General features: G+C 75.2%; 52 protein-coding genes (2 of these 52 running past the window's edge). 36 read left to right on the top strand and 16 right to left on the bottom strand.

The genetic code is table 11. The features are described 5' to 3' along the window. A protein-coding gene (locus tag OG335_RS10050; RefSeq protein WP_405010711.1) for an aldo/keto reductase crosses the window boundary here: on the bottom strand, window positions 1–111 show its 5' portion. Its footprint begins 879 nt before the window's first position; 111 of the gene's 990 nt are visible here — the first part of the coding sequence; its start codon is at window positions 109–111; the stop codon falls past the left edge of the window. 109 nt (window positions 112–220) lie between these two features. Here OG335_RS10050 and OG335_RS10045 point away from each other — a divergent pair, with 109 nt between their 5' ends. The 8 genes from OG335_RS10045 (at window position 221) to OG335_RS10010 (ending at window position 11063) form a co-directional block, all read left to right on the top strand. Continuing rightward, window positions 221–655, top strand: a complete 435-nt coding sequence (locus OG335_RS10045; protein ID WP_405010710.1) for a group III truncated hemoglobin — start codon at window positions 221–223, stop codon at window positions 653–655. Between the two features lie 161 nt (window positions 656–816). After that, window positions 817–4242, top strand: coding sequence for a BTAD domain-containing putative transcriptional regulator (locus tag OG335_RS10040; protein WP_405010709.1), 3426 nt, complete (start codon window positions 817–819; stop codon window positions 4240–4242). A gap of 34 nt (window positions 4243–4276) precedes the next feature. Beyond that, on the top strand, window positions 4277–6412 hold the full coding sequence (locus tag OG335_RS10035) for an MMPL family transporter (protein ID WP_405010708.1): 2136 nt from the start codon (window positions 4277–4279) through the stop codon (window positions 6410–6412). A 112-nt stretch (window positions 6413–6524) separates the two neighbouring features. Continuing rightward, the gene (locus tag OG335_RS10030; RefSeq protein ID WP_405010707.1) at window positions 6525–7082 is read left to right on the top strand and encodes a TetR/AcrR family transcriptional regulator; all 558 of its coding nucleotides are present in this window, start codon (window positions 6525–6527) and stop codon (window positions 7080–7082) included. 11 nt (window positions 7083–7093) lie between these two features. Continuing rightward, the gene (locus OG335_RS10025) at window positions 7094–7720 is read left to right on the top strand and encodes a DUF4865 family protein (protein WP_405010706.1); all 627 of its coding nucleotides are present in this window, start codon (window positions 7094–7096) and stop codon (window positions 7718–7720) included. Then, window positions 7717–8571, top strand: coding sequence for a phosphotriesterase (locus OG335_RS10020; protein WP_405010705.1), 855 nt, complete (start codon window positions 7717–7719; stop codon window positions 8569–8571). The genes OG335_RS10025 and OG335_RS10020 overlap by 4 nt, the downstream gene beginning before the upstream one ends. Before the next feature lie 166 nt (window positions 8572–8737). Continuing rightward, window positions 8738–9604: a universal stress protein gene (locus OG335_RS10015; protein WP_405010704.1), complete on the top strand. Its 867-nt coding sequence runs from the start codon at window positions 8738–8740 to the stop codon at window positions 9602–9604. A gap of 271 nt (window positions 9605–9875) precedes the next feature. Continuing rightward, window positions 9876–11063, top strand: a complete 1188-nt coding sequence (locus OG335_RS10010) for an alpha/beta hydrolase (protein WP_405010703.1) — start codon at window positions 9876–9878, stop codon at window positions 11061–11063. Here OG335_RS10010 and OG335_RS10005 read toward each other — a convergent pair. After that, the gene (locus tag OG335_RS10005) at window positions 11056–11385 is read right to left on the bottom strand and encodes a MoaF-related domain-containing protein (RefSeq protein WP_405010702.1); all 330 of its coding nucleotides are present in this window, start codon (window positions 11383–11385) and stop codon (window positions 11056–11058) included. The two genes, OG335_RS10010 and OG335_RS10005, sit on opposite strands and share 8 nt — an antisense overlap. A gap of 277 nt (window positions 11386–11662) precedes the next feature. On the opposite strand from OG335_RS10005, the gene OG335_RS10000 reads away from it, so the two are divergent. After that, entirely contained in the window at window positions 11663–11974 is a 312-nt protein-coding gene (locus tag OG335_RS10000; protein WP_405010701.1) for an antibiotic biosynthesis monooxygenase, read from the top strand. Window positions 11975–12078: 104 nt separating this feature from the next. On the opposite strand, the gene OG335_RS09995 is transcribed toward OG335_RS10000, so the two are convergent. After that, window positions 12079–12867 (bottom strand): IclR family transcriptional regulator, encoded by a 789-nt coding sequence (locus OG335_RS09995; protein WP_405010700.1) that lies wholly within the window; start codon window positions 12865–12867, stop codon window positions 12079–12081. Between the two features lie 188 nt (window positions 12868–13055). Between OG335_RS09995 and aceB the strand changes: the two genes are divergently transcribed. Further along, window positions 13056–14708 (top strand): malate synthase A, encoded by a 1653-nt coding sequence (gene aceB, locus OG335_RS09990; protein WP_405010699.1) that lies wholly within the window; start codon window positions 13056–13058, stop codon window positions 14706–14708. 218 nt (window positions 14709–14926) lie between these two features. Here aceB and OG335_RS09985 read toward each other — a convergent pair whose 3' ends face one another. The 3 genes from OG335_RS09985 to OG335_RS09975 are packed head-to-tail and all read right to left on the bottom strand — an operon-like array spanning window position 14927 to window position 17674. Continuing rightward, on the bottom strand, window positions 14927–15697 hold the full coding sequence (locus OG335_RS09985; RefSeq protein WP_405010698.1) for an SDR family NAD(P)-dependent oxidoreductase: 771 nt from the start codon (window positions 15695–15697) through the stop codon (window positions 14927–14929). A gap of 37 nt (window positions 15698–15734) precedes the next feature. Then, window positions 15735–16673 (bottom strand): NAD-dependent epimerase/dehydratase family protein, encoded by a 939-nt coding sequence (locus OG335_RS09980; protein WP_405010697.1) that lies wholly within the window; start codon window positions 16671–16673, stop codon window positions 15735–15737. Between the two features lie 38 nt (window positions 16674–16711). After that, the gene (locus tag OG335_RS09975) at window positions 16712–17674 is read right to left on the bottom strand and encodes a ScbA/BarX family gamma-butyrolactone biosynthesis protein (protein ID WP_405010696.1); all 963 of its coding nucleotides are present in this window, start codon (window positions 17672–17674) and stop codon (window positions 16712–16714) included. A gap of 165 nt (window positions 17675–17839) precedes the next feature. Here OG335_RS09975 and OG335_RS09970 point away from each other — a divergent pair, with 165 nt between their 5' ends. The 4 genes from OG335_RS09970 to OG335_RS09955 all read left to right on the top strand — a co-directional run bounded on the left by OG335_RS09970 (window position 17840) and on the right by OG335_RS09955 (window position 21418). Then, window positions 17840–18493 (top strand): ScbR family autoregulator-binding transcription factor, encoded by a 654-nt coding sequence (locus OG335_RS09970; RefSeq protein WP_405010695.1) that lies wholly within the window; start codon window positions 17840–17842, stop codon window positions 18491–18493. A gap of 167 nt (window positions 18494–18660) precedes the next feature. Further along, the gene (locus tag OG335_RS09965; protein WP_405015347.1) at window positions 18661–19287 is read left to right on the top strand and encodes a TetR family transcriptional regulator; all 627 of its coding nucleotides are present in this window, start codon (window positions 18661–18663) and stop codon (window positions 19285–19287) included. Window positions 19288–19356: 69 nt separating this feature from the next. Continuing rightward, window positions 19357–20271: a UTP--glucose-1-phosphate uridylyltransferase GalU gene (gene galU / locus OG335_RS09960; RefSeq protein WP_405010694.1), complete on the top strand. Its 915-nt coding sequence runs from the start codon at window positions 19357–19359 to the stop codon at window positions 20269–20271. 115 nt (window positions 20272–20386) lie between these two features. Next, on the top strand, window positions 20387–21418 hold the full coding sequence (locus tag OG335_RS09955; RefSeq protein WP_405010693.1) for a ParB/RepB/Spo0J family partition protein: 1032 nt from the start codon (window positions 20387–20389) through the stop codon (window positions 21416–21418). A 20-nt stretch (window positions 21419–21438) separates the two neighbouring features. On the opposite strand, the gene OG335_RS09950 is transcribed toward OG335_RS09955, so the two are convergent. Continuing rightward, window positions 21439–22326 carry a helix-turn-helix domain-containing protein gene (locus OG335_RS09950; protein ID WP_405010692.1) on the bottom strand — a complete coding sequence of 296 codons (888 nt, stop codon included), beginning with the start codon at window positions 22324–22326 and terminating at the stop codon, window positions 21439–21441. Window positions 22327–22541: 215 nt separating this feature from the next. Here OG335_RS09950 and OG335_RS09945 point away from each other — a divergent pair, with 215 nt between their 5' ends. The 10 genes from OG335_RS09945 (at window position 22542) to OG335_RS09900 (ending at window position 34516) form a co-directional block, all read left to right on the top strand. Then, window positions 22542–23972, top strand: a complete 1431-nt coding sequence (locus OG335_RS09945) for an MFS transporter (protein WP_405010691.1) — start codon at window positions 22542–22544, stop codon at window positions 23970–23972. Between the two features lie 138 nt (window positions 23973–24110). After that, entirely contained in the window at window positions 24111–25313 is a 1203-nt protein-coding gene (locus tag OG335_RS09940) for an MFS transporter (RefSeq protein WP_405010690.1), read from the top strand. Beyond that, window positions 25310–26974, top strand: coding sequence for an FAD-dependent oxidoreductase (locus OG335_RS09935; RefSeq protein ID WP_405010689.1), 1665 nt, complete (start codon window positions 25310–25312; stop codon window positions 26972–26974). Before OG335_RS09940 ends, OG335_RS09935 begins: the two co-directional genes overlap by 4 nt. A gap of 275 nt (window positions 26975–27249) precedes the next feature. Then, window positions 27250–28452, top strand: coding sequence for a non-hydrolyzing UDP-N-acetylglucosamine 2-epimerase (gene wecB / locus OG335_RS09930; protein ID WP_405010688.1), 1203 nt, complete (start codon window positions 27250–27252; stop codon window positions 28450–28452). Further along, a complete protein-coding gene (locus OG335_RS09925) occupies window positions 28445–29164 on the top strand; it encodes a hypothetical protein (protein ID WP_405010687.1) in 720 nt (239 codons plus the stop codon). The genes wecB and OG335_RS09925 overlap by 8 nt, the downstream gene beginning before the upstream one ends. Before the next feature lie 7 nt (window positions 29165–29171). Beyond that, entirely contained in the window at window positions 29172–30419 is a 1248-nt protein-coding gene (locus OG335_RS09920; protein WP_405010686.1) for an FG-GAP repeat domain-containing protein, read from the top strand. A gap of 284 nt (window positions 30420–30703) precedes the next feature. Further along, window positions 30704–31933, top strand: coding sequence for an acyltransferase family protein (locus tag OG335_RS09915; protein WP_405010685.1), 1230 nt, complete (start codon window positions 30704–30706; stop codon window positions 31931–31933). 305 nt (window positions 31934–32238) lie between these two features. Next, complete coding sequence (locus tag OG335_RS09910; RefSeq protein WP_405010684.1) at window positions 32239–33042, top strand: alpha/beta hydrolase fold domain-containing protein; 804 nt, start codon at window positions 32239–32241, stop codon at window positions 33040–33042. Further along, window positions 33039–33545, top strand: coding sequence for a hypothetical protein (locus OG335_RS09905; protein WP_405010683.1), 507 nt, complete (start codon window positions 33039–33041; stop codon window positions 33543–33545). Before OG335_RS09910 ends, OG335_RS09905 begins: the two co-directional genes overlap by 4 nt. Then, window positions 33542–34516 (top strand): MsnO8 family LLM class oxidoreductase, encoded by a 975-nt coding sequence (locus OG335_RS09900; RefSeq protein WP_405010682.1) that lies wholly within the window; start codon window positions 33542–33544, stop codon window positions 34514–34516. The genes OG335_RS09905 and OG335_RS09900 overlap by 4 nt, the downstream gene beginning before the upstream one ends. A gap of 154 nt (window positions 34517–34670) precedes the next feature. Here OG335_RS09900 and OG335_RS09895 read toward each other — a convergent pair whose 3' ends face one another. From OG335_RS09895 to OG335_RS09870, 6 genes are all read right to left on the bottom strand, one after another. Continuing rightward, complete coding sequence (locus tag OG335_RS09895; protein WP_405010681.1) at window positions 34671–36053, bottom strand: 8-oxoguanine deaminase; 1383 nt, start codon at window positions 36051–36053, stop codon at window positions 34671–34673. 88 nt (window positions 36054–36141) lie between these two features. Further along, complete coding sequence (pucL, locus tag OG335_RS09890) at window positions 36142–37056, bottom strand: factor-independent urate hydroxylase (RefSeq protein ID WP_405010680.1); 915 nt, start codon at window positions 37054–37056, stop codon at window positions 36142–36144. Between the two features lie 31 nt (window positions 37057–37087). Beyond that, window positions 37088–37423, bottom strand: a complete 336-nt coding sequence (uraH, locus tag OG335_RS09885) for a hydroxyisourate hydrolase (RefSeq protein WP_405010679.1) — start codon at window positions 37421–37423, stop codon at window positions 37088–37090. Between the two features lie 49 nt (window positions 37424–37472). Further along, the gene (gene uraD, locus OG335_RS09880; RefSeq protein WP_405010678.1) at window positions 37473–37997 is read right to left on the bottom strand and encodes a 2-oxo-4-hydroxy-4-carboxy-5-ureidoimidazoline decarboxylase; all 525 of its coding nucleotides are present in this window, start codon (window positions 37995–37997) and stop codon (window positions 37473–37475) included. 187 nt (window positions 37998–38184) lie between these two features. Then, window positions 38185–38568 (bottom strand): helix-turn-helix domain-containing protein, encoded by a 384-nt coding sequence (locus tag OG335_RS09875; protein ID WP_405010677.1) that lies wholly within the window; start codon window positions 38566–38568, stop codon window positions 38185–38187. Continuing rightward, on the bottom strand, window positions 38565–38837 hold the full coding sequence (locus OG335_RS09870) for a thiamine-binding protein (RefSeq protein ID WP_405010676.1): 273 nt from the start codon (window positions 38835–38837) through the stop codon (window positions 38565–38567). The genes OG335_RS09875 and OG335_RS09870 overlap by 4 nt, the downstream gene beginning before the upstream one ends. Window positions 38838–39035: 198 nt before the next feature. Here OG335_RS09870 and OG335_RS09865 point away from each other — a divergent pair, with 198 nt between their 5' ends. From OG335_RS09865 to OG335_RS09810, 12 genes are all read left to right on the top strand, one after another. Beyond that, entirely contained in the window at window positions 39036–39881 is an 846-nt protein-coding gene (locus OG335_RS09865) for a TIM barrel protein (protein WP_405010675.1), read from the top strand. A gap of 30 nt (window positions 39882–39911) precedes the next feature. Next, window positions 39912–40796 (top strand): 2-hydroxy-3-oxopropionate reductase, encoded by an 885-nt coding sequence (locus tag OG335_RS09860; protein ID WP_405010674.1) that lies wholly within the window; start codon window positions 39912–39914, stop codon window positions 40794–40796. A 366-nt stretch (window positions 40797–41162) separates the two neighbouring features. Further along, window positions 41163–42323 (top strand): glycerate kinase, encoded by a 1161-nt coding sequence (locus OG335_RS09855; protein WP_405010673.1) that lies wholly within the window; start codon window positions 41163–41165, stop codon window positions 42321–42323. A 137-nt stretch (window positions 42324–42460) separates the two neighbouring features. Continuing rightward, a complete protein-coding gene (allB, locus tag OG335_RS09850; RefSeq protein WP_405010672.1) occupies window positions 42461–43843 on the top strand; it encodes an allantoinase AllB in 1383 nt (460 codons plus the stop codon). Beyond that, complete coding sequence (alc, locus tag OG335_RS09845) at window positions 43840–45102, top strand: allantoicase (protein ID WP_405010671.1); 1263 nt, start codon at window positions 43840–43842, stop codon at window positions 45100–45102. The genes allB and alc overlap by 4 nt, the downstream gene beginning before the upstream one ends. Before the next feature lie 31 nt (window positions 45103–45133). After that, window positions 45134–46594 (top strand): catalase, encoded by a 1461-nt coding sequence (locus OG335_RS09840; RefSeq protein ID WP_405010670.1) that lies wholly within the window; start codon window positions 45134–45136, stop codon window positions 46592–46594. A gap of 197 nt (window positions 46595–46791) precedes the next feature. Then, window positions 46792–47571: an IclR family transcriptional regulator gene (locus OG335_RS09835; RefSeq protein ID WP_405010669.1), complete on the top strand. Its 780-nt coding sequence runs from the start codon at window positions 46792–46794 to the stop codon at window positions 47569–47571. A gap of 158 nt (window positions 47572–47729) precedes the next feature. After that, window positions 47730–48620, top strand: a complete 891-nt coding sequence (locus OG335_RS09830) for a metal-dependent hydrolase (RefSeq protein ID WP_405010668.1) — start codon at window positions 47730–47732, stop codon at window positions 48618–48620. A 71-nt stretch (window positions 48621–48691) separates the two neighbouring features. Beyond that, window positions 48692–49777 carry a PDR/VanB family oxidoreductase gene (locus OG335_RS09825; RefSeq protein WP_405010667.1) on the top strand — a complete coding sequence of 362 codons (1086 nt, stop codon included), beginning with the start codon at window positions 48692–48694 and terminating at the stop codon, window positions 49775–49777. 198 nt (window positions 49778–49975) lie between these two features. After that, on the top strand, window positions 49976–51694 hold the full coding sequence (locus OG335_RS09820; protein ID WP_405010666.1) for an SDR family oxidoreductase: 1719 nt from the start codon (window positions 49976–49978) through the stop codon (window positions 51692–51694). Window positions 51695–51761: 67 nt separating this feature from the next. Continuing rightward, on the top strand, window positions 51762–51971 hold the full coding sequence (locus OG335_RS09815) for a type II toxin-antitoxin system VapB family antitoxin (RefSeq protein ID WP_405010665.1): 210 nt from the start codon (window positions 51762–51764) through the stop codon (window positions 51969–51971). Then, window positions 51968–52384, top strand: a complete 417-nt coding sequence (locus tag OG335_RS09810) for a PIN domain nuclease (RefSeq protein ID WP_405010664.1) — start codon at window positions 51968–51970, stop codon at window positions 52382–52384. Before OG335_RS09815 ends, OG335_RS09810 begins: the two co-directional genes overlap by 4 nt. A 127-nt stretch (window positions 52385–52511) precedes the next feature. Here the strand turns inward: OG335_RS09810 and OG335_RS09805 are convergent, their stop codons facing one another. The 3 genes from OG335_RS09805 to pucD all read right to left on the bottom strand — a co-directional run. Beyond that, a complete protein-coding gene (locus tag OG335_RS09805) occupies window positions 52512–53690 on the bottom strand; it encodes an XdhC family protein (protein WP_405010663.1) in 1179 nt (392 codons plus the stop codon). 68 nt (window positions 53691–53758) lie between these two features. Continuing rightward, window positions 53759–55237, bottom strand: coding sequence for an NCS2 family permease (locus OG335_RS09800; protein ID WP_405010662.1), 1479 nt, complete (start codon window positions 55235–55237; stop codon window positions 53759–53761). 253 nt (window positions 55238–55490) lie between these two features. Then, on the bottom strand, window positions 55491–56316 hold the 3' portion of the coding sequence (gene pucD, locus OG335_RS09795; protein WP_405010661.1) for a xanthine dehydrogenase subunit D. Its footprint extends 1535 nt past the window's final position; the window shows 826 of its 2361 coding nt (coding positions 1536–2361); its start codon lies beyond the right edge, outside the window — the gene reads right to left on this strand; it ends in the stop codon at window positions 55491–55493.

Below are 56316 nucleotides of genomic sequence, written 5' to 3'. Positions count from 1 at the left end.
GCCGAAGTTGTGCCACAGGCCCAGCGAGACGGCGGGCAGCTGCACGCCGCTGCGGCCGGCCCTGCGGTAGGTCATCGACGCGTAGCGGTCGTCGGAGGGGATGTAGGTCATACCGGCATCCTGCCAGGTGGAGAGCGGTTGCAGGGACGAAGGTCCCTGCCCCGGGCCACTACCGGCGCGTAGCCTGGAGCGACACGTCCCGCGGAGGAGAGGAGCCCCGGTGCCGCACCCCGACATCGCCGCCCGCGCCGACCTGGAGCCGCTGCTCCGCCGCTTCTACGCCGCCGCGTTCGCCGACCCGTCGATCGGCCCGTTCTTCACCGAGGTCGCCCGGCTCGACCTGGAGGCGCACCTCCCGCACATCACCGACTTCTGGGAGAGCGCCCTGCTGCGCAGCGGCGACTACCGCCGCAACGCCTTCGCGCCGCACCTCGGCCTGCACCGGCGGCGTCCGCTGACCGCCGCGCACTTCGGCCGCTGGGTGCAGCTCTGGCGGGCCGCCGTCGACGGCCTGTACGCCGGGCCGGTCGCCGAACGCGCCAAGGCGCAGGGCGAGCGGATCGCCCGTGCCATGCTCGGCCGCCTCACCGACGGCGGCACCGGCGGCGGTGAGGGCGGCTTCGTGCCGCTCGCGGCCGTACTGCTGCGCGGCTGAACCGCCAGGCCCGGCCGTCCGTGCACCGAGCAGCCGTGCGGCGCCGCTGTCCCGGGCAGCCGGTCCCGGGCCGCGGCCCGGGACCGGTTCGGAAGCGGCGTGGAAGCGGCTTGGAAGCGGCTTGGAACATGCCGCCGGGCATCGCATAGGCTCGTCGCACCATGGTGCGGATAACGGTGCTGGGTGCGCTCACGGCGCAGGTGACGGGGGTCGGGACCGGACTGGGCGGGCCGCGCCAGCGCGGCGTGCTCGCCCGGCTGCTGGTGGCCCGCGGCGCCGTCGTGCCGGTCGACCTGCTGATCGACGACCTGTGGCGGGGACGGCCGCCGGCCAAGGCCGCCGCCTCGCTCCAGGCGTACGTCTCCAACCTGCGCCGCACCCTCGAACCGGGGCGGGCCCCGCGGGAGCCCGCCGAGCGGATCGTCAGCGCGGCGCCCGGCTACGCCGCGGTGTTCCCCGTCCCCGCCGTCGACGCGTGGGAGTTCGAGGGGCTGCTCCGGGACGCGCACGGGCTCGTCCCGAACGCGCAACGGCCGCGGGAGGAGACCGGCCGGTCCGTCGCCCGGATGTTCGAGGATGCCTTCGCGCTCTGGCGGGGTGATCCGTACGCCGAGTTCGCCGACGAGCCGTGGGCCGCCGCCGAGATCGCCCGCCTCCGTGAACTCCGCACCGCTGCAAGGGAGTCGGCCGTCGCACTGGCCGTCGCCGAGGCGCGCTGCGCGGACGCCGTGCCGGCCGCCCGGGCCCTCACCGAGGAACACCCGCTGCGCGAGGAGGGCTGGCGGCTGCTGGCCCGCGCCCTGTGGGGCACCGGACGGCAGGCCGACGCCCTGGACGCGCTGCGCCGCGCCCGCGCCGTGCTCACCGCCGAACTCGGCCTGGACCCGGGCCCCGCGCTCGCCGAGCTGGAGGCGGCGATCCTCCAGCAGCGCACCGACCTGCTCGCGGTGCCCACCCCGCCCCCCGCGCTGCCGCGGATCCCGGACTCCGGCGGATGCGGCAACGGCCCGCCGGACGCGCCGTTCGTCGGCCGGCAGGCCGAGGAACGGCTGCTGCGCGAGGCGGCCGACGCCGACCGCGCCCGCACGGTCGTACTCGTCAGCGGGGAGGCCGGGGCGGGCAAGTCCACCCTGCTCGACCGCGAGCGGTACCGGCTGCGCCGGGCCGGCTGGCTGGTGGCCTCCGGGCGCTGCCCCGAGGCGGAGGGCGCGCCGCCCGCGTGGGCCTGGACCGAGGCACTGCGCGAACTCGCCCACCAGGCGCCCCCGGACGCCGCGACGGCCGCCGAACTTGCCCCGCTGCTCGACGACGACGACCCCACCCGCCGCCGGGACGCCCTCACGGGCCGGTTCCGGCTGCACCGGGCCGTCGTCGACTGGATCACGGCGGTGTCCCGGGAGTCGCGGGTCGCCGTCCTCCTGGACGACCTGCACGCCGCCGACCCCGAGACCAGGGACCTCGTCGCCGAGCTCGCCGCCGCCGCGGGGGCCGGGCACCTGCTGCTGGTGCTCGCCCACCGCCCCGGCGAGGGCGACCTGACCGAGCTGCTCGGCGTCCTCGCCCGCCGCTCCCCGCACCGCATCCCGCTCGGCGGCCTGGACGCGGCCGAGGCCGGCGAGCTGATCGGCAGGGTCTGCGGCAGGCGCGTCGCCCCGGAGACCGTCCACGCGCTCGCCGAACGCACCGGCGGCAACCCGTTCTACCTCGGGGAGATCGCCCGGCTGCTGGCGGCCGAGGGCCCGCGCGCCGCCGCCCAGGAGGTGCCCCAGGGCGTCCGGGACGTGCTGAGGTGGCGCTTCGACCGGCTGCCGCCCGCCACCGTCGAGGTGCTGCGGCTGGCGGCGGTGGCCGGCCGGGACGCCGACGTCGACCTGCTGCTGCACGCCTCCGACGGCACCGAGGAGGACCTCCTCGACGCGCTGGAGGCGGCCGTCGTCGTCGGTCTGCTCACCGAACAGCGGCCGGGCACCGTCCGCTTCGCGCACGCCCTCGTCCGCGACACCCTGTACGCCGACCTCGGCGGCCTGCGCCGGGCCCGCCTGCACGGCCGGTACGCCGAGGCGCTGGGCGCGCTGCGCCCTGACCGGCTCGCCGCGCTCGCCCACCACTGGACGAACGCCGCGTCCTCCGCCACCGCCGAGCGCGCCGTCGACGCGTGCGTCCGCGCCGCCGAGGCCGCCGAGCGCCGCTACGCCCACGAGACCTGCGCCGACCTCCTCCGGCAGGCCCTGGACAACCTCGACCGCGTACCCGAGGACCCCGGCGGCCCGCGCGACCGCCCCGCCCGCCGGATCGCCCTGCTCGGCGCGCTCCTCCGGGCCCAGGTGCGCTCCGGCGAGATCGCCGCGGCCACCGCCACCCGCGGCCGGGCCGTCGCCCTCGCCGAGGAGACCGGCCGCGAGGACCTGCTGATCGAGGCCTGGACGGCGTGGACGGAGCCCACCCCGTGGGTGACGCACCCCTACGGCACGTTCGACGTGCAGGCCGTCGAGACCCTGCAGCGGCTGCTCGCCCGCCCCGGGCTCACCCCGGCCACCCGCTGCCGACTGCTCGACGCCCTCACCCTGGAGTGCAACTGCTCCGGCGAGCCGGTCGGCGTCGCCGCCGCCGCGGAGGCCGTCGCCCTCGCCCGCGCCGAGGGAGACCCGCGCCTGCTGGCGCTGGCCCTCGCGGCGAGCGCCCGCATCTGCGACCTCGAACTCGCCGCCCCCGCCCGCGCCGGGATCGCCCGCGAACTCGCCGCGCTCGCCCGCGGCCACGACCTGCCCGCCTACCGCTGGCAGGCCGAGCAGCTGCAGGCCACCGGCGCCGCCGTCCGCGGCGACCTGCCCGCGCTGCGGGGCCACCTCGCCGAGGCCGCCGACCTCGCCGAACGCTACGCGCTGCGCGAGCTCCAGGACGTCGGCCTCTGCCACCGGGGCATGCTCGCGATCACCGCCGGCCGCACCGACCTGGCCGCCGAGCTCTACGGGCGGGCCGTCGCCGGCCTGCGCGCCCGCGGCTCCGTGCACGCCGAGAGCTTCGGCGCGCTCACCGAGATCACCCTGGCCCTCCAGGAGGGCAGGATCGGCGGGCAGCTCGCCCGGATCCGCGCCCTCGGCGCCGTGCACGGCCCGCTCGTCGCGGACGCGGAGGCGCTCGCACTGGCCGCGCGCGGCCGCACCGAGGAGGCGCGCGCCGTACGCGCCGCACGGACGCCCGTCCAGCCCGACTACTACCGCTCCTTCTTCCTCACCGTGCGCGCACTGGCCGTCGTCGCCCTGGAGGAGCGCGCCGAGGCCGCCGCCCTGATCGCCGAACTCCTGCCGCTGCGCGGTACGGTGGCCGGCACCGCCTCGACCTCGATCGCGCTGCGCCCGGTCGACCTCGCGCTCGGCGAGCTCGCCCGACTGCTCGGCCGCACCGGGGAGGCCGCCCGGCACTTCGCCGGCGCCGCCGCGACGGCCCGCCGCTGGGAGGCCCCGCACTGGGAGGCCGAGGCGCGCGCCGCCCTGGCCGGCCTCCCGGAGGGCCTCCCGGACGGGCTCCCGGACGGCGGGGCCGCGGCCGGGCGCCAAGTGGTCTCCAAGCGCGGCCCCGCAGGCTGAGCGGGCAACGATCACCGCTGCCGAAAGGCCCGACATGTCCTCCCTGCTCGCCCGACTGGGCGGCGCATCCGCCGCCCGGCCCTGGCGCACCGTGCTCGCCTGGGCACTGCTGCTCGCCGTCGCCCTGGGCCTCGCCGCCGCGTTCGGCGGCACCCCGCGCGACGACTACCGGGTGCCGGGCACCCGCTCCACCGCCGGCAGCGACCTGCTGACCGCGCGCTTCCCCGAGATGTCCGGGGCGAGCGCCCGGGTCGTCGTCCACGACCGGCACGGCGCCCCGGTGCCCGCCGCCGAGCTGGACGCGCTGCACACCCGGCTCGCCGCCCTCCCCGGGGTGTCCGCGGTGGCCCCGCCCGTGCTGTCGGCCCGCGGCGACACCGCCCTGCTGGCGGTCTCCTACTCCGTGCCCGTCACGGACTTCCGGGGCTCCGAGGGCCTGGACGCGCTGCGCACGGCCGGGAGCCCGGCCGAAGGGGCCGGCCTGCAGGTCGAGTACGGCGGCCAGCTGCCGGAGAACTTCACCGCGCCGGACGGCGTCGCCGAGATGATCGGCGTGGGTGCCGCGCTGGTCATCCTCGTCGTCGCGCTCGGCACGCTGGTCTCCGCCGGGCTTCCCCTGGTGGTGGCACTCGCCGGTCTCGGCCTCGGCACCGCGCTGACCTCCCTGCTGGCGGCCGTCACCGACATCAGCCCGACCGCGCCGACGGTGGCCTCCATGGTCGGCCTGGGCGTCGGCATCGACTACGCGCTGCTGCTGGTGAGCCGCCATGTCGAGGGCCTGCGCAAGGGGTTGGACAGGCACGAGGCCGCCGCCGAGGCGACGGCCACCGCCGGTGCGTCCGTGGTGGTGGCCGGATCCACCGTGCTGGTCGCGCTGTTCGGGCTGAAGCTGGCCGGCCTGCCCACGTACTCCTCGTTCGGCTACGCGACGTTCGCCGTGGTCGGTGCCGTGATGGCGGCGGCGCTGACGCTCGTGCCGGCGCTGTGCTCGCTGGCCGGCGACCGGCTGCTGCGCCGGGCCGAGCGCCGCGGGCCGCGGGTCCGGCCGGAGCGCGGCCCGACCCGCACCGAGCGGTGGGCCGGGCTGATCGGCCGGCGTCCGGTGGCGGCCGCGGTCGGTTCGCTGGTGCTGCTGCTGGCCCTGGCGGCCCCGGTGCTGGGCATGCGCACCTGGCCGCAGGACGCGGGCAGCCAGTCGGCGTCGAACACCACCCGCAAGGCGTACGACCTGACGGCGGCGGCCTACGGGCCGGGCGCCAACGGCCCGTTGGTGGTGGCGGTGGACCTGCGTCGGATCCCGCAGGCCGAACTGCCCGGGATCGTCGCGTCGTTGAAGGCCGAGCCGGGTGTCGCGGCGGTCGCGCCGCCGCTGGTCAACCGGGCCGGTGACGCCGCCGTCGTCACCGTGACGCCCACCACCGGCCCGCAGGACGCCCGCACCGCGCGGCTGTTGAAGGCCGTACGGGCCGGGGTGCTGCCCGCGGGCGCCGAGGTGACCGGCACGGTCGCCGCCTTCTCCGACATATCCGACCGACTGGCCTCCCGGCTCTGGCTGGTGGTGCCGGTGGTGGTCGCGCTGTCGCTCGTCCTGCTGACCGTGCTCTTCCGGGCCCCGGTGATCGCGGTGAAGGCGGCCGCGATGAACCTGCTGTCGGTGGCGGCGGCGTACGGCGTGACGACGGCGGTCTTCCAGTCCGACGCGGGCGCGCGGGCGCTGGGGCTGCCGCACGCGGTGCCGGTCTCCAGCTGGGTGCCGATCCTGATGTTCACGGTGCTCTTCGGCCTCTCCATGGACTACGAGGTCTTCCTGCTGGACCGGGTGCGCGAGGACTGGCTCGCGACCGGGGACGCCCGCGGCTCGGTGGTGCGGGGCCTGTCGGCGACCGGCCGGGTCATCAGCAGCGCGGCGGCCATCATGGTCGCGGTGTTCACGGGCTTCGCGATCGACCCGGACATCACCGTCAAGATGATGGGCGTCGGCATGGCGGCCGCGGTGCTGGTCGACGCGACGGTCGTCCGGCTGGTGCTGGTGCCCGCCACGATGACCCTGCTGGGCCGCCTCAACTGGTGGCTGCCCGGCTGGCTGGACCGGCTGCTGCCGCGGTTCGGCACCGGGCACGTCGTCGCCGCGCCGGCCGCGTCGCCCACCCCGGAGCGCGTCCCCGCCTGAGCCGCGCCGCGCAGGGCCGCCGGGCAGAGGGGGCCGTTCCCGGACCGGGACGGCCCCCGACCCGTGCCCGCCGCCCTGGATTCTGTACCTACCGGTATGTACAGTGAGCCGTGTGAGCACCCAGGACCGACTCGTCGAGAGCACCCAGGAACTCCTCTGGGAACGCGGCTACACCGGCACCAGCCCGCGGGCCATCCAGCAGCACGCCGGCGCCGGACAGGGCAGCATGTACCACCACTTCGACGGCAAGCCCGACCTCGCCGCGACCGCCCTGCGCCGCAGCGCCGGACAGCTCCGCGCCCTCGCCGAGGAGCGCCTCGGCGGCCCCGGCACCGCGTACGAGCGGATCGCCGCCTACCTGGGGCGCGAGCGCGACGTGCTGCGCGGCTGCCGCATCGGCCGCATGGCCCAGGACCCGGACGTCCTCGCCGACCCGCGGCTGCGGGCACCGGTCGAGGAGACCTTCGCCTGGCTGCACGGACGGATCGCCGGGATCGTCGCCGAGGGCCGCGCCGCCGGCGAGCTCGCCGACGGCCCCGACCCGGCCGACACCGCCGCCGCGATCGTCGCCGTCGTCCAGGGCGGGTACGTCCTCGCCCGCGCCGCAGGCTCGCCCGAGCCCTTCGACCGGGCCGTCCGCGGCGCCCTCGCCCTGCTCCGCACCCCCTGAGGAGACGCCCGATGCAGGCCATGCAGTACGCCATCACCCTGCCCGCCGACTACGACATGGCGATCGTCCACCGCCGGGTCGCCGCCAACGGCCACCGCACCGACGACCTCCCGGGGCTCGGCCTCAAGGCGTACCTCGTCCGCGAGCGCGGCCGGGACGGCTCGCCCGTCAACCAGTACGCGCCGTTCTACCTCTGGCACACCGCCGAAGGCATGGCGGACTTCCTCGGCGGCGCCGGATTCCGCGGACTCAGCGCCGACTTCGGCCGGCCCGCCGTCCGCCACTGGCTCGGCACCGCCTTCCGCACCGGCCCGGCCGCCGACGCGCCGCCCCGCACCGCCACCCGCACCCTGCACCCGCTGGCCGCCGACGCCGACCCCGGCGAGGAGATCGCCCGGGCCGCCGACGCCCTCGGCGACGCGCCCGGCCTGCACTCCGCGGCCGTCGCCCTCGACCCGGACCGCTGGGAACTCGCCGTGTTCGAGCTGTGGGCCGACGGCCCGCCCGCGCCGAGCCCCGACACCTTCCGGGTACTGCACCTCTCCCGTCCCGGGTTCCACCTCCTCCCGCAGGGGCCTGACATGACCGGTCCAGCCCCCGCCCCAGCCCGCGCCCTCGACGCCGCCCGCACACCGTGACCGCGGTCCACACCGTGCTCGGGCCCGTGCCGCCCGAGGAGCTCGGCGTCACCGACGCCCACGACCACCTCTTCCTGTGCAGCGCCCTGCTCCCCGGCCGCGAGCTCGACGACCCCGCCGCCGCCGAGCAGGAGCTGCACGCCTTCGCCGCGCTCGGCGGCCGTGCCGTCGTCCAGTGGACGCCGTACGGCCTCGGGCGCCGCCGCGCCGACCTGCCCGCCCTGTCGAAGGCCACCGGCGTGCACATCGTCTCCGCCACCGGCCTCCACCAGGCCGCCCACTACACCGACCCGGACGGCCTCGCCCGGCTCCCGCTCGCCGAGCTCTTCACCGCCGAACTCCGCGCCGGTGCGGGCCTGGTCAAGGTCGCCGGCGGCTACCACGGCCTGGACGCGCACGCCCGGTGGACGATGGCCGCCGCCGCCGAGGCGCACCACGCCACCGGCGCACCCGTCGCCGTCCACCACGAACTCGGCACCGGCGCGCAGGACGTCCTCGAACTCCTCTGCGACACGCTCGGCGTGCCCCCGCACCGCGTCGTCCTCGGCCACCTCAACCGCTTCCCCGACCCCGGCCTGCACCGCGAACTCGCCGCCTCCGGCGCCTACCTCGCCTTCGACGGACCCTCCCTCGCCCACCACGCCACCGACCACCGGCTCGTCGACGGCCTGCACGCGCTCGCCGACGCCGGGCACGCCGACCGCCTCCTGCTCGGCGGCGACACCACCACGGCCGCCGCCCGCGGCAACCCCGGCATGGCCCACCTGCTGCGCCGCCTGCGGCCCCGCCTCGGCCCGGACCTCGCCCACCGGGTGCTGACCGCCAATCCGGCCGCCGCCTTCGCCTGGTGACCCGGGCCGCCCCGCCGGAAGCGCGCCCGCCGGCCGCCGAAGAGGCATCCTGGTACTGAGGCGTGCCGCAGTGCGGTCGTCCGTCCGTGGTGCCCGGGCACGCCCCAGGGGCCCCGCCGCACGGCCCGAGGCCGTGCCGGGGCGAGGCGCAGCACGGGAGCCGGCCATGAACAGCAGATCCCCCGCAGGTGTCGTCGTCGGCGTCGACGGGTCGGCGCACGCCGCGGCCGCGGCCGACTGGGCCGCCCAGGAGGCCGCCCGCCGCGGCTGTGCGCTGCACCTGGTGCACGCGGTCAACACCGGCACGGTGACGCTCTCGCCGCGAACGAGCTCGGCCGTGACCGACCTGATCCTGCACGACGCCGACGCCGTCCTGACGGACGCGCTCGGCAAGGTCCGCGCCTCCCACCCGACGCTGCGCCTCACCGGCGACGTCGTCCCGCGGGACGCGGCCGAGGCCGTGCTCACCGCCGCCGAGCACGCCGAACTCGCCGTCGTCGGCACCCGCGGCCACGGCGGGTTCGCCTCCCTGCTGCTCGGCTCCGTCAGCCTGCGGGTCGCCGCGCACGCGAGCTGCCCGGTGGTCGTCGTCCGCGGCGCCCCGCAGGTCGGCAGCCACGTGCTGGTCGCGGTCCGTGACGAACACGACGGCGGCACCCTGCGGTTCGCGCTCCGCACCGGCGAGCTGACCGGCCTGCCGGTGCACGCCCTGCACACCTGGTCGCCGGTGGTCGCGGACGTCGGCCACATGGCGCCGATGGTCGACGAGCTCGGCGAGGAGGCCCGCCTGCACGAGCAGTTGCTGCGGCACACCTGCGACCCGATCCGCGAGGAGTTCCCCGACGTGGTGTTCGAGGCCCGGCAGGAGCACGGCGCGACCGCGGGCACCCTCGTCGAGGCGTCCCGCAAGGCGGCCCTGCTCGTGGTCTCCCGGCGGCAGCCGGCCCCGCACTTCGGCCTGCGGCTCGGTACCGCGGTGCACGCGGTGCTGCACCACGCGTACTGCCCGGTGGCGGTCGTGCCGCTGGGCTGATCCGCCGCCGCGCCGCAACGGCGCGTCAACGCCAGGCTCCGGGTCGGTCCCCCGGGTGATCTGAGTCACCGCCACCGGTGCGCAGGTGGGCCGTACCCCTACGGACGTGCATACTTGTCCGTCGGCATGCACGGCTCCGGTGCGGTGCGCCGGGAACCGCCCGCTCCGGGGTGCAACCGGCAGCCCGCCGTTGCGCGTGGGTTCACGGGGAGGCCGCCGGACGGACGCCGGCCGGCGCGGTGCGCGGGGATCTACGGAGAGTGGCAGGGGAATGGGACTCACCAGCGGGACGGTCCTGGCGATCGCGGTCGCCGTCGCCGTCCTCATCCTGGCGGCGACCGTCGTGTGGTGGCCGCGGCTCTCCCGGCCGACCTGGGCGGCGGTGCTCGGACGGATCACCGCCCTGCTGACCTGCCAGCTCGCGGTGCTCTGCGCGATCGGGCTGGTCGCCAACAACTACTTCGCCTTCTACAGCAGTTGGGACGACCTGCTGGGCACCGGCGACACCGGCCCGGTGAGCGTGCAGGCGGCCGCCGACGACCGGCAGGCGCCCCGGCCGGTCGTGAAGGCCGAACTGCTGGGCCAGGAACAGGTGCAGGGCGGCAACGGCGGCCCCGACCAGGTCGGCCAGGTGCAGTCCGTACGGATCACCGGCTCGGTCTCCGGCCTGGCCACCGACGCCTACGTGTACCTCCCCCCGCAGTACTTCCAGCCCGCGTACGCGCAGCGGCGGTTCCCGGCCGCGGTCGTGATGACCGGCTTCCCCGGGGACGCCAAGAACCTCATCACCCGGCTCAACTACCCTGCGGCGGCACTCCAGTCGGTGCAGGCAGGGCGGATGCGGCCGACCGTGCTCGTGCTGATGCGCCCCTCGCCCGCGATGCCCGCCGACACCGAGTGCGAGGACATCCCCGGCGGCGCACCCTCGGAGACGTACTTCACCCGGGACGTGCCCGCGGTCGTGGCGGCCAGCTACCGGGTGACGACCTCGCCCTCCGGCTGGGCGGTGATGGGCAACTCGACCGGCGGCTACTGCGCGCTGAAGATGGCCATGCGCCACCCGGAGGTCTTCCCGACCGCGGTCGCGATGTCCGGCTACTACAAGGCCGCGGAGGACGCCACGACCGGCGACCTCTTCCGGGGCAGCGCGCAGCGCCGCAACGAGGCCGACCTGATGTGGCGGCTGCAGCACCTGCCGCAGCCGCGGATCTCCGTGCTCCTGGCGGGCAGCCAGGCGGGCGACGGCGGCTACCGGCAGGGTACGGAGGCCTTCCAGCAGGCCGTGCGGGCCCCGATGACGGCGAACACCGCCTGGGTGCCGCAGGGCGGCCACAACTTCCGCACCTGGACGCAACTGCTCGCGCCCTCGCTGGAGTGGATGTCCGCGCACCTCTCCGCGGGCGACACCGGCGCGCCGGCGGCCGCCGCGGCCGTCGGCGGGATGATCCCGGTCAGCTGAGCTGCTCCAGCACGCCGCTGTGCAGCTCGCCGACCCGGCCGCCCTCGCCCTCGTACGTCCAGAAGACCCGCACGGTGAGGGCGGCGAGGTCCATCACGTGGCTGACGGTGATGCCGCTCTGCTCCGTCCAGCTGACGAACCAGACCTGCGGGCCGACCTGGGCGACGTGCAGGGCGACGTCCTCGTACTGCCCGGCGGACTCGCCGAGGCCCTCCCAGCGCAACCGGGTGCCGTCGGCCGCGTACGTGTTGCGGAAGGCCGCGCCGTTGTCGACCTGGAAGCGGTAGGTGTGGCCGGCGAAGCCAGGCAGGGGCGCGGTCATCTCGGTCGGTTCCTCGGAGGCTCGACGGGCGGGCGCGGCCCGGGCGGCCGCACCCGTTCAACCTAGCGGACGGGGTGATCGTTCCCCACCTGGACGGCGGTACGCGGCCGCGGGGCGCCGGTGCCGTCCGTCCTGACGGCCCGTCGGATCCGTGCGGACGGCCGCGGCGTGCTCGCGCGGCGTACGGGTCCCGTCACGGCGGGTCGCCGCCGGTGCGGGCGTCCGGCGGCTGCGTGCCGACCGCTCCCGGCGTACGTTGGAGATCCGGAGGTGAGCCATGACCGAGCTGGTTCTGAGTGAGGTCGGCGCCGTCGTCGCGCCGGAGCGTGAGGCCGAACTGGTGGCCCTGTACCGCGAGCTGGTGGCGGGCCCGCTGCCCGAGGGGCTCGTCCGCACCGAGCTGCTGCACGGGCCCGGCGGCCGGTGGCGGGTGCAGAGTCTGTGGCGTGACATGGCCGCCCTGGAGGCGGTCCGCAGCGCGCCGGGGCGACCGGCGGCGCCGGCGCTCTTCCGGCAGGTCGGCACGGAGCCGGAGCTCACGGTGTACGTGGTGGCGGTGGCGCAGACCGGCGAGCTCAGCCTGCAGTGACCGCCCGCCGCTGCCCCGGCCCCGGCTCGGGGCCGGGGCAGCGGGTCGGGCCGGTGCGGTGGTGCGGCCGGTGCGGTGGTGCGGGCCGGGACGGGTCCGCCGGCTCAGGGGGCGAGCACCCGGCCGAGGCGGGTGGCGATCTCCTGCATCACCGGCACCAGGGCGGCCTGGCCGTCCTGGCTCTCCAGCGCCCTGATCCGGGCCTCCGGGCCGGAGACGGAGAGTGCGGCCGGGGCCGGTGCGCCGGGCACGGCGACGGCGATGCAGCGCACGCCGATCTCCTGCTCCTGGTCGTCGACCACGTAGCCCGAGGCGCGGGCGGCGGCGAGGTGGCGGAGGAGTTCGGCGGGGTCGGTCAGGGTGTGGGGCGTGTGGGCCTGGAGCGGCTGGGTGCCGAGCACCGCCCGGGCCTCGTCCTCGGGCAGCTGGGCGAGCAGGGCCTTGCCGACGCCGGTGCAGTGCGGCTGTACGCGCCGGCCGACCTCGGTGAACATCCGCATGGAACGGCGCGACTGCACCTGGCCGACGTAGACGACCTCGCCGCCTTCCAGCACGGCGAGGTTGGCGGTCTCGCCGGTGGCCTCCATGAGTTCGGCCAGGTAGGGGCGGGCCCAGCTGCCGAGGAGGCGGCCGGCGGTCTCGCCGAGCCGGATCAGGCGCGGGCCGAGGGTGTAGCGGCGAGCGGTGTCCTGCCGGACATATCCCTGCTGCACGAGGGTACGGATGAGGCGGTGGATGGTCGGCATCGGCAGGCCGGAGCTGGCGGACAGCTCGCTGAGCGCGGCGACGCCGCCGGCGTCGGCGAGCGCCTCCAGCAGCAGGAAGGCGCGCTCGACGGACTGCACGCCGCCGGAGCGGTCGGTGCCTGTCCGGTCTGCGGGGGTGCTGGCCACCGGCGTTCCCTTCGCGGTCGTGGGGAGGAGCGGAGCTCGGCGATCGCCTCAACAAACCGTTGAAATTCTGCATCGCGGAAACTAGGCTCCACTCTACAGAACGGAACCCTCCGCTCGGGGGGTCCGCATCCCGGGAGTCCCCGTCGGGGCCCCCGCACTGGCTCAACCGTCCAAGGAGTGTCCTGCCCATGGCTGCAGATCAGGGACCCGTCGGCGCCGTCCCCGCCGCCCCGGTCGTCACTGTCGCCGGTCCGCGCGTCGCCCGCGCCGAGGAGGTGCTCACCCCGGAGGCCGTCGCGTTCGTCGTCGGGCTGCACCGCGCCTTCGAAGGCCGCCGCCAGGAACTCCTCGCCCGACGGAAGACCCGCCGCGCGGAGATCGCCGCGACCGGCACCCTCGACTTCCTCCCGGAGACCGCGGACGTCCGGGCCGGCGACTGGACGGTCGCCGAGGCCCCCCGCGCCCTCCGGGACCGCCGCGTCGAGATCACCGGCCCCACCGACCGCAAGATGGTGATCAACGCCCTCAACTCCGGCGCCCGCATCTGGCTCGCCGACTTCGAGGACGCCTCCTCGCCCACCTGGGAGAACGTCGTCGGCGGCCAGATCAACCTGGTCGACGCCTTCGAGGGCCGCATCGACTTCACCTCGGAGGCCGGCAAGGCCTACACCCTCGGGCCCGCCGCCGGGCTCGCCACCGTCGTGGTCCGCCCCCGGGGCTGGCACCTCGACGAGAACCACCTGCTCGTCGACGGCACCCCCGTCGCCGGCGCCTTCGTCGACTTCGGCCTGTACTTCTTCCACAACGCGGCCCGCCTGCTCGCCCGCGGCGCCGACGACCCCAACTCCGGGCCGTACTTCTACCTGCCGAAGACCGAGAGCCACCTGGAGGCCCGGCTCTGGAACGACGTCTTCACCCACGCGCAGGCGGCCCTCGGCATCCCGTACGGCACCGTGCGGGCCACCGTGCTCATCGAGACCGTCACGGCCGCCTTCGAGATGGACGAGATCCTCTACGAGCTGCGCGACCACGCCGCCGGCCTCAACGCCGGCCGCTGGGACTACCTCTTCTCCATCGTCAAGAACTTCCGCGACGCCGGCGAGCACTTCATCCTGCCGGACCGCAACACCGTGACCATGGCCTCGCCGTTCATGGCCGCCTACACCCGCCTGCTCGTGCGCACCTGCCACCGGCGCGGCGCCCACGCCATCGGCGGCATGGCCGCGTTCATCCCGTCCCGACGGGACGCCGCGGTCAACGCCGCCGCCTTCGAGAAGGTCGAGGCCGACAAGCGGCGCGAGGCCGCCGGCGGGTTCGACGGTTCGTGGGTCGCCCACCCCGACCTGGTGCCCGTCGCCGGGGCCTGCTTCGACGCCGTGCTCGGCGACCGCCCGAACCAGAAGGACGCGCCCGGCTCCGCCGAGCCGGTCACGGCCGCCGACCTCCTCGACGTCGCGGGCGCCGGCGGCACCTGCACCCGGGCCGGGCTGCACAACGCCGTGCAGGTCGGCATCCGCTACATCGAGGCGTGGCTGCGCGGTCTCGGCGCCGTCGCGATCTTCAACATGATGGAGGACGCCGCCACCGCCGAGATCTCCCGCTCGCAGACCTGGCAGTGGATCAACAACGGCGTCGTCCTCGCCGACACCGGGGAGAAGGCCACCGCGGACCTCGTGCGCCGGCTCGTCGCGGAGGAGCTCGCCGAGCTGAAGGCCGCGGCCGGCGAGACCGCCTACGCCGCCGGACGCTGGCCGGAGGCCGCCCGGCTCTTCGAACAGGTCGCGCTGGCCGAGGAGTTCGTCGACTTCCTCACCCTGCCCGCGCTGCCCCTGCTCGACTGAGACCACGCTAGCCGCCGCGGCCCCGCCCGCCTCCCGCCGGATCGTCGAACTCGTCGCGGCATCCGCGACGATCCGTACGAGGACGGGAGAGGACGGGAGAGGACGGGAGAGGACGGGAGAGGACGGGAGACGGCTGGAGACGGCTGGAGAGGCGGCGGCCCGGCGCGGCCGACCACCCGGCAAGGGGAGGCGGGTCGGAGCGCGGGTCGGAGCGCGGGTCAGAGCGCGGTGAAGCCGCCGTCCACCGCGAGCGTCGCCCCGGTGACGAAGGACGAGCGGTCGCTGCACAGCCAGGCCGCCGCCTCGGCGACCTCCTCCGGGCGGGCCGTCCGCGGCTGCGGGGTGGCCCGGTGCAGGGCCTCCTCCACACCCGGGTTGGCGGCGAACCAGTCGGTCACCATCTCGGTGCCGGTGATGCCCGGCGCGATCGCGTTGACCCGGATGCCGTGCGCGCCGTACTCCGCCGCGGCGGCCTTCGTCAGCCCGATCACGGCGTGCTTGGACGCGACGTAGGGCGCGGCGACAGGGGTGGCGACCAGGCCGCCGGTGCTGCTGGTGTTGACGATCGCACCGCCGCCGGCGGTGAGCATGGCGGCGATCTCGGGGCGCAGGAAGTTCCAGACCCCGCGCAGGTTGGTGTCGACCACGGCGTCGTAGACCTCGTCGGCCATCAGGTGCAGGGGGGTGCGGCCCGTCCCGTAACCGGCGTTGTTGAAGGCCGCGTCGAGCCGGCCGAAGCGCTCCACCGCGAGCGCGACCACGGCGCGGGCGGCCGCCGGGTCGCGGACGTCGGCGGCCAGGTGGGTGACCTCGGCGCCGTCCTCGCGAAGTGCGGCCGCGAGGTCGTGGAGCCGCTCGGCGCGCCGTGCGGTGAGCACGAGCCGGGCGCCCTCGCGGGCGAACACCCGGGCGGCGGCGGCACCGATGCCGCTGCTGGCGCCGGTGACGAGGGCGACCTTGCCGTGCAGCATGCCGGGTGCGGTGCTCATCGCGCTCCTTGGGGGAAGGGGCCGGGGGCCGGGGCCGTCAGCAGGGCACGTGCTGCCGGTACCAGGAGAGGTGGTCGGCGAACCGGGCGGCGAAACCCGGCCCGGGGTCGCGGCCGGTCAGCCGCCACACCGCGCCGTCGGCGAACCAGTGGTCGGTGGTGAGGCGTTCGAGGGCGTGCAGGCCGACCGGGTCGCCGGTGAGCCGGTCGCGGGCCTCCGCGAGGCCGATGCGGGAGCGGTGCCGCCGCAGTCCGAGCCGGTCGGCCAGCGCCGCCACGATCTCCGAACACCGTACCGGCTCGGGGTGGTTGACGAAGTGCGCGCCCGGCAGCGGCACCGGGCCGAGCGCCGCCCCGACGGCGGCCTCCGCGAGGTCGCGGACGTCGACGAGCGAGAGCAGGGCGTCCCAGCCCGCGGGGTCGGCGGCCAGCCTCCGGTGCAGGGCGGCCAGCCCGGGGACGAACCAGCGGTCGCCCGCGCCGTACACCAGGTGGGGCCGCAGCACGGTGCCGCCGGCGGCGAGGACGTGCCGCTCGGCGGCGGCCCGGGTGCGGCTGGTCGCCGAGGACGGGGCGAGCGGTGCCCGGTGCGGGGCGGTGCCGCGGAACGGCCCCCGGCCGTGCACGGCCGCCGTGGACACCAGCACGATCCGCCCGACGCCGTGGCGCCGGGCGTCGGCGACCAGGGCGGCCGTGCCGCGGTCGTTGACGGCGGTGAGGCCGGCCTCCGGTCCGCCGATCAGCGAGGCGCAGTGCAGGAGCACGTCGGCGCCGCGGCAGGCGCCCGCCAGGGTGGCGGGGTCGGCCAGGTCGCCGTGCACCGTCCGGCTGCCGGGGGCGGGGGTGGCGCCTCCGGTGCCGGTGCGGTGCCGGGAGAGGAGCAGGAGCGTGGCGTCCGGGGCGGAGCGGCGGGCGGCGGCGGCCACCCGGCTGCCGATGAAGCCGGTGGCTCCGGTGATGAGGATGCGTGCTGGCATGGGAGTCCCGCCGGTCCGGCCGGGTCGCGTCGGCGGTCTCAGACCTGCGCCGTGAGCAGGGTGTTGAAGACCTCGTGGCCGTCCTGGTGCCCGGTCACGTTGACGATGGCGGTGCCGGGGCGGTCGGCCGGGAGCACGGTGGTGCCGATCAGGCAGGGGCTGTCGAACTCGGCGTACCGGCCGAAGACGCTGAGCGCGCTCACCGGCACGAAGCGCGGTGAGCCGAGTGCGGCGCGGGCCGCCTGGCGGGAGGCCTCCAGCAGCACCATGCCGGGCACGTGGTCGCACGGGTGGTCGAAGAGCACGGGGTGGTGCGGGTCGTAGCGCAGCTGCCACACCCCGGACCGGTCGGTGGGGGCGAGCACCACGTCCCGCGGGTCGGTGCGGCCGACGTACCGGGCCGGCACGGGGGCCGGCGGGGTCTCGGACGGGACGGCGCTGCGGCGGTCGCCGCGCAGCCGGTCGTAGACCCCGGGCGTGGTGCAGGTGTACTGCGCGGAGCCGGTGGCGAGGAGCGCGTCGCCGCGCCGCACCTGGACGCGGTAGTGCATGGCGGCGAGCCGGCCGGCCCGGTGCTGCACCTCCGTGGTGACGTCGAGGGTGAGTTCGGCGGGGACGGGGCCGACCGCGAGGTGCTCCTCGTGGGCGGTGTAGTCGAGCTGCCAGAGGAGGAAGTGCCGGTCGAGCGGCACGCCGTACTCGGCGTGGGCGAGCAGGGCGCCGGTCTGGCGTATCGTCTCGGCGACGAGCAGAGGATCGTGCCGGGCGTCGAGGAGCGGGGTGAAGAAGGTGTGGGCCCGGGGCCACTGGGCGGAGACGGTGAAGCGGTGCTCGTCTCTGCGCTGCCAGCCGGTGAGAAGGACCTCGGCGACGGCGGCGCGGTGGACGAACTGCCGTGGCACGGTGGTGGTGAGCGGGCCGGATTCCGTTGCGGCCGGGGCGGTGTGCCCGGTTCCGGTGTGCGGTCGGCGGAGCGTGGTCGACGCTGTGGACTGCGACATGGATCCCCCCAGGGGTGGACGTGAGTGACGCACAGCTCTGGCTCGAAAAAAGATACGGCATGTACGGTTTGGTTTCTAGTGCTCCTCGGGAGCGGCTTGGACCCGGAGCGGAACCCTCGCCTCCGGGTCGGGCACCATGGTGCGAACGGAAAGGCAGGACCCCCAGTGGCGCAACAGGAGCGAGCGATCCGCACGCGGCGGACCATCCTCGCGGCGGCTGCCGCCGTCTTCGACGAGTGCGGCTACGAGAGCGCCACGATCGCGCAGATCCTGGCCCGGGCCGAGGTGACCAAGGGGGCGCTCTACTTCCACTTCACCTCCAAGGAGGAGCTCGCCCGGGGCGTCCTCGACGCCCAGCTGCTGCAGGGCGCGGTGCTGCCGCAGGCGTTCAAGCTGCAGGAGCTGGTGGACGTGACGATGGCGGTCGCGTACCGGCTGCCGGGTGACCCGCTGCTGCGCGGCGGCGTGCGGCTCGCGGTCGAGCAGGCCGGCGACTTCGGGGGCGGGCCGTTCCCCGCCTGGGTCGAGCTGTGCGCCGGCCTGGTGGCCGAGGCGAAGGCGCAGGGCGAGGTGCTGCCGCACGTCGAGCCGGAGGCCGTCGCGGAGCTCGTGGTGGGCGCCTGGACGGGCATCCAGCTGCTGTCGCAGCGCATGACCCGCCGGGCCGACCTGGAGCGCCGGGTGGCCACCTTCTGGTCGCACGTGCTGCCCGGCATCGCGGTGCCCGGCGTGCTGCCCCACCTCGACACCGCCGAGGACCGGGGCGCCCGGGTGGTCCGCGATTTCGAACGCTCCGCCGGCCGCCGGATCGCCGGCTAGCCCGCCGGGCCCGTCCCGCCGCCCGGTTCCGGGCGGCTTCATCCGCCTGAAACAAACCGCTCATACGGTTTCATGCTCGCCGCGAGCCGGTCGATGGGACAGAATTTCGCCCACGACGGGTGTCGGAATCCGTCCGTGGGATGTGCTGCTCGCGGGAGGCGGCGTTGGTGAAGCAGGTGCGGGCCGTGCAGACGCGGCGGGCTCTGGTCAGGGCCGCCGCCGGACTCTTCGACCGGGACGGCTACGAGCGCACGTCCCTCTCGGCCGTCAGTGACGCGGCCCGGGTGAGCAAGGGGGCGCTCTCCTTCCATTTCGACTCCAAGGCCCAGCTCGCCAACGCGGTCGAGGACGAGGGCTACGCCGAGGCGCGGTGCGCCGTCGGCGTCGCGGCCCGGGCCGGCCGCACCCCGCTCCAGACGGTGATCGAGGTGACGCACGCCCTCGGCCGGCTGCTGGAGGGTGACGACGCGCTGGCCCGCGCGGCCGTACGCCTGGCCCGGGAGCGCGAGCGCGGCGGCCCGGTGGCGCTCGACTGGCACGGCGCCTGGGAGCCCGCGGTGCGGGTGCTGCTGCGGCAGGCCCGGGCCGACCGCAGCCTGCGCCCGGAGGCGGACCTCCCGGCGATCGAGGCGATGGTCGAACTCCTCGTGGTGGGCGTCGAGCTGGCCTACCGCCGGCACGCGGGCGCCTACCGCAGGGCCGAGCTGACCGCGCGCTTCTGGCGCACGGCGCTGCCGGGGATCGCGGCGCCCGGGGTGCTCCCGAAGCTCCGTGTCGAGGGCCTCGCCGACTGAGCGCCGGGCCGCCCCGAGGCGTTCGACGGGGCTTCAACTCCGTTGCCGTGCATGGCTACTGTGGCCGCCATGCAGACGAACCCGACCCGCCTGAACAAGGCCGTCATCCCCGTTGCCGGACTCGGCACCCGCTTTCTGCCCGCCACCAAGTCGACACCCAAGGAGATGCTCCCGGTCGTCGACAAACCGGCCATCCAGTACGTCGTCGAGGAGGCCGTCTCGGCCGGCCTGCTCGACGTCCTCATGATCACCGGCCGCAACAAGCGGCCGCTGGAGGACCACTTCGACCGCAACTACGAGCTGGAGGACATGCTCCTGCGCAAGGGCGACACCGAACGCCTCGCGCAGGTCTGCGCCTCCACCGACCTCGCCGACGTGCACTACGTGCGCCAGGGCGACCCCCGCGGCCTGGGCCACGCGGTGCTGTGCGCCGCCTCGCACGTCGGCGACGAGCCCTTCGCGGTGCTGCTCGGCGACGACCTCATCGACCCCCGCGACCCGCTGCTCGCCCGCATGGTGGAGGTGCAGGCGCGGTACGGCGGCAGCGTGGTCGCCCTGATCGAGGTGCCGGCCGACCGCATCCACCTCTACGGCTGCGCCGACGTGCGCCCGGCCGGGCCGGACGGCCTGGTGCGGGTGGTCGACCTGGTCGAGAAGCCCGACCCCGGCGCGGCGCCCAGCGGCTACGCCGTCATCGGCCGCTACGTGCTCGCGCCGGAGATCTTCGGGGTGCTGCAGCGCACGCCCCCCGGGCGCGGCGGCGAGATCCAGCTCACCGACGCCCTGCGGGAGCTGGCCCGGCGCGGCGAGGTACGGGGCGTGGTCTTCGAGGGGCGCCGCTACGACACCGGCGACCGCGCCGAGTACCTGCGCACGACGGTGCGGCTGGCCTGCGAGCGGGCCGACCTGGGGGAGGACTTCCGCTCCTGGCTGCGGGAGTTCGTCGAGAGCGAGCTGCGGAGCCCGCAGTCCGTCGGGGGCTGAGCCCGGTGTGCAACCGCGGACGGGCAGCGGTTGCACGGTGTTCGGCGCCGGGGTGTTGCCAAGAAACGAACCGCATGGTTGGTTTGTTCTTGTCACCAGCAGGGGGAGGTCGACCATGGAGGTCGTCGAAGCCGGGCACCAGCCCGACACCGCCCACGCCCTGCGGCTGGGGCCCGCGTGCCGGGCCCCGGTCGCAGCGCTGCGGCCGGCCGATTCACCACGCACCACCGGCGAGGATCCGGAGCACGTCCGCCTCCTCGCCGAATCCGAGGACGAACTGCCGCCGATCATCGTGCACCGGGGCACGATGCGCGTCGTCGACGGCATGCACCGGCTCAAGGCCGCCGTGCTGCGCGGCGACCGCGAGATCACCGTACGGTTCTTCGAGGGCAGCCCCGACGAGGCGTTCGTCCTCGCCGTCCGGTCCAACACCGGGCACGGCCTGCCGCTCTCCGCGGCCGACCGCCGCGCCGCGGCCGTCCGCATCCTGGAGAGCCACCCGCAGTGGTCCGACCGGGCGGTCGCCACCGCCGCGGGCCTCGCCGCCCGGACGGTCGCCGCACTCCGCAGCCGCATCCCCGCCCCGGCACCCGCGCCCGCGCCGCACGGCGGCACGGACACCGGCGCTCCGTGGCAGCACCGGGTCGGCCGCGACGGCCGGGCCCGCCCGCTCGACAGTTCCGAGGGCCGCCGTCTGGCCGGCCGGCTCATCACCGACGCACCCGACGCGTCGCTGCGCACCATCGCCCAGCAGGCGGGCATCTCACCCGGCACCGTCCGCGACGTCCGCGACCGGCTGCGCCGCGGCGAGGACCCCGTACCGCTGCGCGTGCTGACCGCCGCACCGCCGCCGGAGCGGGCCCGCGACGACGCGCACACCGTCGTCCGGCTCGCCCCGCCGGGGGAGCGGCGCACCGCCCTCGCCGACAGCCTCCACCGCGACCCCTCGCTGCGGCTCAGCGAGACCGGCCGGCTGCTGCTCCGGATGCTCCAGGTGCGCACCCTGCCGCCGGCCCAGTGGGAGCGGATCATCTCCACGGTGCCCGCCCACTCCACGGGCATGCTCTCCGCGGCCGCCGCGGAGTGCGCCGAGGCCTGGCAGCAGTTCGCGGCCCGGATGGAGCGGCGCCGGTGCGCGGGGGAGTGACCGCCGTGCGGGCGGGCCGGTCAGCCGGCCGGGGTGTGGTCCGCGGCCGGCCGCGACCGGCCGGGCACCATGACCTCGCGCAGCATCCGCAGCCCCGCCTCGGCGGGCGAACCCGGCTCCGCGCTGTACATCAGCATCCAGTGGCCCGACTCGTCTGCCAGCCGTACCGTCTCGAAGCTCAGCTCCATCGGGCCGACCAGCGGATGGTGGAAGGACTTCACGCCCTCGACGCAGTTGCGCACCGGGTGCCGGGACCACAGCTCGGCGAACTCCGGGCTCTTCATCAGGAGTTCGCCGACGAGACCGGCCAGCCGGAGGTCGTCCGCGTGCCGGCCGGCGGTGATCCGCAGCGAGGCCACCGCCCGCCGGGCCTCCTCCTCCCACAGGGGGTACAGCTCGCGGGTGTGCGGGTCCAGGAACAGCAGCCGCTGCAGGTTCGGCCGGTCCGCGGGCCGGTCCGGGGCGGAGGCGTCCAGATGACCGGCGACCAGGGCGTGGCCGAGGGCGTTCCACGCCAGCACCTCGCTGCGCCGGTCGAGCAGCACCACCGGCACGTCCAGGGCGGCGACCAGCTGGCGGGTGCCGGCCCGGGCGTACTCGGGCCGCTCCGGTCGGCGGCGGCCCGAACCGCGGTGCGGACGCGCCAGGTTGCGCAGGTGCACCTGCTCGTCCTCGCTCAGCCGCAGGGCCCGGGCGATCGCGTCGAGCACCGCCTCCGAGGCGTTGCTGCTCTGCCCCTGCTCCAGCCGCGTGTAGTACGCGGAGCTCACGCCGGCCAGCTGCGCGAGCTCCTCGCGCCGCAGACCCGGCACGCGCCGGGCCCCGTACGAGACCAGCCCGACGTCCTCCGGCAGCAGCCGGGCCCGCCGGGTGCGGAGGAATTCGCCGAGCTCGGTGGGAGTGTCCATGCACCCCAGTATCACCGCGCCGGGCCGCCGCGCGGGGCGTCCAGCCTGACCCTGCGAGTGGTAGGCAGCGCGGTGGTAGGCAGCCGCTGCGTAGGCAGGCCAAGGGCCTGGCCCGGTCCGGCGGGCGCTCGCAGACTTCCCCCTGAACACCCCTTCCATGCCCGACACACCCCCCCTTCCCCGCCCCGACACGGCACATGACGAAAGGCTCTGACATGTCGACAATCGACGAGGTGGCCGCCGCAACCGCGCCGGCCGCCGCGCCGCAGAAGCTCACCGGCCGGCTGCGGCTCGTCCTGGTGGTCCTGCTGGTCGCGCAGTTCATGCTGGCCGTGGACTTCTCGATCCTCAACGTGGCCCTCCCGGTCATCGGCCGCGGCCTCGGCTTCTCCCTCGCGAACCTGCAGTGGATCGCCACCGCCTTCGCGCTCTCCGCCGCCGGCTTCACCCTGCTCTTCGGCCGGATCGCCGACCTCGTCGGCCGCCGCCGGCTCTTCCTGGCCGGCCTGGCCGTGCTCGGTCTCTCCTCCCTGGTCGGCGGACTCGCCGTCAACCCGGAGATGCTGCTCATCGCCCGCGTCGCCCAGGGCCTGGCGACCGCCGCCGTCACCCCGGCCGGCCTCTCGCTGCTCACCTCCTCCTTCCCGGAGGGCCCGCTGCGCGACAAGGCGCTCGGCCTCAACGGCGCCCTCATGTCGGCCGGCTTCACCACCGGCGCGGTGCTCGGCGGCATCCTGACCGACCTGCTCAGCTGGCGGTGGGCGTTCTTCATCAACGTGCCGGTCGCCCTGGCCGTGCTGATCATCGCCCCCCGGGTGCTCGGCGAGAGCCGCGGCGAGCGCGCCCGGCTCGACGTGCCCGGCGCCCTCACCGTCACCCTCGGCCTGCTCGCCCTCGTCTTCGGCCTCACCATGGCCGGCGAGCACGGCTTCGGCGACGCCCGGGCACTGACCGGCCTCCTCGCCGGCGTGGTGCTGCTCGTCGCCTTCTACTTCGTCGAGAAGCGGTCGCCGCAGCCCCTCGTGCCCGTCCGGGTGCTGCACCGGCGCACCGTCATCTGGGGCAACGTCGCCGGTCTCATCGCCTTCGTCACCGAGACCTCGCTGGTCTTCCTGATGACCCTCTACCTGCAGAAGGTGCTCGGCTTCTCGCCGCTCGCCGCCGGCCTGTCCTTCGCCGTCCTCGGCCTCGGCACCGTGATCGGCGGCGTCACCGCGGCCCGCGTCATCGGCCGCATCGGCACCACCCCCGCCCTCGTCACCGGCGGCATCGTGCAGGCCGTCGCCACCGCCGCCCTGCTCGGCCTCGGCGACGACCGCAGCTGGATGTGGCTGCTGCTGCTCGCCACCTTCGTCGGCGGCGTCGGCAACATGCTGGTCATCGTCGGCTTCATGGTCACCGCCACCTCCGGCCTGCCGGACGAGGACCAGGGCATGGCCACCGGCGTCGCCACCATGACCCAGCAGATCGGCATCACCATGGGCACCCCGATCATGAGCGCCATCGCCACCGCCGGGATCGGGGCCTCCGCCACCGCCGCGGCGATCCTCGACGGCGTCGGCACGGCGGTGCTCGTCAACGCGGTGATCGTGGCCGTCGGCGCCGTACTCGCCGGGGTCTTCCTCCGGAAGCGCGCCACGGTCTGACCCCGACGGGTCCGCCCCCGGCCGACCCGGTACCCCGCCCGACCCAGGCGCGGTGGCAGTGCTCCGTACAGCACCGCCACCGCGCCTCGGCACGTCCGGACGCGTTTCCCTCCCGCCCCCCTCCAGAAAGGAGTTGTGATGCCGCTCGCCCTGCTCGCCCTCGCCGTCGGAGCGTTCGGGATCGGCACCACGGAGTTCGTCATCGTCGGCCTGCTGCCGCAGGTCGCCGGCGACCTGTCCGTCTCCGTCCCGTCCGCCGGCCTGCTGGTCACCGGCTACGCCCTGAGCGTCACCGTCGGCGCCCCGCTGACCACCGCCGCCGGCGCCCGGCTGCCCCGCAAGACCATGCTGCTCGCCCTGATGGGCGTCTTCGTCGCGGGCAACCTGCTCTGCGCCCTCGCCGACACCTACGCCCTGCTGATGACCGGACGCGTCGTCGCGGCGCTCTGCCACGGCGCCTTCTTCGGCATCGGCTCCGTGGTCGCCGCCGACCTCGTCGCACCCGACCGGCGGGCCGGGGCGATCGCCATGATGTTCACCGGCCTCACCGTCGCCAACGTGCTCGGCGTGCCGCTCGGCACCGCCCTCGGCCAGCACCTCGGCTGGCGCTCCACCTTCTGGGCCGTCACCGCGCTCGGCCTGCTCGGCATCGCCGGGATCGCCGCCCTCGTGCCACGCCAGCCACGGCCCCCGGCGGGCGGCATCCGGCGCGAACTCGCGGTGTTCCGCCGCGGCCAGGTCTGGCTGGCGCTGGCCACCACGATGTTCGGCTTCGGCGGCGTCTTCGCCGCGTTCACCTACGTGGCGCCGATGATGACCGAGGTGGCCGGCTTCGGGGAGTCCTCCGTGACCTGGCTGCTCGTGCTCTTCGGCACCGGCCTGTGCGTGGGCAACGTGCTCGGCGGCCGCGCCGCCGACCGTCGACTCATGCCGAGCCTGTATGTCATCCTCACGGTGCTCGCCCTGGTGCTGGTGGCCCTGAACTTCACCGCCCACGCGAGGATCCCCGCCGCCGTCACCCTCGCCCTCTTCGGCATCGCCGGTTTCGCCACCGTGCCGCCCCTGCAGATGCGGGTGATGACCAAGGCCGAGGGCGCCCCGGCGCTCGCCTCGGCCGCGAACATCGGCGCGTTCAACCTGGGCAACGCCCTGGGCGCCTGGCTCGGCGGGCTCGCCATCGACGGCGGGCTCGGCTGGACCGCCCCCACCCTGGTCGGCGCGGCCCTCGTCGCCGCCGGCCTCGGTACCGCCCTGCTCTCCGGACTCCTCGACCGGGCCCCGCGCCCGGCCGCGTCCGACCCCCTCCCCGCAACCGCCCCCCTGATCGAGGTGCAACGATGACTGGTGTCAACCGCCGTACGATGCTCTCCCGTTCGGCCGCCGTGCTCGGCAGCACGGCGGTGGCCGGAACCCTGGCCACCACGGTCGCCGCCGCGGCAGGCGGCGCCCCCGCCCCCGAGGCCGGCGCGACGATACGCCCCGACGACCCGCGCTACGCCATGCTCACGACCGGCAACAACCAGCGGTTCGTCGCCCGCCCCGACTACGTCCGGATGATCCGCTCCACCGCCGACGCCGAGCGCGCCCTGCGCGACGCCGTCCGCCAGGGCAAGCGGGTGTCGCTGCGCAGCGGCGGCCACTGCTTCGCCGACTTCGTGTGCAACCCCGAGGTCGAGGTCGTGCTCGACTTCTCCGAGATGACCGGCGTCACCTACGACGCCCGGATGCGGGCCTTCGCCGTCGAACCCGGCGCCCGGCTGCTCAACGTCTACGAGGCGCTCTACAAGGGCTGGGGCGTCACCGTGCCCGGCGGCATCTGCTACAGCGTCGGCGCGGGCGGCCACATCGCCGGCGGCGGCTACGGCCTGCTCTCCCGCGCCCACGGCCTCGTCGTCGACCACCTGTACGCGGTGGAGGTCGTCGTGGTGGACGCCGCCGGCAAGGTCCGCACGGTCGTCGCCACCCGGGAGGCCGACGACCCGAACCGCGACCTCTGGTGGGCCCACACCGGCGGCGGGGGCGGCAACTTCGGCCTCGTCACCCGGTACTGGTTCCGGTCGCCGGGGGCGACCGGCAACGACCCGTCGAAGCTGCTCGTGCAGCCGCCGTCGACCGTGCTCGTCTCCGCGGTCTCCTTCCCCTGGGCGGACATGACGGAGAGCCGCTTCACCCGGCTGCTGCGCAACTTCGGCGCCTGGCACGAGGCCAACAGCGGCCCCGACAGCCCGTACACCGCGCTCAGCAGCCTCTTCAACGTGTGCCACAAGGCGCACGGCACCCTCGACATGTTCACCCAGGTCGACGCCACCGTGCCCGGCGCCGACAAGCTGCTCGCCGACTACCTCGCCGCGATCACCGCCGGCACCGGCATCAGCCCCACCGCCATGACCCGGCCGTCCGGCGAGCTCACCGCCATGCCGCAGCTCGCCGCACCCCGCCGGATGCCCTGGCTGCAGGCCACCCGCCTGGTCGGCACCAACAACCCGACCATCACCGACCCGACCGCCCGCGGCGCCCACAAGTCCGCCTACATGCGCCGGAGTTTCACCGACCGGCAGATCTCCGTGATGTACCGCCGCATGAGCGGCGCGGACTACTGGAACCCCGACACGATGATCGTGCTGTTCTCCTTCGGCGGGCAGGTCAACGCCGCCGCGCCGGACGCCACCGCCAACGCGCAGCGCAACTCCGTCTTCAAGATGTGCTTCCAGACGTTCTGGCACGACGCGGCCGGCGACGACGCCGCACTCGGCTGGGCCCGCGGCATCTACGAGGAGTTCTTCGCCGGGACCGGCGGCGTGCCCGTGCCCGACGACCGCCACGACGGCTGCTACATCAACTACCCCGACACCGACGTCGCCGACCCCGCGCACAACCGCTCCGGCGTGCCCTGGACGGAGCTCTACTACAAGGGCAACTACCCGCGCCTCCAGCAGGTCAAGCGCCGGTACGACCCGACCGACTACTTCCGCCACTCGCTGTCCGTGAAGCCGGCCCGCTGACCCTCCCTCCCGCACCCTCCCCGCCGCTCGGGCGGCCCTCCGTCCCGCGTGCTGCGGGGCGCCGATCCTCCGTCGCCCGATCCGGCCCGCACCCCTGCGGCCGCCGGCCGGGAAACAGCATTTCCCTGTCCGCCGCGGGCCATTTCCGGCCCGCGGCGGATTGCTTTTCCGGGCCCCCGGTGTGCAACGGGAATTCGTTGACGCCGGGCCGCCGGGAAAGGGAAGCTGATGGCACGCCCGATCAACCGGAATTCGACCCCGTGAAAGGCGAATCGATGCGAACCATCACCATTGTTCTGGGCACCAGGCCGGAGGCGATAAAGCTCGCCCCCGTCATTCAGGCCCTCAAGGACGACCCGCGTTTCCGTCCCGTCGTCGTCTCCACCGGCCAGCACCGCCAGATGCTCGACGAGACCCTCGACGCGTTCGGCCTGCGCCCCGACATCGACCTGGAGATCATGGCGCCCCGCCAGTCGCTCAGCCAGGTCACCTACCGCTCGCTGCGCGGCCTCTCCGAGCACCTGCGCCCGGCCGGCGCCGACGCCGTCATGGTGCACGGCGACACCGGCGCCACCCTGGCGGGCGCCCTGGCCGGCTTCCAGCACGGCATCCCGGTGATCCACGTGGAGGCCGGACTGCGCAGCGGCAACCTGCACTCGCCCTTCCCCGAGGAGGCCAACCGCCGGCTCGTCGCCCAGATCTCCGCGCTGCACCTGGCCCCGACCCCCGGCAACGCCGGCAACCTCATCCGCGAGGGCATCAGCCCCGACCGGATCGTCGTCACCGGCAACACCGTCATCGACGCCCTGCGCCGGGGCTGCGAGCTCGGCCGGGACTACGGGGACCCGGCCCTCGACGACCTCGACGACGACCCGCGCCGCGTCGTGCTCGCCTCCGCCCACCGGCGGGAGTCGTGGCAGCACCTGCCGGAGATCGGCCGCGCGCTGGCCACGCTGGCCGACGACCCCGCCGTGCGCGTCGTCCTGCCGCTGCACCGCAACCCGGTCGTCCGGGAGGCCCTGCTGCCGCTCGTCGGCTCGCACCCGGGCGTCACCGTGATCGACCCGCTGCCCTACCTGAGCTTCTGCCGCCTCATGAAGCGCGCCGACGTCATCGTCTCCGACAGCAGCGGCGCGGAGGAGGAGGGTCCGGCCCTCGGCAAGCCCACCCTGGTGCTGCGCGAGATCACCGAGCGCCCCGAGGCCGTCATCGCGGGCACGGCCCGCCTCGTCGGCCGCACCACCGAGGGCATCGTCGCCGAGGCCTTGAAGCTGCTCCACGACCCCGAGCAGTACGCGCGGATGGCCGAGGCGGCGAGCCCGTACGGCGACGGGCGGGCCGTGGAGCGCACCGTCGGCTCCATCGCGCACTTCTTCGACGAGGGCCCGGCGGTCGTCCCGTTCGTGCCCGGCAGCGCCATCGACCGGCTCTCCGTCGCGCTCGCGGGCCCCGCCCCGGCCGCGTACGCCGGTGGCTGAGCCCGCGGCCGTGACCGGCCGCACCGTGCCGCTGCCCGGCCTCGGCGGGCCGTCCCTGGCGGCGGAGGAGGTCGCCGGCGCCGGCACGCACCGCATCGGGGGCCGCGCGATCGTCGTCAACACCGGCGCCCGGCCGGCCGTGGTCGCCGAACACCCGCGGAAGGCGATCCCGCCGCTCGGCTCGGCCGTGCTGCACGACACCGCCGTCGAGCACACCGACCGGCTGCTGGTGCTGCGGACGGCCGAGACCGCGGACGCCGCCGCCCTCACCCGCGAGCCCGGCTGGCACCTGCTGGCCGGCCTGCTGCCGGGCTTCCCCCCGGAGACCCCGCTGTGGCGCGGGCCGCAGCACGACCTCGGAACGGTGGAGCTCACCCCGGAGGCGCTGCTCGGAGGCCCCGGCGGCGGACGTCCGCGGCCGTACCGGCTGAAGGTCAACCTCTGGTTCGCCCCGGCCGGCACCGACTGCCGCATCCACCACCGGCACGCCTTCCTGGAGGTGCACACCCAGGTGTTCGGGACGGGCCGGATGCAGAAATTCCGCGCGGACGACCACGGCACGCTCCACGAGGACGTCCTGCTCGCCCCCGGAAACACCCACGAACCGTTCTGTGAAATAGGTGCCGACGGAGAATTCACCTATCCCTGGCACCAGTACAAGGCCGACACCGACTGCGTGTGGCTCGCCGTCGAATACCACGAGGAGAGGTAGAAGGAAAATGGTCAGCATTCCGAAGTTCACGCCCGAGGTGGTCGCCGACCAACTGCGCGACGGCTACTGGCTGGAGGCTCCCGACATCGACGGGGACGGCACCCCCGACCTGTTCGGCTACGGCCTGCGCCTCGGCGAGGTGTACTGGTACCGCAGCACCGAGAAGTGGGAGCGCCGCCTCGTCGCGGACCGCATCCGGATGCCCGTCGGCGCCGACTACGCCGACATCAGCGGCAACGGCCGACCCGACATCGTGCTCTGCTACGAGCTGTACGGACCGGTCGGCACGATCGTCGACGCCGACACCTCCGGCGGCAAGATCGACTGGCTGGAGAACCCCGGCCAGCCCGAGAAGGACGAGAGCCGCTGGAAGCGCCACTACATCGGCCGCGCCACCGGCATGCACCGGCTGCGGGTCGGCCACTTCACCCGCACCGACCGGCTCCAGGTGCTCGGCCTGCCGATCGTCGCCAAGGAGGACGTGCACGCGGTGCTGCCGGTGGTGATGTTCACCCAGCCCGACGACGTGCTCACCGCCGAGGAGTGGCCGATGACCGTCGTCGACGACAGCCACTTCCGCATGATCCACGGCGCGGAGAAGAAGGCCGGCCTGATACCCGGCTCCGACCTCGACTCCCTGCTGCTCGCCTCCGACGAGGGCGTCACCTGGCTGCACTGGGACGAGCAGCACGAGACCTGGGTGCGCACGCTCATCGGCACCGGCGAGCTCGGCCAGTTCGAGCGGACCGGATTCCGCGGCAGCGGCGACCTCAACGCCGGCCGGATCGGCGACGACCCGATGGCGTACGTCGCCGCCATCGAGCCCTTCCACGGCAACACCGTCGCCGTCTACGTCAAGGAGGACCCGGCCGTCCCCGCGGCCGAGGCCGTCTGGAAGCGCTTCCTGCTGGACGTCTACGGCGACCCGAACGAGAACGGCGAGGGCCCCGGCCACCAGATCGTCTGCGCCGACTTCGACGGCGACGGCGAGGACGAGTTCCTGGTGGCCCTGCGCGGCCCGATGCCCTGGCAGGGCGTCATGTACTACAAGGCGCTGGACCTCGCCAACGGCGTGTTCGCCAAGTGGCGGGTCTCCGACGAGTCGGTGGCCCGGATCGCCACCGCCGACTTCAGCGGCGACGGCCGGCTCGACTTCGCCACCATCGCCTACTCGGTGCAGAACTACTACGTGGCGAAGGACGCCAAGATCGTCCTCCACCGCAACGAGACCGAGCAGGCCGGCGGCACCGCCTGACCCGCCCGCGGTACCCCACCCGACCGCGTGCCCGGCAGCCGTCCGACCACCCCGCTCGGCCGCCCCGGCGGCCGGGGCCGCCACCCCCACCGCGCCCCGGCCGCCGTCCCACCCGCCGCACCGCGCAGCGACGGACCCGCCGCACCGCGCAGCGACGGACCCGCCGCACCCCGCAGCGACGGACCCGCCCCACCGCGCAGCGACGGACCCGCCGCACCGCAGCCGCACAGCCCCAGCCGCACCGTCCGAGATCCGAGCCCCCAGCCCGAAAGGCCGAACCCGCCATGCCCGCACCGGCACCGATCTCCGCCGCCCCGAAGGGCCGGCCGAGACTTCCCTCGCTGACCGGCCTCCGCTTCCTGGCCGCCCTGATGGTCTTCTTCTTCCACACCGGGCTCTCCAACTCCCCGATACCGCCGAACCGTCCGATCAACCCGTTCGCCGACGAGGGCGTCGCCCACGCCTACGAGTGGCTGTTCGTGAAGGCCGGCTACCTCGGGGTGTCGTTCTTCTTCGTGCTCAGCGGCTTCGTGCTGGCCTGGGCCGCCAAGCCGGGCGAGCGCACCACGGCCTTCCTCCGCCGCCGGCTGATGAAGATCTTCCCCAACCACCTCGTGGTGTGGGTGCTGGCGATGCTGCTCTTCGCCGGGGCCATGGCGCCCACCGCCGGCTGGCTCTCCAACCTGTTCCTGCTGCACACGTTCTTCCCGCAGCCGGAGATCAACCTCTCCGTCAACCCGCCCACCTGGTCGCTCGGCAGCGAACTGCTCTTCTACCTGGCCTTCCCGCTGATCATCGGCCCCGTCCGGCGGATCGCCGAGCGCCGGCTCTGGTTCTGGTCGGCCCTGATGGTCGCCGGCACGATCGCCGTGCAGCTCGTCTCGACGTACCTCGTGCCGGCCACCCCGAAGTCGGCCATCACCCCGGTCTCCGACACGCAGTTCTGGTTCGGCTACCTCTTCCCGCCCGGTCGGCTCTTCGAGTTCGTGCTCGGCATGCTGCTCGCCCGGATCGTCCTGGCCGGCCGGTGGCCGCGGGCTCTCGGCGTGCTGCCCTCGCTCGCGCTGACGGCCGCAGGCTACGCCGCCGCCTGGTACGTGCCGTTCCAGTACAGCTTCGTCGCCGCGACCATCGTGCCGATCGGCGCCCTGATCTCGGCCGTCGCCGTCACCGACGTGGAGGGCCGCGGGGGCTGGCTGCGCAGCCGGGTCATGGTGTTCCTCGGCGAGATCTCCTTCGGCTTCTACCTCTGCCAGGGCATCGCGATCTTCTGGCTGCGCTCGCTCTTCGAGGACACCCGCTTCTCCACCCCGACGGGCTTCCTGGTCATCCTCGGCTTCCTCGCGGTGACGCTGCTCGGCGGATGGCTGCTGCACACCTTCGTGGAGCAGCCGGCGATGCGCCGCTGGAGCCGCAGCCGGCGCCGGGTCACCCTGCCCGTGCCGCGCCCGGCGGCCGAGGACGCGCCGGGCGCCGGCCGCGAGCCGGTGCACGCGCCGCCCGCCGCGCGCTGAGCACCGCGCGCCGAGCACCGCGCCGGCCACGCCGGACACCGCACCGGGCACCACACGGAGCCGCGCCCCGCCACGGCCCCGCCCGTACGGCCCCGAGCCGGTGCCTGCCCCTGACAGGGACAGGTTCGGAGCCCCCGGGCGGGGCCGTGGCGGGGGAGACTGGAACCACGCCGCGGGCCCCGGCCGCCGATTCCGGCAGGCCCCCCCCGCGTCCTCCTCCGCCGCCGCCCCGGGACACCCGCGGGCCCCGGCGGCGGGAGCCCGCCGTGACGGCGCCCACCAGGCCTCCAGGGAGAGGAACACCCATGTCCGTGCCCGATCTCCGCGGGTCGCCCGGCGTCCGCTGGCAGTCCCTGGCCCTGCCCGCCGCCGGACGCGAGCTGCACGTCCGGGTGTTCCGCCCGGACCCGGCGCCGCACGGCTGGCTGGTCTGGGCGCACGGCGGCAGCTGGCGGGCCGGTTCGGTGGACGGCTGGCACGACGGCACCGCCGACCTCGCCGCCGCGGCCGGCGCCACCGTCGTCAGCGTCGACTACCGCCTCGCCCCCGGGCACCGGCATCCGGCCGCCCTGGTCGACGTGCTGACCGCCCTCGACTGGGCGCAGTCGCAGTCGCCCACCCCGGTCGCGGTCGGCGGCGACAGCGCCGGCGGCACCCTCGCCGCCTGCGCCGCCCTCGTCTGGCGCGACCGCCGCCGCCCGCTCGCCGCCCAGGTGCTGGCCTACCCGCCGATCGACCCGGAGTGCCGGGCACCGTCCTACCGCCGGCACCCGCTGGCGTTCCCGAGCCGCGCGGGCCTGATCTCGGCCTGGCGCGACCACCGGGGAGCCTCGCCGCGGCACCCCGCCGCGCACGGCGCCACCCCGCTCTACAGCACGCCGCACGAGAGCGACGACCTCGGCGGGCTCGCCCCGGCGGTGCTCGCCGTCGGCGGCGCCGACCCGGTCGCCGACGACGTCCGCGGCTACGCCGCCCTGCTGCACGCGGCCGGCAACACCGTCGAGCTACGGGAGTTCGACGGCCTGCCGCACGGCACCTTCCTCACCGACCCCGGCCTGCGCGACTGGCTGGGCACCGCCTACTCCGACCACTACAGGAGGTCAGCATGAGCCGGACCACCGCCCCCGGCCCCACCGCCGCACTGCTGCGCCACTTCGCGGACCTGCGCGACGGCACGCACGGCGACGCCGCCTCGCGGCAGGGCAAGGAACGGCACTTCGCCGCCACCGTCGCGCTGCTCGACCCGTACGCCCGGCAGGTGCTGGACGAGTTCGACGCCGACCTGCTGCTCGGCACCGGCACCGTGACCGCCACCGGGCTGCGCCGCACGCCCGACGGCGGCCTCGACGCGGTGTGGGCGCTGAGCTGGCCCGACCAGCGGGCCGCCGGGATCGCCCCGATCACCCTGCGGGCGTTCTACGGCGCCGGGTTCCACCACCCGCACCTCCAGGGCGCCACCGTCGGCGAGTGGCCGCTGAACGCCTTCACCGACGAGCAGGCGGCGCAGGAGCTGCCGACGCTGCGGGCGATCGCCGCCGCGGACCTTCACAACCTGGTGTTCCAGCGCGACTTCCGCATCGTGCCGGCCACCGTGGACGGAGCCCCCCGATGACCGTCCTCTCCGTGCTCGACCAGTCGCCGGTGTCGGAGGGCGGCACCCCGGCGGACGCCCTGCAGGCGACGCTCGGCCTCGCCGCCGAGGCGGACGCGCTCGGCTACCACCGCTACTGGGTGGCGGAGCACCACGACTCGCCGAGCTTCGCGGGCACCGCGCCGGAGATCCTGGTGGCCGCGCTGCTGGGCCGTACGCGGCGGCTGCGGGTCGGCTCCGGCGGTGTGCTGCTGCCGCGCTACCCGGCGCCGAAGGTGGCGGAGGTGTTCCGGCTGCTGGCCGGGCTGCACCCGGGCCGGGTCGACCTCGGCCTCGGCCGGGCGGGCGGGCCGGGCCACCGCTTCCCCGAGCAGGTGGCGCAGGTGCTGCGCCTGGTGGCGCAGCCGTACGAGGGGTACCGGCCGCCGGAGGTGTGGCTGCTCGGTGCGGGCACGGGCTCGGCGGAGCTGGCGTCGTACCTCGGTACGCGGTTCGCGTTCGCGCACTTCCTGCGGCCGGAGCTGGCGGACCCGGCGATGCGCACGTACCGGCAGGGCGGTGCCACGGCGGCGGGCGACGCGACGGGCGGTGCGCCGGGCGACGCGACGGGCGGTGCGCTGGCGGTGCGGGTGATCGCGGCGGACACCGAGGCGCGGGCGCGCGCGCTGGCGGCGTCGTTCCTGCTGTGGCGCAGCCGCAAGGACCTGGGCGTCGACCGGCCGATCGGCCCGCCGGAGGACGCCCGCCGGCACCGGTGGACGCCCGCCGAGTCGGAGCGGGCCGCGGCCAACTCCCGTGCACTGGTGGCGGGTACGCCCGAGCAGGTGCGGGCGGAGCTGCTCGGTCTGGCGGCGGCGCACGGGGTGGACGAGATCGTGGTCAACACCGTGGCGCACGACCCGGCTGACCGGGTGGCCTCGTACCGGCTGCTCGCCGAGGTGTTCGGGCTGACCGCCGCGGGCCGTCCGGAGCCGGCGGGTGCCGTGGCCTGAGCGGCGGTCCCGTCCCGGACGGCCGGCCCGCGGGCGCGTCACAGCCCCCGGACCCTCGCCGTGGGTCCGGGGGCGGCGCTCCGTGCGGCCCGGGGGCCTGCGGAGTCCGGGTGGCGTACCGTCCCTGGTACGGCCCGGAGTTCGGGTGGGCGCGTCAGGCGCGGGCGGCGAGCTCCTTGGCGGCGCGGGCGCAGGCGAGGGCGATGCGGTCCTCGTCGACGGTCGTGAGCACGCCCCGCTCGACGACGGCGTTGCCGTTGACGAAGAGTGCGGCGAGCGGGGGCAGGGCGCCGAGGGTGAGGGCGGCGATCGGGTCGGCGATCGAGGAGTGCAGGATGCCGTCGACCTTCCACAGGGCGAGGTCGGCGAGCTTGCCGGCCTCGATGGAGCCGATCTCGTGCTGCCGGCCGAGCACCCGGGCGCCGCCCATGGTGCCCAGGCGCAGTGCCTGACGAGCCGTCATGGCGTCGGGCCGGCCGTGCAGCCGGTTGATGAGCAGGGCGTTGCGGAGTTCGGTGCCGAGCTCGCCGGACTCGTTGGAGGCGGTGCCGTCGACGCCCAGGCCGACGGGCACGCCGGCCCTCAGCATGTCGGGCACGCGGGCGATGCCCGCCGCGAGCCGGGCGTTGGACGACGGGCAGTGGGCGACGCCGGTGCCGGTCTCGGCGAACTTCGCGATGTCGGAGTCGTTCATGTGGACGCAGTGGGCCATCCAGACGTCCTCGCCGAGCCAGCCGGTCGACTCGAAGTAGTCGGTGGGGCCCATGCCGAACAGCTCCTTGCAGAACTGCTCCTCCTCGGCCGTCTCGGAGCCGTGGGTGTGCAGCCGTACACCCTTGCGGCGGGCCAGCAGGGCGGCCTCGCGCATGAGTTCGGTGGAGACCGAGAACGGTGAGCAGGGGGCGATCGCGACGTGCAGCATCGAGCCGAACGAGGCGTCGTGCCACCGGTCGACGGCCGCCTCGGAGGCGACGAGGATGTCCTCCGTGCGCTCGACCGCGTGGTCCGGCGGCAGGCCGCCGTCCTTCTTGCTGCGGTCCATCGAGCCGCGCAGGGCGGTGAAGCGCAGGCCGAGCTCCTGCACGCCCTCGATGGAGGCGCCGAGGATGTCGCCGGCGCCCTGCGGGAAGACGTAGTGGTGGTCGGAGGCGGTGGTGCAGCCGGACTTGAGCAGGGCCGCGGCCGAGCCCTGGGTGGCGGCGTGCACGAGCCGGTCGTCGATCCGGGCCCAGGTCGGGTAGAGCGCCACCAGCCAGTCGAAGAGGATGCTGTCCTGGGCGAGGCCGCGGGTGATCCACTGGTAGAAGTGGTGGTGGGTGTTGACCAGCCCGGGGGTGACCAGGTGGCCCTCGCCGTTGATCCGGCGCACGACGTTGTCCAGCCACTGCGGGGCGGGGCCGTCGCCGACCGACTCGATCGTGTTGCCGAGGATCACCACGTGGCCGCGGGCGTACTCGGTGTCGTTCGCGTCGACCGTCGCCACGGCGACGTTCTCGATCACGATCCGCTGGTCGGCGGGCGGCGGCTGGACTGCCATGGGGTGACTCCTTGGGGCGGGGGTGAGGGGGGTGCGGGCACCGGGGGTGGTGCGGGCGCGGCCGGCGGCCGGTGCGGGGCGGCCGGCCTCAGGCGACCGGGATGACCGGGACGACGCCCTCGCGGTGGACGGTGCCCTCGATCAGGCCGTACATCCGGTCGGCGGCGTAGTACACCTCGTTCTCGTTCTCGAGGCCGAACGGGCTGAGGTCCACGAGGAAGTGGTGCTTGTTGGGGAGTTCGAGGCGGACCTCGTCCACCTCGGCCCGGTTGTTGAGCACCCGGGTGCCCATCGCGTGCAGGGTCTGCTGCAGCGAGTAGGAGTACGTCTCGGCGAAGGCCTCCAGCAGGTGGCGCTTCACGTGGGTGTAGGAGCGGTTCCAGTTGGGCTGCTGCTCGTCGTCACGGCCGGTGTAGCCGTACGCCCAGCGGGCCGTCACCTGGGTGGCCAGGATGCGGTCGTACGCCTCCTGGAGGGTGGTGTAGCGGTCCTTGATGTAGCCCCAGAACTCCGAGTTGGTGGAGTTCATGACGACGAGGTCCTTGAGGCCGGAGACGACCTGGACGCGGTCGCCGTCGTAGACGATCTCGGAGGTGCGGGTCTCCTGGCCGGTGCGGACGAAGGAGTGGCCGACCTCCTCGGAGCCGATGAAGCGGGCGGAGCTGTCCGGGGTGCGGATACGGTCCCAGGAGTACTCCTCGATGCGGATCCGCGCCCGGCGCACCGGCTCGGCGCTGTCGACGAAGTGCCTCGCCAGGGTGATGCCGAAGGCCTCCGCGGAGTCGATCCCGTACTCCTTGGCGAAGGCGTACACGGTGTTCTTGGTGGTGTCGGTGGGCAGGCAGTTGGCGTTGGAGCCGGTGAGGTGGACGTCGTCGAAGTCGCCGGACAGGGCGACCGAGACGTTCAGGTCCTTGATCTCGTGGCGGGTGGAGTCGCGGTAGACGCGGACGATCCGGTTCTCCGCCTTGCCGTACTGGTTCTGACCGAGCACATGGGCCATGACCTGGCTCCTGATCTGTGAGGCCGGCCTACTAGCTTCCGCGGTAGACCGAGTAGCCGAACGGGTTGAGCAGCAACGGCACGTGGTAGTGGTGCTGCGCGGGCGCGACCGTGAAGACGATCGCGACCTCGGGGAAGAACGGCGCCTCCTCGGACGTCCGCGCGTAGTGCGCGGCGGTGTCGAAGAGGAGCCGGACGACCGAGCCCGCCTCCACGGCCGGCAGGTCCCTGACCCGGCCGTCGGAGTCCGTGGCGGAGGTGCCGAGCACCTGCCAGCCACCCTCGGTGTGCAGTGCCAGCTCGACGGGGACGCCCTCGGCCGGGCGGCCGAGGCTGGTGTCGAGCACGTGCGTGGAGATGCCAGTCATGGGCGGAGGAACCTTACTGATGGCAGGGGGCCGGTCTGCCGGCGGCACGTCACGGCCCGTCGAGCAGTCGGTCGATGCGGATGTCGTTGATCCTGCGCAGTTCGCCGCGGACGATCTCCGCCTCGGTGGCGGCGTCGTGCGGGTACCGCTCGCGCAGGGCGGCGAGCATCGTCGCGGCGGTGCGGCCGGTCGCGCAGATCAGGAAGACGTGGCCGAACCTGGCCTCGTAGGCCGCGTTGGCCTCGTGCAGGGCGTCGAGGAGTGCGGGGTCGGCGCCGTCCACCCCGGCCTGTTCGCGGGCGGAGGTGGCGTCGCCGGGCTTCGGGGTGCCGATCCTGGCGTGGCCGGCCATCGCGTCGGCGAGGTCACCGGGGGTGAGGGCCGCCGTGGCCGCCGCGTTGGCGGCGTGCAGGGCGGCCCGGTCGGGCCAGGGCCGGCCGGCCGCGACGGCGTCGGCCCAGGCGGGGCTGGAGCAGATCTCCAGCAGCGTCTCCCGCAGTCCGGCGGCCGGGGCCGCCGCCAGGTCGGCGAGCGCCCTGGTGCCGGCGGGGGAGTCGGGGGGTTGGCTGGTCACGGGTGGACCTCCTGACGAGTGGTGCCACTCGCACAAGCTAGATCCACCACCCCGCACGGTCAACACTTTGTTGAACGGTTGGTGGTTACGTTTTGCGGCGGGCCCGGTTACCGGTGCATGTCGTGTGTGATCCGCCAATGGGCGGGCCGCGGGCGGGGGCGCAGACTCGGGCGCGCAGGCCGTGCCGTCAGTCCTTGCGCGGACCGTCCTGCTGGCGGTTCAGGTAGTTGTAGACGGTGAAGCGGCTGACCCCGAGCGCCGAGGCGACCGTCTCCACGCCGTGCCGCACGGTGAACGCGCCGCGCTCCTCCAGCAGGGCGACGACCCGCTGCTTCTCGGCGCGGTCGAGCTCGGCGAGCGGGCGGCCGTCGTACTGCCGGGCCATCTCGGCGAGCAGCCGGTCGAGGGCGCTGCTCAGGTGCGGCAGCCGGACGGCGATCGCGGGGGCGCCGTCCCAGGCGAGCACGACGTCGTCGGGCCGGGCCTCGGCGGGGTCGACGGCGGTCGCGCCGACCGCGTCGAGCAGCGGTCTTATCGCGGCGGTGAGCGGGTGCTCCGGGGTGCCGCTCACGGTGCGTCGCCTTCCGCCGGGCCGGGCCGCCCGTCGCCGAGCACGCTGACCTGGACGGAGATCCGGGTGGCCCCGGCGTCGAGGGTGTCGCGCAGCAGGCGGGTGACGGCGGCCAGGGCCTGCTCGGCCTCGCCCTCGGCACTGGTGCCGAACGGGCCGACGGAGACGGCGAGGCCGGCCTCGTCCACGGCGCGGCGGGCCGCCCTGGCGTGGTCGGGGAAGCCGTCCAGCTCGAACGGTTCTGTCGTGAACTCCACCATCAATCGCACCCGCTCACTCTAGCGAGCGGGTGCCCGGGCGGCCGAGGCTGGGCGATCGGACAGTCGCAGGGCGCCGGTGACCGGCGCCTTCGGGCGCTTCAACAAAATGTTGCGACGGCCTTGACGGGCCCGCGGGGCCTCGGCGAAGCTTCCACCAAGCAGAATCCCTCTTCCGTATCGTGGAAGCCGGGACGGAAGAGAGGGAAGGTGACGTACGTGACCGCCGCCGCCGCGCACAGCTACACGGTCAACCTGTCGATCCTGTTCGGCGAACTGCCCCTGCTGGAGAGGCCCGCCGCCGCGGCCGCCGCGGGCTTCACCGCCGCCGAGCTCTGGTGGCCCTTCGGCGAGGAGCACGACCCGGCCCCCGCCGACCTCGACGCGCTCCGCGCCGCCTTCACCGGCGCCGGCGTGCAGCTCACCGGGCTCAACCTCCTGGACGACCTCGTCCGGGGCGGGCGCGGCACCCTCTCCCTCCCCGCCGAGAGCGACCGCTTCCTGGCCAACGTCCCGGTCGCCGCCGCCCTCGCCGGATCCCTCGGCGCCACCGCCCTCAACGCCCTCTACGGCAACCGCGTCGCGGGCACCGACCCCGCCGTGCAGGACGCCCTCGCGCTGGACAACCTCGCCTTCGCCGCGCAGGCCGCGCACGGCATCGGCGCCGTCCTCCTCGTCGAGGCGCTCAACCGCGACGAGTCCCCCGACTACCCGCTGGTCTCCGCCGCGGCCGCCGTCGAGGTCGTCGACAGGGTCAACGCCGCCACCGGCCTCGGCAACGCGCGCCTCCTCTGCGACCTCTACCACCTGGCGAAGAACGGCGAGGACCTGCCCGCCGTCATCGACACCTACGCCGACCGCATCGGCCACGTGCAGATCGCCGACAACCCCGGCCGCAACGAGCCCGGCACCGGGAGCCTCGACACCGAGGACCTGCTCGCCCGCCTCACCGCCGCCGGCTACACCGGCCGGATCGGCCTCGAGTACCGCCCGGCGAACGGCGCCAGCGCCGACGCCTTCGGCTGGCTCCCGCGCGAGCTGCGCGCCGCCCGGTAACCCACCCCCGTACGTAAGGAACACCAGCAGATGAGCCGCACGATCGCCTTCATCGGCCTCGGCATCATGGGCAGCCCGATGGCCGCCAACCTCGTCAGGGCCGGGCACCACGTCACCGGCCACAACCTCACCCGGCCGCCCGTCGACGCCCTGGTCGCCGCCGGCGGCCACGCCGCGGACAGCATCGCCGAGGCCGTGAAGGGCGCCGACGTCGTCATCACGATGGTCCCCGCCGACCCGCAGGTCGAGCAGGTGATCCTCGGCGAGGGCGGCGTGCTGGAGCACGCCGCGCCCGGCACCCTCGTCATCGACATGTCGAGCATCACCCCGCAGACCTCGATCAGGGTCGCCGCGGCCGCGCGGGAGAAGGGCGTCCGCACCCTCGACGCCCCCGTCTCCGGCGGCGAGGCCGGTGCCGTCGAGGCCGTGCTCTCCATCATGGTCGGCGGAGAGGTGGACGACTTCGCCGAGGCGAAGCCGCTCTTCGACGCCCTCGGCACCACCGTCGTGCACGTCGGCCCGGCCGGCGCCGGCCAGACCGTGAAGGCCGCCAACCAGCTGATCGTGGCCGTCAACATCCAGGTGCTCGCCGAGGCCGTGGTGTTCCTGGAGAACGCCGGCGTCGACCTCGCCGCCGCCCTCGACGTGCTCGGCGGCGGCCTGGCCGGGTCCACCGTGCTCGCCCGCAAGAAGGCCAACATGCTGAACCGCGAGTTCGCACCCGGCTTCCGCATCGACCTCCACCACAAGGACATGGGCATCGTCACCGACGCCGCCCGCGCCGTCGGTGCGGCGCTGCCCGTCGGCGGGGTCGTCGCCCAGCTCGTCGCCTCCGCCCGTGCCAACGGCGACGGCTCGCTCGACCACTCCGCGCTGCTCCGCGGCGTCGAGCGGCTCTCCGGCCGGACGGTCTGACGAGCCCCACCCCGACTCCTCCTGGCGGCGTGTACCTGTCCGGTCGTGCCCGCGCCGCCAGGAGGCCGTACCCGGCCGGCGGGCGGCCCGGCGCCCATCCGCCCCCCGCCGGCCGGACCAGACCGGCGGCGCGCACCCTCCCGTGGCACGTCGGTCGTGCCCCGGGCGCGCCGCCCCGGGTCCTCCGCCGCCCCTCGGCCGCCCGCAGGCCCCCGGCCCGCGGGCGGGGGGACGAGGCGCCTCCCGCACGTCGGAAGCGGAACGGGAGGCACGGCGGCGGAGGCCCCGGAACCACCCGCTGCTGACGCACACTCGGAACCGTCGGCACCCGCACACCCGCCCCACCCCGGAAATGAGGCCCACGCCATGCCCGTCACCCCCGCCCGGGGCCATGTCGTCGTCGCCCCCGACAAGTTCAAGGGCAGCCTGGAGGGTGCCGAGGCCGCCGCGCGCATCGCGGCGGGCATCCGCCGGGCCGCGCCGGGCACCGAGGTGCGCGAGCTCCCCGTCGCCGACGGCGGCGAGGGCACCCTCGCGGCCGCCCTCGCGGCCGGGTTCGCACGGGTGCCCGTCAAGGTGGCCGGCCCGACCGGCCTGCCGGTCGACGCGGCGGTCGCCGTCCGCGGCGACACCGCCGTGGTCGAGCTGGCGCAGGCCTCCGGTCTCGCCCGGCTGCCCGGCGGCCGCACCGCGCCGCTCGCGGCCGGCTCGTACGGCGTCGGCCAGCTCGTCGGCCGGGCGGTGGCGCTCGGCGCCCGCCGGGTCGTCCTCGGCCTCGGCGGCAGTGCCTGCACCGACGGCGGTGCCGGCATGGTGCAGGCGCTCGGCGCCGGCCTGTACGACGCGGACGGCGCCGAGCTGCCGCCCGGCGGTGCGGCCCTGCGCCGGCTGCACCGGCTCGACCCGGGCGCGCTCGCCGACCGGCTGTCGGGGGTGGAGGTCGTGGTCGCCTGCGACGTCGACAACCCGCTGCTCGGGCCGCGCGGCGCCGCCGCCGTCTACGGCCCGCAGAAGGGCGCCGACGGCGGCGACCTCGTGGTCCTGGAGGAGGGCCTGACCCGCTGGGCGGACGTCGTCGGCGCCGTCGCCGGGCAGGATCTCCGCGACGCCCCCGGCGCCGGGGCCGCAGGCGGGGTCGGCTTCGCCGCCCTGGCCCTGCTCGGCGCCACCATGCGGCCCGGCATCGAGCTCCTCCTCGACCTGCTGGGCTTCGACGAGGCCGTGCGTGGGGCACGCCTCGTCGTCACCGGCGAGGGATGCCTGGACGCGCAGACGCTCCACGGCAAGGCCCCCGCCGGCGTCGCCGCGGCGGCCGCCCGGGCGGGGGTCCGGGTGGCCGCCGTGGCCGGACGGCTCGAACTCTCGGAGCGGCAGTGGCGCGCGGCGGGCTTCGCCGCGGCGCTCGCCCTCACCGATCTGGCGGAGCGGCCCGGCGACAGCATGACCCGGGCGGGCGAGCTGGCCGAGCTCGCGGGCGAGCGGCTGGCGGCCGGGTTTCTGCCCGGTCAAGGCTCGGTTGCCTCGTAGTTTCCTCCATAGACGTTCTGTTGAAGGCGGGCCTAGGCTCCGAGCCGTCGCAGTCGCCCGGGCCGGCCGCCCCCGTCTCAACTGCCGTACGCGCCTTCGGCACACCCCCTACTCCTTCCCCCGGTCCGGAGGTCCCGATGCCCCCCAGCGACACGCCGCCCGACACCGTGCTGGTCCGCTCCCGCCGTGCCGTCCTGCCGGACGGCGAGCGGCCCGCGGACGTCCTCGTGCAGGGCGGCCGGATCACCCGGATCGCCGGGTACGGGGAACTGCCCGCCGAGGGCGTGCCCGTGGCCGACCTGGGCGGCACCGCGCTGCTGCCCGGCCTGGTCGACACCCACGTGCACGTCAACGAGCCCGGCCGCACGGAGTGGGAGGGGTTCGCCACCGCCACCCGGGCCGCCGCCGCGGGCGGGGTCACCACGATCGTCGACATGCCGCTCAACTCGGTGCCGCCGACCACCACGCCGGCCGGCCTGGCGGCCAAGCGGCGGACCGCCGAGGGGCAGGCCTGGGTCGACCTCGGGTTCTGGGGCGGCGCGGTGCCCGGCAACACCGGCGAGCTCGCCGCGCTGCACGAGGCCGGGGTGTTCGGCTTCAAGAGCTTCCTCGCGCCCTCCGGGGTCGACGAGTTCCCGCACCTGGCCACCCCGGAGCAGCTGGAGTCGGCGCTCGCCGAGCAGGCCCGGCTGGGCGCGCTGGCCATCGTCCACGCCGAGGACCCGGCCGTCCTGGACGCCGCCCCGCAGCGGCCCGGCGTGCACTACCGCGACTTCCTGGCCTCCCGGCCGGACGGCGCCGAGGCGGCCGCCGTGGCCCGGCTGCTCGACACCGCGCGCCGCACCGGCGCCCGGGTGCACGTCCTGCACGTGTCGTCGGCCGCGGTGCTGCCGCTGCTGCGGCAGGCCCGCGAGGACGGGGTGCGGGTGACGGCCGAGACCTGCCCGCACTACCTGACGCTGACGGCCGAGGAGGTGCCGGACGGCGACACCGCCTTCAAGTGCTGCCCGCCGATCCGCTCCGAGTCCAACCGCGACGCGCTCTGGGCGGCCCTCGCGGCGGGCGAGTTCGCCGCGGTGGTGTCCGACCACTCGCCGTCCACGCCCGACCTGAAGCACCTGCCGCGGCACGGCGGCAGCGGCGACTTCGCCGCCGCCTGGGGCGGCATCGCCTCCCTGCAGGTCGGCCTCCCGGCGGTCTGGACGGAGGCCCGGCGCCGCGGCCACACCCTCGCCGACGTGGTCCGCTGGATGTCCGCGGGGCCCGCCGCGCTGGTGGGGCTCGCCGGCCGCAAGGGCGCGATCGCCGTCGGCCGCGACGCCGACCTGGTGGCCTTCGACCCGGACGCCGCCTTCGCCGTGCACGCCGAGGCGCTGCACCACCGGAACCCCGTCACCCCGTACGCCGGCCGCACGCTCACCGGCGCCGTCCGCACCACCTGGCTCCGCGGCCGGGTCGTGGACGTCGACGCCGCACCGTTCGGCCGGCAGATCACCCGCCCTCAAGGAGACGTGAGTTGAGTAACGACACCGCCCCGAGCGCGTCCTTCACCGAGCTGGTCGACCTCGCCTCGCGGCGGCTGGGCGCCGGCGTCGTCGCCACCAACGAGGACACCTTCGCCGACGCGGAGAACCTGCTGGTCGCCGCGCCCGCCGAGTTCCGCCCGCACACCTTCGGCCACAAGGGCCAGATCATGGACGGCTGGGAGTCGCGCCGCCGCCGCGGCGCCTCCGCCGGGCAGCCGCACCCCACCGACGAGGACCACGACTGGGCGATCGTCCGGCTCGGCGCCGCGGGCAGGGTCCGCGGCGTGGTCGTCGACACCGCGCACTTCACCGGCAACTACCCCGAGACCGCCGCCGTGCAGGGTGCGTCCGTGCCCGGCCACCCCTCCCCGGAGGAGGTCGCCGCCGCCGGGTGGACCGACCTGGTGCCCCGCACGCCGCTGCGCGGCGACACCGCGCACGCCTTCGCCGTCGACCACCCCGGCCGCTTCACGCACGTCCGCCTGCTCATCTGGCCGGACGGCGGCGTCGCCCGGCTGCGCGTGTACGGCGAGGTGCTGCCCGACCCGCGCGAGCTGGACGGCCTCACCGTCGACCTCGCCGCGCAGGAGTTCGGCGGTGTCGCCGAGGCCGCCTCCGACCGCTACTTCTCCTCCCCGCACAACCTGAACGCTCCCGGCCGCGCCACCGTCATGGGCGAGGGCTGGGAGACCCGGCGCCGGCGCGACAAGGCCAACGACTGGGTGCGGATCGCCCTGGCCGGAGGCGGCGAGGTCCTGGCCGCCGAGGTGGACACCACCCACTTCGTCGCCAACGCCCCCGGCTGGGCCGACCTCGCCGGCTACGACGCCACCGGCGGCGGCGACCCGGCCGCCGACCCGGCCGGCTGGTTCCCGCTGCTGCCGCGCACCCGCCTGCAGCCCGACACCCGGCACCGGTTCCGCCTCGACGCCGGACGCCCGGTCACCCACGTCACGATCAACGTGTACCCCGACGGCGGCCTCGCCCGCCTCCGGCTGACGGGCCGCCTGACCGACGAGGGCCGGGCCGCCCTCGCCCTGCGCTGGCTGAACGCGCTGCCCGCCGCGGAGGCGGAGGCCGCGCTGACCGGGGCCGGCCTCGACGCGGCGGAGGCCACCGCGCTCACCGCCGCCCGCCCGCTCGCGGACGCCGCCGCGACCACCGCCGCCGCTGCCCTGCAGCCGGCCGACGGCCCCGACGGCGAGCACGCCTCCCGCCGCCGCTCGGCCCTCCGGCGCCTGCTCGGCGTCTGACCCACCCTCACGACAGCAACGAAGGCCATCCATGTCGAAGATCCTGACCACCGAGTCCGGCGCCCCGGTCGCCGACAACCAGAACTCCGCCTCCGCGGGCGCGTACGGCCCGCTGCTGATCCAGGACCAGCAGCTGCTGGAGAAGCTCGCGCGGTTCAACCGCGAGCGCGTCCCGGAGCGCGTGGTGCACGCCCGCGGCTCGGGCGCGTACGGGTACTTCGAGGTCACCGACGAGGTGTCGGCGTACACCCGGGCGGCGTTCCTCTCCGTGGTCGGCCGGCGGACGGAGGTGTTCCTGCGCTTCTCCACGGTGGCGGGCAACCTGGGCGCCCCGGACGCGGTGCGCGACCCGCGCGGCTTCGCGGTGAAGTTCTACACCGAGCAGGGCAACTACGACCTGGTCGGCAACAACACCCCGGTGTTCTTCGTCAAGGACCCGGTGAAGTTCCCCGACTTCATCCACTCGCAGAAGCGCGACCCGTACACGGGCGTCACCGAGGCCGACAACGTGTGGGACTTCTGGTCGCACACCCCCGAGGCGACGCACCAGATCACCTGGCTGTTCGGCGACCGCGGCATCCCGGCCTCCTACCGGCACATGAACGGCTTCGGCTCGCACACCTACCAGTGGGTCAACGCCGAGGGCGAGGCGTACTGGGTGAAGTACCACTTCAGGACCAACCAGGGGGTGCGCTCGCTGGACGGCTCGCAGGCGGCCGAGGTGGCCGGCGGCGACGCCGACAGCCACCAGCGCGACCTGCACCAGGCCATCGAGCGGGGCGTCTTCCCGTCGTGGACGCTGTACGTGCAGCTGATGCCGGTCGCCGAGGCGGCCTCCTACCGCTTCAACCCCTTCGACGTGACGAAGGTGTGGCCGCACGCCGACCACCCGCTCGTCAAGGTCGGCCGCCTGGTGCTCAACCGGAACCCGGAGAACGTCTTCGCCGAGGTCGAGCAGGCCGCGTTCTCGCCGAACAACTTCGTGCCCGGCATCGGCCCCTCCCCGGACAGGATGCTCCAGGGCCGCCTGTTCGCGTACGCCGACGCCCAGCGCTACCGGCTCGGCGTCAACCACACCCGGCTCGCCGTGAACGCCCCGCGCGCCACCGAGGCCCACAACCACGGCCGCGACGGCCTCGCCGCCGTCAACCCGGCGGGCCGCGGCCGGAACTACGAACCGAACTCCTCCGACGGCCCGGTGCAGACCGGTGCCGCGCTCGCCGCCCCGGTGCGCGTCGAGGGGCACACCGGCACGTACACCACCCCGGCGCACACCAAGGACGACGACTTCTTCCAGGCCGGCGAGCTCTACCGGCTGATGTCGGACGCCGAGAAGGGGCGCCTGATCGCCAACCTGGCCGGGTCCCTCGCCCAGGTCGGCCGCGACGACGTCGTGGAGCGCAGCCTCGCGCACTTCCGCGCCGCCGACGAGGAGTACGGCCGCCGGCTGGAGGCCGCCGTGAAGGAGCTCCGTTCCGGCGACGAGGCCTGACGCCGGGTCATCCGGACCACCGCCCGGGCACGTTCGCCCCTCCCCGCCGCCGGCGGTGCGGAGGGGCCGTGCCCGGGCGGGCCGCGTCCGCCGTCCGGGCCACATCCGGCGGAGGGCTGCCGCGGGGGGCCGCGCTGTGGCTACGCTGGTGGTGCGCGGCCGCGGCCGTGTGCGCGCGCGAGCGGAAGGGGACGCCCATGTCGGCACCGAGTCGGGGCCGTGGGACCGGTCCCACCCACGGCCGCCCGAGCCCGTACGGCGCGCTGCACCGTGCGCTGCGCCTGCTGGAGGCCGTCGACCGGCATCCGCACGGCGTCGGCACCGCCGAGCTCGCCCGTGAGCTGGGGCTGCCGCCCGCGGCCGTCCGGGAGCTCGCGGAGACCCTGGAGTGCGAGGGCTATCTGCTCCTCGACGAGTCGGTGTGGGTGCTGGGCGGTGCGCTGACCCTGCTGGGGCAGCACAACCGCGAGCAGCTCGTCCGGGCCCGGCTGCACCGCAAGCTCGCCGACCTGCGGGACGAGCTCGGCGCGGCGGTCTACTTCAGCCGCTACCACGACGGCGAGCTGTCGGTGGAGGCGGTGTCGGCGACCGAGGAGGCGCCGGCGGTGCAGGAGTGGGCGGACTTCCGGGCGACGGCGCACGCCAGCGCGATCGGCAAGTGCCTGCTCGGCCAGCTCGACGACGACGGCCGCCGCGACCACCTGGCCCGGCACCCGGCGGCCCCGCTGACCGCGCGCACCATCACCGACGCCGAGCAGCTGCTGCACCGGCTCGACCGCCAGCCGGCCACCGTGCCGGTGCTCGACCTGCAGGAGTACGCACTGGGCACCGTGTGTGCGGCGGTGCCGGTGACGGCGGGTTCGACGGTGGGGTGCCTGGCCACCTCGATGCCGGTGCAGAGCGCCTACCGGCTGCGGGCCGCCGCGGAGCTGCTCGCCGAGCGGGCGGCGCCGCTGATGGTGGCGATGGCCGTCTGAGGGAGCACGGCCGCTGCCGCGCGGGGCGGTGGCGGCGACCGCGGGCCACGCTTATTAGACTCGATGTCGATAAGAGTGGCGAAACCCTTGTCCGGTCCCGTACCCGCGAGTAGGTTGCCAGGGCCGCCGCAGCCGCCCGCAGGTCAGGAGGGACCGCCATGCCCCGCCCCACCCCGCCGCCTTCCGTCCACCACGGCCTCGTCCTCGAACCCCGCGACGTCCACTTCGACTGGACCGCCCTCCCGTTGCACTGGATCCCCGACGAGCCGATGGCCACCCACGTCATCAACGTCCTCCACCTGCTGCTGCCCGAGGGCGAGCGCTGGTTCGTCGAGGTCTTCAAGGACGCCCTGCCGATGATCACCGACGAACAGCTCCGCGAGGAGGTCCGCGGCTTCATCGGCCAGGAGGCCATCCACGCCGAGGCCCACCAGGAGGTCCTCGACCACCTCCTCGGCCAGGGCCTCGACCCGCGGCCCTACGTCCGCCAGGTCAGCTGGCTCTTCCACCGCGTCCTCGGCGACCGCCCCGGCCTCTCCGCCGCCGGGAGCCGCGAGCACACCATCGAGCGGGTCGCCCACGTCGCCGCCATCGAGCACTTCACCGCCTTCCTCGGCCACTGGATCCTCAACTCGCCCGCCCTCGACCGCGCGCAGGCCGACCCGACCATGCTCGACCTGCTGCGCTGGCACGGCGCCGAGGAGGTCGAGCACCGCAGCGTCGCCTACGACCTCCTGCGCCACCTCGACCCCGGCTACCTCCGCCGGGTCCGCGGCATGCTCGTCGCCGGCCCGCTCCTCGTGCACCTCTGGGTGCGCGGCACCCGGTTCATGCTCGCCGCCGACCCCCTCCTCGACGGCCGGCTCAAGCCCACCTGGCGCGAGGCCCACCTCAACGCCCGCCGCGGCCTCCTGCCCGACCTCCGCGTCATGGCCCGCTCCGCCGTCCGCTACTTCCGGCCCGGCTACCACCCCACCCAGGAGGGCTCCTCCAGCCAGGCCCTCGGCTACCTCGCCGCCTCCCCGGCAGCCCGCGCCGCCGCGCACTGACGCCCGCCCCGCGCCCGCCGACCCGCCGCCCGCCGACCCGCCAGCCGACCCGCCCACCCGGAGCCGCACGGATGGACCCCACCACCCCGCCCCCCGACCTGTACGGCCGCCCCCGCGGCGACCGCTTCATGCGCGCCGTCACCGCCTTCGGCGACCACTACATGCCCGCCCTCGGCCGCCCGGGCCTGCGCCGCAGCCCGTGCCGCCCGCAGCCGCCCGGCACCCCGCAGCTGCGGCTCACCGTCACCGCGCACCGCACCGTCGCCGACGGGGTCGTCGCCCTGCACCTCGCCGACCCCGCCGGGGCCCCGCTGCCCGGCTGGCAGCCCGGTGCCCGCCTGCTCCTCACCCTGCCCTCCGGCCGGCAGCGCCACTACTCGCTCTGCGGCGACCCCGCGGACGTGCGGACCTACCGGATCGCCGTCCGCCGGATCGCCGACGGCGGAGGCGGGTCCACCGAGATCCACGACGAGCTGCGCCCCGGCCACGTCCTGACGGCCCGCCGGCCCCGCAACGGCTTCGCGTTCTGCGCCGAGCCCGCGGTGCTGCTCCTCGCCGGCGGCATCGGCATCACCCCGCTGCTGCCGATGGCCCGCCAGGCGCACGCCCTCGGCCTCGACTGGCACCTCGTGCACACCGGCCGCACCGCCGCCTCGCTGCCCTTCACCGACGAACTGCGCGCCCTCGACCCGGCCCGGGTGGAGATCCGCACCGACGACCGCGACGGCCCGCCCGGCGCCGCCGACCTCCTCGCCCGCGCCCCCCGCGGCGCCGCCGTGTACTGCTGCGGCCCCGCCCCGATGATCGACGCCGTCCGGCGGGCGCTCGACGCCCCGCCCGCCCGCGCGCTGCACGTCGAGCGGTTCGCCCCCGCGCCCGTCGCCGACGGCCGGCCGTTCACCCTGCGGCTCGGCGCCGACGGCCCGGAGATCGCCGTCCCCGGGGACCGAACGGCCCTCGACGCCGCCCGCGACCACCGCCCCGACCTGCCCTACTCCTGCCGGCAGGGGTTCTGCGGCACCTGCCGCGTCCGGGTGCTCTCCGGCACCCCCGAGCACCGCGACCGCCGCCTCACCGACACCGAACGCGCCGCGGGCGCCCTGCTGCCCTGCGTCTCCCGTGCCGCCGGGGGCGAGACCCTCGTCCTGGACCTCTGAGGAGCCCGCCGTGCCGCCCCCGCACCCCCCGGCCCCGCCGCCCCCCGCCGGGCGGCCCCGCCGGGCCGCGGGCATGCCGTACGCTCCCGACCGCACGCCCGCCGGCCCGCGCGACCGCGGCCCCGACCCACGCGACGACGACCCGCTCGACGACCACCCGCCGCACGCGCGGCGCCGGACACTCCAGAGGGAGGCCGCATGACCATCCGCCGCCGCACCGTCGACTCGGGCGGGGTGCCGCTCGCCGTGTACGAGCAGGGCGACCCCGCCGACCCGACCGTCGTGCTCGTCCACGGCTACCCCGACACCCACACCGTCTGGGACGACATCGCCGCCGACCTCGCCGGCGACCACCACGTCGTGCGCTACGACGTGCGCGGCGCCGGCCGCTCCGGCGCCCCCGCCGGCCGCGACGGCTACCGGCTGCCGCTGCTCGGTGCCGACCTGATCGCCGTCGCCGACGCCGTCAGCCCGGACGCGCCCGTCCACGTCGTCGCCCACGACTGGGGCTCCATCCAGTCCTGGGAGGCCGTCACCGAGCCCGGCGCGCACCACCGGATCGCCTCCTACACCAGCCTCTCCGGGCCCTCGCTCGACCACATCGGCCACTGGATCCGGCACCGGACACGCCGGCCCACCCCCCGCCACCTGCGCCAGCTCGCCGTGCAGGGCGTGCACTCCTGGTACATCACCGCCTTCCACCTGCCCTACCTCGCACCCGCCGTGTGGCGGCTCCTGCTCGCCCGCGCCTGGCCGCTGGTGCTGCGGCGGCTGGAGGACGTGCCCCCGCGGCCCGGCCACCCGCAGCCCACCCTCGCCCGGGACGCCGTCCGCGGCATCGATCTCTACCGCGCCAACTTCCGGCCCGTGCTGCGCCGTCCGCGCGAGCGGCGCACCGAGGTGCCGGTGCAGCTCGTCACGCTGCGCCGCGACCGCTACGTCTCGCCGTTCCTCTCCGAGGGCCTGGAGCAGTGGGTGCCGAACCTCACCCGGCGCACCCTCGACGCCGGCCACTGGTCGGCCCTGCTGGAGAAGGGCGCCACCGTGGCCCACCTCGTCCGCGAACACGTCGCCCGGGTCGCCGCCGGCCGCACCCAGGGCCCGCCGGAGCGCGGCCGGCTGGTCGTCGTCACCGGCGGCGGCAGCGGCATCGGCCGGGCCACCGCGCTCGCCTTCGCCGCGCAGGGAGACCGCGTCGTCGTCTGCGACCTCGACCTCGCCGCGGCCGAACGCGCCGCGGCGGCCTGCGCGGAGGCGGCCCCCGGCGCCGCCGCGTACCGGGTGGACGTCTCCGACGGGGCGGCCGTGGACGCCTTCGCCCGGCAGGTCGCCGACACCCACGGGGTGCCGGACGTCGTCGTCAACAACGCCGGCATCGGCCACGCCGGGTCGTTCCTGCAGACCACGGAGAAGGAGTGGCAGCGCGTCCTCGACGTCAACCTGTGGGGCGTCATCCACGGCTGCCGGGCGTTCGGCGCGCTCATGGTGGAGCGCGGCGAGGGCGGCCACATCGTCAACCTCGCCTCCGCCGCGGCGTACCTGCCCGCCACCTCGCTCGCCGCGTACGCCACCAGCAAGGCGGGCGTGCTGATGCTGTCCGACTGCCTGCGCGCGGAGCTCGTGCCGCACCGGATCGGCGTCTCCGCGGTGTGCCCCGGCATCGTCGACACCGGCATCACCCGCACCACCACCTTCTCCGGGCTCGACCCGGAGGCGCAGGCCGCCCGGCAGGCCAGGGCCGCGAAGGCGTACGCCCGGCGGGGCTTCCCGCCCGAGAAGGTGGCGGCCGAGATCGTCCGGGCGGTCCGCACCCGCCGGGCGTTCGTGCCGGTCACGGTCGAGGCGAAGGCCGCCCACCTGCTGGGCCGGATCAGCCCCCGCCTGCTCCGCCGCCTGGCCCGGGTGGACGTCGGCTGAGTGCCGCGGCAGGGCCGTGATATCGGATAGGGCGAAATCCGATATCACGGCTTTCCGGGAGGCCCCCATGACGCGCACGGTGATAGACGTCGACGACGAACTGCTCGCCGAGGCTGCGGAGATCTTCGGAACGACCACCAAAGTGGCCACGGTGAACGCCGCCCTGGCGGACGCGATCAAGCGCCGGAAGCGGGAGTCGTCCCTCGACTGGATCGCCGAGGGCGGTCTGCCCGATCTGACCGGTCCCGTCGAGGGCGCGGAGCACCGGGCGGCATGACACGAAAGTTCCTGATCGACACCTCGGTGATCGCCCGGATCCCCAAGCCCCGGGTGCGCAGCGTGATCCAGCCGCTGCACAGCGCGGGGCTGCTGGCGACCTGTGCGGCCGTCGAGCTGGAGGTTCTTCGGAGCGCCCGGTCGAAGGCCGAGGCCGAGCGGATCCGTGACGAGATGCGCGGCTTCGACCGGCTGCCCACCACGGACGAGATCTGGGATCGTGCGCTCGACGTGCAGGTCCTGCTGACCGGTACCGGCAACTGGCGGGCGCTGTCGGTGGCCGACCTGGTGGTGGCCGCCACGGCCGAGCGGCACGGCGCGGTCGTGCTCCACTACGACGGTGATTTCGACATGATCGCCGCAGTGACGGGTCAGCCCGTGCAGTGGGTCGTGGACCCGGGAACCGCCGACTGAGCCAGCCGCCCGGGCCGCCGGCGCGGGGCACGCCGACGGGCGGGTCGTCGGCCGTCGTGCAGGGGGACATCTCGACGCCGGCGATCACCGTGTCGGCGATCCCGGTGTCCACCGAGGACCGGATCGTTCAGGCGGCGTGCGGCCGGGGTGCGGCGCTCTCCTGCGGGGCGGCGAGGTCGTGGTGGATCGGCCCGTCGCCGGCCGACAGCGGCAGGCAGGAGCCGCCGCGGCGGTGCGCGACGATCTCGGCGGCGACGGAGACGGCCGTCTCCTCGGGGGTGCGGGCGCCCAGGTCGAGGCCGATGGGGGAGCGCAGCCGGGCGATCTCGGCGTCGGTCAGTCCGGCCTCGCGGAGCCGGGCGGCGCGGTCGCGGTGGGTGCGGCGGGAGCCCATCGCGCCGACGTAGCCGAGCGGCAGGCGCAGGGCGCGCTCCAGCAGCGGGATGTCGAACTTGGCGTCGTGGGTGAGCACGCACAGCACGGTGCGGCCGTCGATCCGGTCGAGCTGGGAGTCGAGGTAGCGGTGCGGCCAGTCGACGACGACCTCGTCCGCGTCGGGGAAGCGCCGCTCGGTGGCGAAGACCGGCCGGGCGTCGCAGACGGTGACGCGGTAGCCGAGGAAGCGGCCGATGCGGGTGACGGCGGCGGCGAAGTCGATCGCCCCGAAGACGATCATGCGGGGCGCGGGCACGTACGACTCGACGAAGAGGGTGACGCTGCCCAGTCCGGCCTCGTCGCAGGGGCGGCCGTCCAGGCCGAGGACGACGGTGCCGGTGCTCCCGGCCTCCAGCATGGCGCGGGCCTCCGCGGCCACCGCGCGCTCCAGCGGGGCGGTGGTCGACGGTGCGGGGGAGAGCGCGCCGTGCTGCGCGTCGGCGGTGACGGCGACGGCGGCGCCGAGCAGTGCGGCGGGGCCGGCGATCACCCGGGCGAGGGCGACCGGGGTGCCGGAGGCGACGTAGGCGATCCCGGCGTCGATCGCCGGATCGGCGCCGGGCGTGACGGGCTGCACGAAGACGTCGAGGATGCCGCCGCAGGTCAGGCCGACGGCGAAGGCGTCCTCGTCGCTGAAGCCGAAGCGCTCCAGCACGGGCCGTCCGGTGGCGATCGCCTCCCGGCACAGCTCGTACACGGCACCCTCCACGCAGCCGCCCGAGACGGAGCCGACCGCCTCGCCCGCGCCGTCCACCGCGAGGGCGGCGCCCGGGTCGCGCGGGGCGCTGCCGGAGACGCCGACGACGCTGGCCACGGCGAAGGAGCGCCCGGACGCGTGCCAGGCGTGCAGCTGCGCGGCGATGTCCTGCATGGAGTGGCTCCTCTACGTAGAAGGGTAGGCCGCCGCGGCACGGGGTGCCCGTGCCGCGGCGGCGGTGCTCAGTGCACGCCCAGCCACGCCTTGACGGGGGTGAGGGCGAAGTAGACGGTGAAGACGGCGGTGAGGATCCACATCAGCGGGCCGGGCTCGCGCCACTTGCCGGCGCCGGCCTTGATGACGGTGTAGGAGATGACGCCCGCGGCCACGCCGGCGGTGATGCTGTAGGTGAAGGGCATCAGGACGCAGGTCAGGAAGGCGGGGATGGCGACCTCGCGGTCGGCCCAGTCGATGTGCCGGGCCTGGCTCATCATCATCGAGCCGATGACGACCAGGGCGGCGGACGCCACCTCGACCGGCACGATCGCGGCGACCGGGGAGAGGAACAGCATCGCGGCGAAGAACAGGCCGGTGACGGTGGAGGCGAGGCCGGTGCGGGCGCCGTCGCCGACGCCGGTCGCGGACTCGACGAAGACGGTCTGGCCGGACGCCCCCGCCAGGCCGCCGACCGCGCCGCCGGCGCCGTCGATGAAGAGCGCCTTCGACAGGCCCGGCATGCGGCCCTTCCCGTCGGCGAGCCCGGCCTCGGTGCCGACGCCGATGATGGTGGCCATCGCGTCGAAGAAGCCGGCCAGCACGAGGGTGAAGACCGCGACGGAGGCGCTGATCGCGCCCAGGCCCCGCCCGGAGAACGCCCCGAAGAGGTCGACGTCGCCGAACAGCCCGAAGTCGGGGGCGGAGACCGGGCTGCCCGGCCACACCGGCGCCGAGCTCGACCAGGTCTTGGCGGGGAGGTCGGCGACCGCGTTGACGACCATCGCGAGGACGGTGCCGCCGGCGATGCCGACGAGGATGGCGCCGCGCACGTTGCGGGCGAGCAGCACGAAGATCGTGAGCAGGGTCAGTGCGAAGATCAGCACGGGCCAGCCGGCGAGTTCGCCGTACGGGCCGAGGGAGAGCGGGGTGGGGCCGCCGGTGTGCACGAAGCCGGCCTTGTAGAGGCCGATGACGGTGACGAACAGGCCGATGCCGATGGTGATGGCGTGCTTGAGCGGCAGCGGGATGCCGTTCATGATCTTCTCGCGCAGGCCGGAGACCACCAGCAGCACGATCAGCAGGCCGTAGACCACGCACAGGCCCATCGCCTGCGGCCAGGTGGTGTGCGGCACCACCAGGGCGGATATCGCGCCGGACACGGAGAGCCCGGCGGCGAGGGCGAGCGGCACGTTGCCGACCACGCCCATGAGGATGGTCGTCACCGCGGCGGCGAGCGCGGTGGCGGTGGTGAGCTGGGCGTGGTCCAGCTTGAGGCCGTTGACGTCGGCGCCGCTCAGGATGACCGGGTTGAGCAGCACGATGTAGGCCATCGCCATGAAGGTCGTGAGGCCGCCGCGGAGCTCGTTGCCGAGGCTGGAGCCCCGGGCGGAGATCCTGAAGTACGCGTCCAGCGGGTTCGTCCTCGGGGTGGCCGCCGACGGCGTGAGGGTGTCGTCGGTGGCGGGTCTGTCAGTGGTGCCGGGCTCCGTGGGGATCCTGGTCATGTCCACTCCCAAGTGTCAAAGGGGGTTGGGGTGGGCGAGCCGACCTGACTGCCGGAAAGGGAGGGGCACAGGGGGACTGTTCGACTCACGGGTGCACCCGGTGTTCGCCGGTGTGCGGGTGGTGGGGTCGTGCACCGCCGCATCGCCCCGGCGTGGGAGAAGGCGGCGGGTGGTGCACAGCGGTGGTTCGGGTGGTGCGCCCCGGGGCGGCGGGGAGGACGTGGGTGGACGCCGCCCCGGGGAGGCGGGTGGGTCAGAGCGTTCCGGTGAGGTGCTCCGGCCGGACCGGTACCCGGGTGAGGGCGAGTCCGGTGGCGTTGCGGATCGCCGCGACGATCGAGGGGGTGGCCGACACCGTCGGCGCCTCGCCGACGCCGCGCAGTCCGTACGGGGCGTTCGGGTCGGGGAGTTCGAGGATCTCCACCGGGATCGGCGGGGTGTCGAGGATGGTGGGGATCAGGTAGTCGGTGAACGAGGCGTTGCGCACCTTGCCGTCCCGCACCACGATCTCCTCCATCACGGCGAGGCCGAGCGCCTGGGTGCAGCCGCCCTGGATCTGGCCGACGACGGAGAGCGGGTTGAGCGCCTTGCCGACGTCCTGGACGGCGGTCAGCTCGACCACCTTGACCAGGCCGAGTTCGACGTCGACGTCGACGACCGCGCGGTTGGCGCAGAAGGTGTACTGGACGTGGCCGAAGCCCTGCCCGGTCTCCCTGTCGAACGGCTCGGTCGGCCGGTGGTGGTGCTCGCGGGTGAGGTCGATGGCCTCGTCGCCGAGGAGGTCGACCATCGGCACCAGCACGCCGGCGCTCGCCGAGACGACCTTGCCGCCGACGAGCGCGAGGTCGCGGTGCGTCCAGCCGTACCGGCGGCGGCCCTTGTCGAGCAGCTCGGTGCGGACGGCCTCGGCGGCGAGCTTCACCGCACCGCCGGTCATGTAGGTCTGCCGGGAGGCGGAGGTGGAGCCGGCCGAGCCGACCTCGGTGTTGGCGGGGTGGATGGTGACCTGCTCGACCCCGAGCTCGGTGCGGGCGATCTGGGCGTGCACGGTGACGCCGCCCTGGCCGACCTCGGCCATC

The organism is Kitasatospora sp. NBC_01539, from assembly GCF_045040525.1.
Taxonomy (GTDB): Bacteria; Actinomycetota; Actinomycetes; order Streptomycetales; family Streptomycetaceae; genus Kitasatospora.
This window is presented reverse-complemented; position numbering and strand designations above follow the sequence as displayed.

Excerpts from the sequence above, each read along its gene's own strand:
- wecB (WP_405010688.1), top strand. The coding sequence starts at position 27,250 with ATGCGAACCATCACCATTGTTCTGGGCACCAGGCCGGAGGCGATAAAG.
- OG335_RS09800 (WP_405010662.1), bottom strand. The coding sequence starts at position 55,237 with ATGACCAGGATCCCCACGGAGCCCGGCACCACTGACAGACCCGCCACC.
- OG335_RS09950 (WP_405010692.1), bottom strand. The coding sequence starts at position 22,326 with ATGGACACTCCCACCGAGCTCGGCGAATTCCTCCGCACCCGGCGGGCC.
- OG335_RS10015 (WP_405010704.1), top strand. The coding sequence starts at position 8,738 with ATGAACAGCAGATCCCCCGCAGGTGTCGTCGTCGGCGTCGACGGGTCG.
- OG335_RS09910 (WP_405010684.1), top strand. The coding sequence starts at position 32,239 with ATGTCCGTGCCCGATCTCCGCGGGTCGCCCGGCGTCCGCTGGCAGTCC.
- OG335_RS09840 (WP_405010670.1), top strand. The coding sequence starts at position 45,134 with ATGTCGAAGATCCTGACCACCGAGTCCGGCGCCCCGGTCGCCGACAAC.
- OG335_RS09825 (WP_405010667.1), top strand. The coding sequence starts at position 48,692 with ATGGACCCCACCACCCCGCCCCCCGACCTGTACGGCCGCCCCCGCGGC.
- OG335_RS09815 (WP_405010665.1), top strand. The coding sequence starts at position 51,762 with ATGACGCGCACGGTGATAGACGTCGACGACGAACTGCTCGCCGAGGCT.
- OG335_RS09830 (WP_405010668.1), top strand. The coding sequence starts at position 47,730 with ATGCCCCGCCCCACCCCGCCGCCTTCCGTCCACCACGGCCTCGTCCTC.
- uraH (WP_405010679.1), bottom strand. The coding sequence starts at position 37,423 with ATGACTGGCATCTCCACGCACGTGCTCGACACCAGCCTCGGCCGCCCG.
- OG335_RS09895 (WP_405010681.1), bottom strand. The coding sequence starts at position 36,053 with ATGGCAGTCCAGCCGCCGCCCGCCGACCAGCGGATCGTGATCGAGAAC.
- OG335_RS09810 (WP_405010664.1), top strand. The coding sequence starts at position 51,968 with ATGACACGAAAGTTCCTGATCGACACCTCGGTGATCGCCCGGATCCCC.
- OG335_RS09915 (WP_405010685.1), top strand. The coding sequence starts at position 30,704 with ATGCCCGCACCGGCACCGATCTCCGCCGCCCCGAAGGGCCGGCCGAGA.
- OG335_RS09855 (WP_405010673.1), top strand. The coding sequence starts at position 41,163 with ATGCCCGTCACCCCCGCCCGGGGCCATGTCGTCGTCGCCCCCGACAAG.
- pucL (WP_405010680.1), bottom strand. The coding sequence starts at position 37,056 with ATGGCCCATGTGCTCGGTCAGAACCAGTACGGCAAGGCGGAGAACCGG.
- OG335_RS09955 (WP_405010693.1), top strand. The coding sequence starts at position 20,387 with ATGGAGGTCGTCGAAGCCGGGCACCAGCCCGACACCGCCCACGCCCTG.
- OG335_RS09945 (WP_405010691.1), top strand. The coding sequence starts at position 22,542 with ATGTCGACAATCGACGAGGTGGCCGCCGCAACCGCGCCGGCCGCCGCG.
- galU (WP_405010694.1), top strand. The coding sequence starts at position 19,357 with ATGCAGACGAACCCGACCCGCCTGAACAAGGCCGTCATCCCCGTTGCC.
- OG335_RS09975 (WP_405010696.1), bottom strand. The coding sequence starts at position 17,674 with ATGTCGCAGTCCACAGCGTCGACCACGCTCCGCCGACCGCACACCGGA.
- OG335_RS09900 (WP_405010682.1), top strand. The coding sequence starts at position 33,542 with ATGACCGTCCTCTCCGTGCTCGACCAGTCGCCGGTGTCGGAGGGCGGC.
- OG335_RS09820 (WP_405010666.1), top strand. The coding sequence starts at position 49,976 with ATGACCATCCGCCGCCGCACCGTCGACTCGGGCGGGGTGCCGCTCGCC.
- OG335_RS09940 (WP_405010690.1), top strand. The coding sequence starts at position 24,111 with ATGCCGCTCGCCCTGCTCGCCCTCGCCGTCGGAGCGTTCGGGATCGGC.
- allB (WP_405010672.1), top strand. The coding sequence starts at position 42,461 with ATGCCCCCCAGCGACACGCCGCCCGACACCGTGCTGGTCCGCTCCCGC.
- aceB (WP_405010699.1), top strand. The coding sequence starts at position 13,056 with ATGGCTGCAGATCAGGGACCCGTCGGCGCCGTCCCCGCCGCCCCGGTC.
- OG335_RS09920 (WP_405010686.1), top strand. The coding sequence starts at position 29,172 with ATGGTCAGCATTCCGAAGTTCACGCCCGAGGTGGTCGCCGACCAACTG.
- OG335_RS09905 (WP_405010683.1), top strand. The coding sequence starts at position 33,039 with ATGAGCCGGACCACCGCCCCCGGCCCCACCGCCGCACTGCTGCGCCAC.
- OG335_RS10000 (WP_405010701.1), top strand. The coding sequence starts at position 11,663 with ATGACCGAGCTGGTTCTGAGTGAGGTCGGCGCCGTCGTCGCGCCGGAG.
- OG335_RS10025 (WP_405010706.1), top strand. The coding sequence starts at position 7,094 with ATGCAGGCCATGCAGTACGCCATCACCCTGCCCGCCGACTACGACATG.
- OG335_RS09985 (WP_405010698.1), bottom strand. The coding sequence starts at position 15,697 with ATGAGCACCGCACCCGGCATGCTGCACGGCAAGGTCGCCCTCGTCACC.
- OG335_RS09860 (WP_405010674.1), top strand. The coding sequence starts at position 39,912 with ATGAGCCGCACGATCGCCTTCATCGGCCTCGGCATCATGGGCAGCCCG.
- OG335_RS10040 (WP_405010709.1), top strand. The coding sequence starts at position 817 with ATGGTGCGGATAACGGTGCTGGGTGCGCTCACGGCGCAGGTGACGGGG.
- OG335_RS09805 (WP_405010663.1), bottom strand. The coding sequence starts at position 53,690 with ATGCAGGACATCGCCGCGCAGCTGCACGCCTGGCACGCGTCCGGGCGC.
- OG335_RS10035 (WP_405010708.1), top strand. The coding sequence starts at position 4,277 with ATGTCCTCCCTGCTCGCCCGACTGGGCGGCGCATCCGCCGCCCGGCCC.
- OG335_RS09980 (WP_405010697.1), bottom strand. The coding sequence starts at position 16,673 with ATGCCAGCACGCATCCTCATCACCGGAGCCACCGGCTTCATCGGCAGC.
- OG335_RS10010 (WP_405010703.1), top strand. The coding sequence starts at position 9,876 with ATGGGACTCACCAGCGGGACGGTCCTGGCGATCGCGGTCGCCGTCGCC.
- OG335_RS10005 (WP_405010702.1), bottom strand. The coding sequence starts at position 11,385 with ATGACCGCGCCCCTGCCTGGCTTCGCCGGCCACACCTACCGCTTCCAG.
- OG335_RS09935 (WP_405010689.1), top strand. The coding sequence starts at position 25,310 with ATGACTGGTGTCAACCGCCGTACGATGCTCTCCCGTTCGGCCGCCGTG.
- OG335_RS09835 (WP_405010669.1), top strand. The coding sequence starts at position 46,792 with ATGTCGGCACCGAGTCGGGGCCGTGGGACCGGTCCCACCCACGGCCGC.